Consider the following 57,671-nt stretch of genomic DNA (forward strand, 5'->3'; position numbering starts at 1 on the left):
GATTAAATTCCGAAACCCCAATTGCGAAAGCAGTTGGGGTTTTGTTTTGCCCGCAAGAAAGTTTTCAATGGCTTCAACGAGCACGGTTACCATGAGCTTCAGTCCAGCAGGAGGCAGGCAGTGCAACTCAAGTTCAGTCACGTCGATGTATTGGTGAATAACCTCGAAGAAGCCTGTGCGTACTATGCGCATATATTAAAGGCGAGCATCTCCAGGACGCTGGTGTGGGAACGGGGCGGCCTGCATGTGCGCTATGCGATTGCGTTGGTCGGGCAGGAACGTTTCATGCTGGTTCAGCCATTGGCCGGGAATCTGCGGGAACTCCTGGATAGTGCGGGCGAGGGCATGATCTATCGTCACTGCTATTCGACTCCCGACATCGAAAAAGCCTACGACGAACTGGTCGCTGAAGGCGTACAGCCTGAAGATGAAAACGGTAAATCGTTGTCCCGCGAACACCTGCAATCGCCGGCAGGGGCACGCATCATCTGGTTGCCCAAGCGCTTCGGTCACTTCTCGATCGAAATTCTGGAGGAGAAGACGTTGGAAGCGTTTATCGAAGAGGCCTTTACCTGACCGCTTTTCCTCTTGTGATAGGCCACGACTACCCCGTATAAGAGCGACTTTCACTTCCGATATAAGAAAAGGGTGCACGCATGAGCAATGCCTGGAACGAGGGATATTTCACGGACGAAGGCTACACCTACAGTTACAGCCGGGAAATCAATCCGGTTTTCCAGCGTTATTGTCTTCTGTTGCGCGGTTACACCACGCTGGAGAGTAGCGACGCCTACCACTGTGAGCTGGGTTTTGGTCAGGGTGTTTCGATCAATATCCATGCGGCGGGCAATCCCGGCTCTTATGTCGGCACCGACTTTCACCCAGGTCAGGCGTCCCATGCCATCTCGCTTGCAAGCGACTGGGGTAGTGATGCGCGACTGTATGACGACAGCTTCGAGCAGTTGCTGGCCCGTCATGATCTGCCTCAGTTCGACAGTATCAGTCTGCATGGCATCTGGACTTGGGTCAGCCGCGATAACCACAAACTGATCGTGGAATTTGTCCGTCGTCATCTCAAACCAGGTGGCCTGCTGTACGTCAGCTACAACTGCTTTCCGGGGTGGGCGCCTCAGGCACCTTTGCGTCAGCTTTTCAGCCTGCACGACCGTTTCGCCAGTCAAGCCTGCGCGCGCCCTGATCAACGTATCGACGCTGCGTTGCAGTTTTCCGAAGCGCTGCTGGCTGCAAATCCGAAATATGCCAACTCGGCGCCAGGACTGGACGCCAAGCTCCGGAGCATCAAAGGCCAGGATCGTCAGTATATCGCCCATGAGTATTTCAACCGCGACTGGAACTGCATGTATTTCACCGACGTGGTTGATGCCCTGGCGCCCGCCAAGCTCGACTACGCCACGACAGCCGTCCCGCTGGACTCCGTCGATCCGCTCAATCTGAGCGCCGAAGGCATGGACTTTCTGGAAAATATCGACCATCCCGTCATGCGTGAGCAGGCGCGTGACTACTTCGTAAACCAGAGTTTCCGCCGGGATCTTTATGTGCGCGGCGCCAACAGGCTGTCGGCCTCCGAGCACCGCGAGCGTATGCTCAGCACGCGCTTCGTCCTGTTGCAGGCAGCCGACAGCGTGCCGGCCAACGTCACCGGCCCGGCCGGCGCAGCTACGTTGCAGGCGGAGATCTATGGTCCGGTACTCGCAGCGCTGGCGGATGACGCCTATGTGCCGAAGCCCTTGCGGCATTTGCTGGATCTTTTGCCCTCGTTGGCCTATGGCGATGTGGAGCAGGCTCTCAACGTGTTGATCGGCATGGGGACCGTGGCGCCGTGTCAGAGCGAGGCTGCCGAAAAACTGGTGCAGGCCCGCTGCAATACCCTCAACCTGCAACTGTGCAAGCGTTCGTTGTATGGCAACAAGATTCAGACCCTGGCGAGTCCCGTGACCGGGGGTGGGGTGACGGTCAGTCGCTTCCAGCAGCTGTTCCTGATATCGATCAAACAGGGCAAAAAGCACCCGGCTGAATGGGCGCAACTGGCATGGGGCATCATCGGCGGCCAGGGTGAAGGTCTCCTCAAGGACGGCAGGGCCCTGACCACCGCGCAAGAAAACCTTGCCGAACTGACCGGGCAGGCTCAGGCGTTTGCCGAAAGTACTCTGGTCATTCTCAAGGCTTTGAAAATCGTCTAGTGGAGAACAGGGACGGCAGGACGCCTCGCGCCGCCTGCCGTCGTCCGGGGCACCTCGGATTCTTTCGCGAAACCAGCACGAGAGCACCGCGGCGGACGCGCGGTCGATGTAATGCCCCGGTCAAACAATAGCGGTGACGGAAACCGGACTTTCCATAGGTACTGAAGTGAAGCGTGATACTCACCTTGTAATGCTCTTGCTGTTGGTAATCGGCTGTTCCCTGGCATCGCTGACCATCTGGAAGATACTGGGCTCTCGGGATCAAGCACTGGATGAAGTCAATGTCCATGGGTTGAACCTGACTCAGGCACTCGCGACTTATTCCGAAGGCATTGTCCGGCAGAGTTCGCTGCTTCTGCTCGGACTCGTCGAACGTCTGGAAACGGAAGGCAGTGGCCCAGCGCAAATCGAACGGCTCAAGACTTTGATCGACCGGCAGCGACCGCTGATGCCGCAGATGAGTGGCATCACTATCTACGACAACAAAGGTCACTGGTTGATGTCATCCAACCGACCTATTCCTGTCGGTGCCAACAGCGGTGATCGTGCCTATTTCATTCATCACCGTGATGATCCATCTCGCGAACCCTTCATCGGCCCACCGATTCGCAGTCGCTCGAATCAGGAATGGGTGATTACCATCAGCCGGCGTTTCAATGACGATCGCGGAGAGTTTGCCGGTGTGGTGGCGGTTACCCTGGGGGTGGAAAACTTCCTGCGTCTGTTCGGCCAGCTCGATATAGGGCAGGAGGGCGCCATCGGCTTGTCCTACACCGATGGCACGCTGCTGGTCCGTTACCCTTTCCGCGAACAGGACATGGGGCGTAACTTCTCCAGTTCGCCGATCTATGCGAAGTACCTGGTGGACAAATCGGTTGGCACTGCATCCTTCACGTCCAGTCTGGACGGCGTGGAACGGCTCTATGCCTTTCGCAAGAGTGAAACGTTGCCACTGATCACCACTGTTGCGCTCGGTAAGCGCGAAGCCCTGGCGGCGTGGCGATTTGAAGCGCTGCTGTCGATCGGTGTGGTTACCACATTGCTGGGGCTCACCGGCGTCATTGGCTGGTTCCTGATCCTGGATATTCGTCGCCGGACGCAGGTAGAAGGAGAGTTGCGCGATACCCAACAACAGTTGCTCGGCACGAACCGGCAACTTGAACTGTTGGCGATGAAGGATGCGCTGACCGGTCTGGCAAACCGACGTTGCTTCGATCAGACCCTGGAGATGGAAGCGCGTCGGGCGAAGCGGGACGGGACCTCATTGGCATTGCTGATGATTGATCTGGACTATTTCAAGTTGTTCAACGATTCCCGTGGGCATGTTGCCGGCGACGAATGTTTGCGGCGGGTGGGTCGAATCATTGAAACCTGCGCGCGCCGGCCGTCCGATCTCGCGGCGCGCTATGGCGGCGAAGAGATGGCGGTGATCATGCCGGATACCGACAGTGACGGTGCGGGGATAGTGGCGCAAATGATCCTTGAACGATTGGCGCACGAATCCATCGCTCACCCGGCCAGCCCCTTCGGCCGAGTGAGTGTGAGTATCGGAATTGCCGCGGCCAAGGGTTCGCAGCTGGACGCGGTACAAGGCCTGATCGAGGCGGCAGATCAGGCGCTGTATCAAGCCAAAGGGGCGGGCCGGAACCAGCTCGCCAAAAGTGTCGCCAGCGAAAACTAATCGGCGTACACCGGGTAATCCACATAGCCTTCGGCATGCCCGCCATACACTGTGGCCGGGTTCAGCGCGTTCAGCGGCCAGTCATTGGCGATGCGCGCCGGCAGATCCGGGTTGGCCATGAACGGGCGACCGAAAGCCACGAAGTCTGCCAATCCGGAGTCGAGCAACCGTGCCCCGGACTCCGCGTTGTAGCGACCTGCGTAGATGATCGCGCCGCTGAAGGTGTCGCGCACCGCTCGACGGAAGGTTTCCGGCATCACTGGCGCGTCGTCCCAGTCGGCTTCGGCGATGGACAGGTAGGCGATGCCGACGTCTTGCAGCACCTTGATCGCTTCGATGTAAGTGGTGTGCGGGTCTTCCTCGACCATACCCAGATAAGTCCGCGCTTCATCGGTGGTGGTGAACAGCGGCGCAAAGCGCACGCCGACCTTTTCCTTGCCGATGGATTCGGCGACGCCAGCCACCACTTCGCGCAGAAAACGCAGACGGTTATGCAGCGAACCGCCGTATTGATCGGTGCGCAGGTTGCTGTGGGCGGAAATGAACTGGTTGACCAGATAACCATTGGCGCAGTGCAGTTCGATACCGTCGAAGCCGGCGTCCATGGCATTGCGCGCGGCCTGGATATACAGCTGAACCAGTTCCTGCACTTCCTCGGTGGTCAATGCGCGAGGCGCGGACGGCGGTACCAGAGCCCCCATGCCCGGCCCGGTCTCGATGAAAACGCTGACCCGATCGGTGGCGACAGCGGAGGGCGCCACTGGCGCGGCGCCATCGGGTTGCAAAGCGCTGTGCGATACACGACCGACATGCCAGAGCTGGGCGAAAATCACCCCCTCTCTGGCGTGAACGGCCTCGGTGACCTTGCGCCAACCGGCAATTTGCTCAGGTGTATGAATGCCCGGGGTCCAGGCGTAACCCTGGCCACGGGGTTCGATCTGGGTGCCTTCGGTAATCAGGAAGCCCGCGCCGGCTCGCTGCTGGTAATACTCAGCCATCAATTCGTTGGCGACATTGCCCGGTTGAGTGCTGCGTTGGCGGGTGAGGGGCGGCAGCACGATACGGTTTTTCAGGGTGTGGTGGCCCAGGGTGGCGGGGGTGAAGAAACGGCTGTTATTCATGGATGCATCCTGTCCACGGGTTTATTAGACCAGTCGACTATTTAATGGGCGAAAAAAAGAACACCGTGTAACACGCACACGGTGTTCGGATCGGTCATTGAAGCGCGAAGCGAAATTCTTCAGCCGAGCAGCTTCAACAGTTTTTCGGCGACGGCCGCCGAGCTGGCAGGATTCTGCCCGGTGACCAGTTTTCCATCCGTCACCACATGAACCTGCCAGTCAGCGACTTTGGAGTAGCGGCCGCCAAGACGCTGAAATTCGTCTTCGATCAGGAACGGCACGACATCCGTCAGACCGACCGCTGCTTCTTCGGAGTTAGTGAAACCCGTCACTTCGCGATGCTGGATCAGCGGTTTTCCGTCTGCGTCGACAACATGACGCAGCACCCCCGGCGCATGGCAGACGAAACCATGAGGCTTATTGCTGCGGGCGAAAGCTTCGATCAGCGCAATCGAGTGTTTGTCTTCGGCCAGATCCCAGAGCGGGCCATGGCCACCCGGGTAAAACACGGCATCGAAGTCTTCGGCACTGACGTCGGCCAAGCGGCCAGTGTTTGCCAATGCCTGTTGGGCGGCGGGGTCTTTGCGGAAACGGTCGGTTTCTTCGGTTTGTGCATCGGGCTCGTCGCTCTTCGGATCCAGCGGAGGCTGGCCGCCAGCGGGCGAAACCAGGGTGACGTCGGCGCCGGCGTCCTTGAAGGCGTAGTAGGGGGCGGCGAACTCTTCGAGCCAGAAGCCGGTTTTCTTGCCGGTATTGCCGAGTTGATCGTGGGAAGTCAGAACCATCAAGATTTTCATAGAGCACCCTGGGTTGGTCAGGTGGCGTTCATGAGCAAGGGATTCGCACAGGATCGACACCGCGGAAAAAGTTTGTCGGAGCGCAGCATAGTTTCCAATTAGACCAGTCGTCTAGTATTTTTTTCTGTGAAGCTTTTTCATGGACAGATGTGGCACACTCGCGTTCCTTTGAGTTAAACGACTGGTCTATTGCCTGGTAATCTGCGCCCCATGAAACCGACCTACGACGACACCCGCCAACATTTGCTCGACACCGGCCACCGGATGATGGCCGAGAAAGGCTTCACCAGTGTCGGCCTGAACGAGATCCTGCAGACCGCCGGCGTGCCCAAGGGCTCGTTCTATCACTACTTCAAATCCAAGGAACTGTACGGCCAGGCCCTGCTCGAGGATTACTTCGTCGACTATCTGGCCGACATGGAGCGACGCCTGACGCTACCGGATTTGAGTGCTCGTGAGCGGCTGATGGATTACTGGCAGGGCTGGCAGGATCGCTGCACCCTCGAAGGCCATGGCGACGAATGCCTGGTGGTCAAACTCAGCGCCGAGGTGTCTGATCTGTCCGAAACCATGCGCCTGACCTTGCGTGATGGCGCCGAGCGAGTGGTGGCGCGCATCACCACGTGTATCGAACAGGGGCAGGACGATAAAAGCCTGCCTCCGGGGGATGCCCGGCAGTTGGCCGAAACCCTGTATCAGCTATGGCTGGGAGCCAGTTTGTTGAACAAGCTGCAACGCACAGGGCAATCGTTGAGTACGTCGATGGCGACCACCGAGCGCTTGCTGAGCGTGTAAGGAGGAATGAACGCAAGAGGTTGAGAGTCAGCTGCATAAACGAATGGGAACGCCTATCAATTGCGTAAGGCTTGGTATACCATCCCTCGCGTTTCGCTGGCAGTTATCCCCTTCGTTCTGGCTTATCCGTAAGGTTCTCCCCTCATGCGTCGAACTCTGCTGTCCATCTGTGTGTTGCAAACGTTGTCTCCCTTTGCGTGGGCCGAGCCATCCGATTCAACGGTGTCAGCGCTGGAGCTGGATGCAACCGATGTGGTCGGTACCGCTGACTACGAAAGAGCGGACGGCCCGGTACACGGATATCGCGCGACCCGTTCGGCCAGCGCCACCCGAACCGATACCTCGATTCATGAAACCCCGCAGTCGATCAGTGTCGTCACCAAAGACGCAGTCGAAGACATTGGTGCCACACGGCTGCAGGACGCACTGGATTACGCGGGCGGCGTAGGGCGAGCCAACAATTTCGGCGGCCAGGGACTGACCACGTTCACCGTGCGCGGATTTACCACCGGCGAGTTCTACCGTAATGGTTTCCCGATCAACCGCGGTTATCCGAACATGCCGGATGCCAACACCATCGAGCGTCTGGAAGTCTTGCGCGGGCCGGCGACCATGCTCTACGGCCGGGGCGATCCGGGCGGTACCTTCAATGTCGTTTCCAAACAACCGTTGCCCGAGCGCACGGTCACACTCGGCAGCCAGTTGAATGACCAAGGCATGCAGCGCGGTACCCTGGATGCTTCCGGTCCGCTCGATGAAGAGGGACGTCTGGCCTATCGCCTGAACGTGGTGGGCGAGGGCGGCGATACCTTCCGCGATCACGTCGAAACCGAACGCTACGGCGTGACCCCGGTGCTGACCTGGCAGGCCAGCGATGACACCCGAGTCATCTTCGAGGGTGACTTCATGCGCAACAACCATCCGCTGGACCGCGGCGCAACGCGTTATCCCCGACAGATTGGCACCGCCTCCCGCGACACCTTCTTCGGTGAACCGGACGCTGGCAAGTTGCACAACGACAACAACATGGCGCAATTGCGCTTCGAGCATGTGCTCAATGACGACTGGACACTGGGCGGTGGTTTCCAGTGGCTCGACGGAACCTTGCAGGGCAATGCCATCGAAGCCAACGGCATTGCCGCCGACGGCCGGACCCTGGGACGAAACTTCAACTACCGCAAGCTGGAGTGGACGGACAAGGACACCCAGCTCAACCTGACCGGTCACTTTGCCACGGGCGGCCTGCAGCACACATTGCTGACCGGTATCGAATACGAAGATTACGACTACCAGTCGATCATCCAGCGCTCCAGCGGCGCGGTGAGTGCCTATCCGATCGACATCTTCAATCCGGTGTATGGGCAGCCCCGTCCGGCACTGACGCGCACCCCGACCCACGACAAGGAAAATCTCAAGACCTACGCCGCGTTCGTACAGGATCAGGTGGCTCTGACCGATCGGTTGAAAGTCCTGGCCGGTGCCCGTTTCGAACGCTTCGAACACGATTATGAAACCTACGTGCCCGGCGGCAAAAACTGGCAGGCCAGTGACAACGCCGTCACGCCCCGCGTCGGTGTGACCTATGACCTGACCGACACCCTCGCGGTCTACGCAGACACCGCGCGTTCTTTCAAACCCAATACCGGCGCGAGTCGGCAGGGTGGCGGCTTTGAACCGGAGAAAGGCAAGTCCTGGGAGATGGGCATCAAATGGGAAGCGCTGGATCATCAGCTGAGTGTTGACGCGGCGATCTATCAGATTGAAAAGCGTAATGTCCTGACCACTGACCCGGTGGACTCGACGTTCAGCGTGGCTGCCGGGGAAGTGCGCAGTCGAGGGTTTGACCTCAATGTTGCCGGCAATCTGACCCCCGAATGGCGTGTCATCGGGGGTTACGCCTACGTCGATGCCGAGGTGACCAAGGACAACGTGATCCGCTCCGGCACGCGACTGATGAACATCCCGAAAAACAGCTTCAGCCTGCTCAATGTCTACGAGTTCCAGGACGGTGCCCTCAGTGGTCTGGGGCTGGGGACAGGGCTCAAATATGTCGATGAGCGCGCGGGTCAAACGGCGAACACCGCGTTCTCGATGGGGAGCTATACCGTTGTCGACCTGCTCAGCTACTACAAGGTCAATGACAAGGTACGCCTCAACCTCGACCTGAAGAACCTGTTCGACCGGGACTACGACGAGGGCGCATTCGGTAACGTTTACGCCTATCCGGGGGCACCGAGAACGGTGCAGGTCGGCATTTCCTACACGTTGTAGTCCGGGTCTGGAATCCATCATCGGGGGCAGCGGCCCCCGATGACTGTGAGGCTCAGCCGGTCACACATCCTGGCGGAGTTCTTCCGGCAAAGCTGTCCACCAGGCTTGCCACAACCATTTCGCCCATGCGGGTGCGAGTCTGCAGGGTCGCGCTGGCGCGGTGTGGTTGCAGCACCACCTGTTCCAGGGCAAACAAGGCTTCAGGCACGTTGGGCTCATCGACGAAAACATCCAGCGCCGCGCCCGCGATCTCGCCGGCCTTCAGGGCCGCCACCAGATCGGTTTCGTTGACCAGTTTCCCTCGGGCGACGTTGATCAGGTATCCACCCTTGCCCAAGGCCTGCAACACGGAGGCATCGATGATGGCCTCGGCCTTGTCGGCGGCCGCCGCGAGAATCAGCGCATCACTGTCGCGGGCCAATTGCTTGAGGTCGGCGATGAAGGTGTGGCTGACATCGCTCATCGGTTGCAGGTCGGTGTAACTGATCGGACAGCCAAACGCGGCAGCGCGAGTGGCGACCGCTCGGCCAACCCGGCCCATGCCCACGATGCCGATACGCATGCCGGACACTTGCCGCGCCAAAGGCAGCGGTGCCAGTGGCGTGGGGCTCTGCGGCCACTGGCCCGAGCGCACGTAACGGTCACTGGTGCACAACCCGCGACACACGGCGATCAGCAAGCCGATGGCCAGGTCGGCCACGTCTTCGGTCAGTGCGCCGATGGTCGCCGTCACTCGAATCCCGCGATCCCGGGCGTAGGCCAAATCAACCGCATCGGTGCCGACACCGTTGACCGCCACCACTTCCAGTTTGGGCAGTTGCGCCATCAACGCCTGACTGATGCCCGTGTGACCACCAGTGATCACGCCGCGAATGTTGGCGCCGTGTTCCTGCAAATACGCCGCTTTGTCGGCCTGCTCGAAATAACGCCTGATCGTGAACAGTTCGCCGAGACGGGCATTGATTTCCGGAATCAGGATCGGGCTGAGCTGCAAGACTTCTGGCTTCATGTAAACCTCACTTACGCAATAAAAAAGCCGGCTCAACCACGGCCGGCAAACGGCATGGCAGTCGCCATGACGGTCATGTTCAGGACGTTGGCCGACAGGGGCAGGCCGGCGATGTAACGCACGGCGTCGGCGACATGCTTGACGTCGACCATCGGCTCCACGGCGATGCTGCCGTTGGCCTGGCGTACGCCTTTGGTCATGCGCACCGACATTTCGGTCAAGGCATTGCCGATATCGATCTGGCTGCAGGCGATATTGAATTCCCGACCATCCAGCGCCAGGGATTTGGTCAATCCCAATACCGCGTGTTTGCTGGCGGTGTACGCGCTGCTGAAAGGACGTGGAGTGTGGGCCGAAATCGAACCGTTATTGATGATGCGCCCGCCTTGGGGCTGTTGCCGGCGCATGAGTCCGAACGCTCCTCGGGCGCAGAGAAAAACACCGTTGAGGTTGGTGTCGATCACGTTTCGCCACTGCTCGAACGTCAGCTCATCCAGCGGCACGGCGGGGGCATTGACCCCGGCGTTGTTGAAGACCACGTCCAGGCGTCCATAAACTTCGGCAATGGTTGCAAACAGATGATCGACACTGGCCGGGTCGCGTACATCGGTGGGCACCGCCAGCGCTTCGTTTCCTTCGCTGGCCGCCAGATCGACCAACGCCTGCAAGGGTTCGGGTCGGCGTCCGGCCAATACCAGTGTGTATCCGTCGGCCAGCAGGCCCAAGGCCACGGAACGGCCGATTCCGCTACCGGCGCCGGTCACCAGGGCAACTTTCAAGGATTGAGTGTCAGACATCTTGTTGTTCTCCTTTTTTCCAATCACTTAAGGCCAGACTCAAGACCGGGGGCCGACGCGCATTTCGAGTTGGCCGATGCCGTCGATCCCGGCGCTGATGACGTCGCCGGGTTGCAAGACATCGACGCCGGCGGGGCTGCCGGTCATGATCAGATCGCCGGCCTTGAGCGTGACGGCTTGCGAGATGCGGCTGATGACTTCACTCACCGACCAGATCTGGCTGTCGAGTCGATCGCGTTGGCGTTCTTCACCGTTCACGCTCAACCATAATTCCCCTTCGAGCCGACCGGTCCGAGTGACCGGCACAATGGCGGTCATCGGTGCGGCACCGTCAAACACCTTGGCACCTTCCCATGGCAAACCGTCGCGCTTGGCCAGTCGCTGTACGTCACGGCGGGTCAGGTCCAGTCCGGCGGCGTATCCCCAGACATAGGCCAGCGCCTGGCTTTCGGGGATCTGCGCGCCGCCTTCGCCGATGGCCACGACCAGCTCTATTTCATGGGCAAACTCTTCGGTGAGTGACGGGAAGGTCACTTCACCGACGGCGTCTACCACGCAGCTTGCCGGTTTCATGAAGAACACCGGTGGCTGGCGCGGCTGGCCCAGGGTGTCCGGCCACGGGTAGTTGCGGCCGACGCAGAACACGCGTCCGACGGGAAATCGTTGCTCGCTGCCGACAACCGGCAAGGTCACTGGCAGATCCGGGGTAAAGACGTATTCGGTCATGTTCATCCTGCTGCAAGTCCTGTGTGAAAGGTAAGCGTACGGCGGCAATCGCTGGCGAAGTTGGACGAAAGCCGCCTCAAATTGGAGAAAACGGTTGTTCTGGCTTCAGCGCGTTTTCAACTCGATGCGGTACAGACGGCCGAGCAGCAACGAATACGAGAGGGTGCCGATCAGCGCCACGGCACCAATGAACCAGAACGCCCAGGCGAACGAGCCGGTGGCGTGAACGATGGCGCCGATCACGATCGGAGTGACGATGCCGCCGATATTCGCGGCCAGGCTGGTGATCCCGCCGGTCAGCCCGATCAGTTCCTTGGGTGCCACCTCCGACACCGCCGCCCACGAGGACGACGCGATGCCCTGAGCGAAAAAGGCAATGGTCAGCACGGCGATGCAGATGACGTTCGAGTCGGTGAAGTTCACCAGCACGATCGACATGCCCAGCATCGACCCGACCACCAGCGGCAGTTTCCGGGCGAAAGACATTGAATATCCACGACGGATCAACAGGTCGGAGACGATGCCGGCGAGCAGGATGCCGACCGTTGCGCCCACGAAGGGCATCACGGCAAAGATCCCCGCCTTGATCGTGGTCAGATGGCGCTCTTCAATCAGATAGGTCGGGAACCAGGTGAGGAAGAAGTACAGCGCCGAGGTGCTGGCGAACTTGCCGATGCAAATGGCCCAGACCTGGCGATAGCTGAACAGCTCCGCGATCTGCCGCCAGTTGAAACGGGTGCGCTCCTGACTGCTCTTGACCAGTCCGCCACCGGCCTCGATGTATTTCAGTTCTTCCTTGCTGACTTTCTTGCAGTTCAACGGATCGCGATACAGATACAGCCACAGCACACCAAAGACGATGCCGAGCGCGCCGGTGCTGTAGAAGACATGGCGCCAGTCAAAGGTTGTGGCCAGCCACAGCAAGGCACCGGTAAACAGCGCCGTGCCCAGGTATTGCCCGCAGACGTAGATGCTGCTGGCCATGCCCCGTTCCCGCGCCGGAAACCATACGGTCACCGCACGGCTGTTGGCCGGAAACGCCGGCGCTTCCATCGCCCCGACGGCCAGCCGCAGGCCGAACAGCGAAGCGAATCCCGTGGCGAAGCCTTGAAACACCGTGACGGTTGACCAACTGATCAGTGAAACCCCGTAAGTAAAACGTGAGCCGAAGCGGTCGGCGATAAACCCGGCTGGCACCAGCGCCAGTGCGTAGGTCCAGGCAAAGGCGGAGAAGATCAGCCCCATTTCAATCTTGTCCAGGCCCAGGTCCTTGGCCATGAACGGAGCGGCAATCGAGATGTTCACCCGGTCGATGTAGTTGATGATCGTTGCAATCAGCAGCAGCGAGAGCATGAACCAGCGACGTCGTGTCGGCAGCCGCCGGGAAGAGACGGCATCCCTGTCGCCGGCAATCAACGGCGGGGCGGTGGTGGGGGAGGTGTGTGAATTCGACATGAGTGGACCTCGTTATTGTTAGAAGTGTCGAGTTGTTTGCGGACAGCCGACGCCGTTGCCCGCTGTTCGGGGGCAAGGCAATCGAAGTTGAAACCAATGGCAAAAACGGCCAGGGTCAGACGTTCAGCTACGTCTTCCGGCTGGCATCGTCGGTAAAGGGTGGGGAGGGGCGGCGGGGAGCAATTGCAGATTCATGACGTGCGCACCTTTTTTGTTTTTGAATGAGGTTGGGCTGCATGGGAAATACAGTGGTCGTACAACCTCTTGAAATCAATCAAGGTGTTAGATCATTTTTTCCGGAGAAGGGAGCGCCAGATAAACCTGTCCAAAAAAATCCACACCGTGATTTTTCCTTTTACTTTTCGATTAGCTCCATAAGTTATTGTTTTTAATAATGAAAAATGATGACTGTGTGGTCGTTTTTTTTGGACAGTGAGCATCGGCAGTGGTGGTGTAAAAAATCACTGAACCTGATGTCATCGTATGACTGCTTGAAGGGCTGGCGCCGAACCTTCAAGATGAGCCACGCCGATTACTCGGCAACGCCAGGAAAACCTGCCCGAGTACCTGTCGAGGATTCTCAAGAAATGACGTCACAATGCCGTGTGCCCACCTACGTCATGCAGCAACGCAGCGAGATGATGGACTTCTATATTCGTGACAAGAAAGGTCGCCGCGCCGAGACCAGCCCGCATCGACACGAATACTTCCAGATCCAGATCAACCTCGGCGGCGACACGGTGCAGCACATTGGCAACGCGGTTCGTCCATTTCCGCGTAACGCGCTGGCATTCATCCTGCCGCACCGCGTGCACGTGATCCCGCATCCGGCGGACGGCAACTTCATGGTGATCAACTTTTCCCAGACCTTTCTGCTGCCGCATTTGCAGTGCGACCCGATGGATCTGGAGGAGGTATCGATTCTCCTGGCGCCCGAACTGTCGCCGTTCCGCTTTCAGGAGCATCTGGATTTCATTCTGGGGGATGAGGACTTCAACGAGGTCTGTGGCTTGATCGAACAGATGCGCGGCCTGGACGAGAATCGTCAGTTCGGTACACGCGAAGTGCTCAAGGGATTGCTGCTGCAACTGGTAGGCAAGGTGTGCGTCCTGTATGCCGAACCGCTCAAGCGCCTGGCAGAAGAGAATGCCGCGCAAGCCAGTCGGCGGGATGCGCTGAGCCGGATGTTCGAGTATCTGCGCAAGAACATTGCCGACCCTGATCTCAATCTGATCAAGGTCGCGGCGGCGACCTATCTGTCACCGACCTATCTCACGCACTGGCTGCGCAAGGAAATCGGCAAGACCTTCACCGAGCTGGTGCTGGAACGCAGAATGCACGCGGCACGCAATTACCTGCTCAATGGAACCCGGCCGGTGGGCGAGGTGGCGAGGTTGTGTGGGTTTGCGGATGAAGCTTATTTCTCCCGACGGTTTCGCCAGATCCACGGACAGCCACCTGGACAGTTCCGCCGTCGGCAACTGGACCCGGACACCCCGCAGTCACCTGTAGATGCCTGATCGGCTAATGCGACGAAACATAAACCGAGGCCGACGACGGCGCAGGCAACGCATACGTTGCCTTCATCCACTCGATCTCCGCTTGCGGCGTTCGGCCGAAGAAGCGTTTGAACTCGCGACTGAACTGCGAAGCGCTTTCATAGCCGACGCTGAATGCCGCCGCTGAGGCAGTCATGGCATGGCGCAACATCAAAAGTCGCGCCTGATGCAGGCGCGTCGATTTCAGGTATTGCATGGGGGAGGCATCCGTCACACTGCGAAAGTGAAGGTGAAAACTGGGCACGCTCATGCTCGCTTCGCGGGCCAGTTGCTCGACGTCCAGGCGCTCCTGATAGCTGCTGTGGATCTTGCGGATCGCCCGCGTCACCTTGCCGAAGTGCCCCTGTCGATTGAGTGCAGCGCGCATCGAGCCGCCTTGTTCGCCGGTCAGGATGCGGTAATAGATTTCCCGCAACAGCGACGGCCCCAATATCTGCGCCTCACCCGCAATGTTCATGGCTTCGAGAAAGCGCAGTGTCGATGCGCGCAGGGTGTCGTCCATCGGTGAGGCGAACATGCCCTTGGGTGGCGCATCACTCGGGCCGTGAATCTCATCCACCTGCTGCATCAACTCGCTGGCCACCTGGAAATCCAGTTGCAGATAGATCGCAAGCATCGGCTCATCTTCAGAGGCGTCGGTCTCCATGGTGAAGGGGATCGGAACCGACACCACCAGGTAATGCTGGGCGTCATACACGTAGACGTCATCGCCCAGATACCCGCGCTTCTGGCCCTGACAGAGAATCACGATGCCGGGGTCGTACAGCACCGGCGTGCGGGTCAGTGGCCGGTTCGAGCGCAGGAAGCGCACGCCCTCCAGCGCACTGAGGTTGTAGCCCTCGACCGGTGCCAGCGTTTCCATGAGCTGCACCATGCGCGAAGTGCTTGGGTCGGCCTGTTTCATCGGGTTCTCTCTGTGGGCCGTTCAATGGTCGGTGGAACGGGTCAGCGCTTCCCATTGATCGATCTCGCTGGCGGCGCGTTTCAGCTTGTCGCGCACCAGGCTCAATGCATCGCTGCCGAGCAACAGATGCGCTGGCGGAGCAGGGCTGGCGATGATCTGCAACATCGCCTGCGCCGCTTTGCGCGGATCGCCGAGCTGCTTGCCGCTCTTGTCTTCGCGCGCCTTGCGCACCGGATCGAAGCTGGCGTCATAGTCGGCGATGCTGCGGGGCGTGCGCTGCATCGAACGACCGGCCCAGTCAGTCCGAAATGAACCCGGTGCGACGGCGGTCACGAAGATATTGAACGGCGCCAGTTCCTTGCTCAGGGTATCGGAGATGCCTTCGAGCGCAAACTTGCTGCCGCAGTAGTACGCGATACCCGGCATGGTGATTGTGCCGCCCATCGAGGTGATATTGAGAATATGACCCGCCCGCCGCTGGCGAAAGAACGGCATAAACGCCTTGGTCACCCCGACCGCGCCGAACACATTCACGTCGAACTGGCGGCGCATGTCCTCCAGCGGTGACTCTTCGAAAATGCCTTCGTGGCCGTAGCCGGCGTTGTTGACCAGCACATCGACGGGGCCGTGGGTCGCTTCGACGGTCGCCACGACGCTTTCGATGCGGTCGAAGTCCGTGACGTCCAGCAGCACGCCGTACGCATTATCGATAGAAAGAGCCTGAAAGGCTTGCAGATCGGCTTCGCTGCGCACGGTACCGATGACGCGGTGGCCGGCAGCCAGCGCTTCCTTGGCCAGCGCGTGGCCGAAGCCGCTGCTGACGCCGGTGATGAAGAGGGTTTTGGTGGTGGTCATGACGGGCTCCGGTGAATGCGGTTTCAGCTCATGGTATCCATCGAAGAAACGCTCACCTATGTCGGTTTGTCTTTGATCATTGCCTATTCCTATCAACGGGGCGACAAACGGCCAATGAGCTTTTTGCGTTGCTCCGGGAATCCAGGCAGCAACAGATCCAATGTGCTGATATTTTTCCATTCTGCGCAACGTTCGCGAATAAAGAGGACGAAATGAAGAAATCAACGGATTGGCCCGCAGACGATAACGAGTTGGCACAATTGCGCGCGTTCAACCGCAAGCTTGCCCGGCTGCCGCGCTTTCGTATCCGCAATCGCATCACGCCACGGGCGATTCAGTTGCTGTTGCGGCTAAGCCAATTGGGCGGCGCAAGAAAGTTGCTCAAGCACGGGCTCGAGGCTGAACGAAAAGTGGTGGGTGTCGACGGCGCATCAGTGCCGGTGCGGATTATTCGGCCCAAGACAAAGGCCAAAGGTGTGGTGCTGGATATTCATGGTGGTGGCTGGGTCATCGGCAACGCGCAGATGAACGATCCCCTCAACATCGCCATGGTGAAAGCCTGCGACGTGGCAGTGGTCTCGGTTGACTATCGGCTTGTGGTCTCGACTCCGATCGAGGGCGTCATGCAGGACTGCCTCACGGCCGCCCGCTGGCTGCTGAGCGATGACTGCCGCGAGTTTGCGAACCTGCCCGTTATCGTCGTGGGCGAGTCGGCAGGCGGCCATCTCGCCGTCGCGACCCTGTTGCAACTGAAACAGTGGCCGGACCTGCTCGAACGGGTGAGCGGGGCGCTGCTGTATTACGGCGTCTATGACCTTACCGGAACCCCCAGCGTACGCAACGCCGGGCCCGATACCTTGCTGCTGGACGGGCCAGGGATGGTTGAAGCGCTGCAAATGCTCACGCCGGGATTGAACGATGAAGAACGCCGGCAGGCGCCGTTGTCACCGCTGTACGGTGACTTCACCGGTTTTCCGCCAGCGTTGATGTTTGCTGCGCAACTGGATCCGCTCAGGGATGACACGCTTGAGTTGGCTGAGCGTTGGGGCAGGGCGGCGGAAGTGGAGGTGCATCTGCTGCCGGAAACCGCACATGGGGTGATTCATTTTCCGCTGGGGTTGGCGGGGAGGGTGCTTGGGTATAGTCGTGCGTGGGTTGCGGGGCGGCTTGTTGAGGGGTGAGCCATCGACCCTCACTCAGCCGCCACCTTGAATTGCTCCAGAATAAGTTCAGCCAATTTCCTGACAGGCTCGGTGAAACTTCGCCGAGGCCTGTGCACCAGTCCGATATCACGATGGAACGTGTGTTGGCCGAGATCAAGCGCCCGCACACCTGACGGCCATTGCTGATGGGTGGCCGTCTGCGGCACGAGCGCGACCCCTACGCCATTTTCCACCAGCCTGATGATGGCCTCCAGCTCATCCAACTCAGAGACTTCACGCAAAGTGAAATGCATCTGTCGCAGGAAACGATCGACCTGCCTGCCGCCGAATGAAGAGCGGTCATAGCGAATGAACGGCAGGCTTGAGAGCAGTTCGATCCAGTCTTCTCCCGGTACGTCCTTGGGCACGATCAGACGGTAGGGTTCAAGCGCCAGTGTGGTCCAGCGCAGATCGCTTTGAAGCGAGAAGGGCGGCCGAATGATCGCCGCCATGTCGATTTCGCCAGTATCCACCAGGTTCACCAGCTCCATGGAAAGACCGGGCACGACACGCGTTCGGCATTCCGGGCACTGTTGGTGAAACCGGGCGAGTGCGTCCGGGAGAAACGATCGCTGGACAGAGGCGATTGCGCCGACGTTGACCAGAATGCGGGTGGAAAGACCGACGGTGGTCGATCCCAGGTTGTCGTAAAGACGAAGCAGCTCCTGCGCCTGAAGCAGGACTTGCTGGCCCATCCTGTTGAGGTGGGCCGTGCGTCCTTTTCTGTCGAATATTTCAAAGCCGAGCTCGGCTTCCAGACGTTGAATCTGGGCGCTCACCGCCGCCTGGGTGAGGCCTATCCGGTTGCCGGCAGCTGCGAAAGTGCCTTCCCGGGCGACGGCAATGAGGGTCTTGAGTTCTTTGATCATTCACAAATATTAGTTGTGTTTCTGAGAAATATATATTGATTTTTTTGCTGTCAGTGTCGCCCTACGATGTGCTCACCAACCACAAAAACCGTATTGGAGTCCTGATGAGCCTTTCGCCATTCCACCTCGCCATCCCCGTTTACAACCTGGCTGCAGCCCGCACTTTTTACGGTGAGGTCTTTGGCCTGGAAGAGGGTCGTTCCAGCAACCAATGGGTCGATTTCAACTTTTACGGGCATCAACTGGTGATTCACGAACACCCGAAAACCGCGTCTCAGGAAAGCGTTCACAGCAACCCGGTCGACGGGCACGACGTTCCTGTTCCTCACTTCGGCATCATCCTGGGATGGGAAGAGTGGGTAGCGCTGGCAGAGCGCCTCAAGTCTTTCGGTACCGAATTTGTGATCGAACCTTACATTCGATTCAAAGGACAGGTTGGCGAGCAAGCCACGATGTTCCTGTTCGACCCTTGCGGCAATGCCCTCGAATTCAAGGCCTTCAAGGATATGAGCCAGCTCTTCGCCAAGTAAGAAACGCAATGGCACAACGGCGTTGTGCCATTTGATCTCAAGTGAGCTGGAAGCTCATGACTCTAGCAACTGCCGATTGATGCAGTCCTTTCATTCCAACAAGAAGGCTAGACATGAAACGTATTCCCCTGGTGTGGCAAATCGTTGCCGGGCTGTCGCTTGGCGTGCTCGTTGGTTGGTACTTCAATACCCATCCGCAGTATCAGTCGTGGGTCAGCACGGAGATCCTGAAACCGCTTGGCGATATCTTCATCAAGATGATGAAGATGGTAGTCGTGCCCATCGTGTTCTGTTGCATGATCCTGGGTATCGCCGGTGGCGGGGATAACAAGTCGTTCGGCCGGATGGGCATCAAGTCGCTGGGCTATTTCTTTGCGATCACCGGCCTGGCCATCGTGATCGGCCTGTGCTTCGCGAACCTCTTCGAACCCGGTACGGGCACCGATATTTCGGGCATCGCGCACGGTACTACTGCCATCACGATGGAGCCTTCGAAGGGCGCGCTCGTGATTATGCAAAACATCGTTCCGGATAACGTTCTGGTAGCGATGTCCGAGGCGAAGCTGCTGTCGGTGCTGTTCTTCGCGGTGTTGTTCGGTGTCGCGCTGAACGCATTGCCCAAGGAAAAAAGTGCACCTGTGGTTGCGCTGGTCCAGGGCATTTCAGATGCGATGTTCAGGATCGTCTCGATCGTCATGGCCTATGCCCCGATAGGGGTGTTCGGCATGATCGGTGCGACCGTCGCTACCTTCGGTTTTGCCTCGTTGCTGCCCTTGCTCAAGTTGATTGGTGTGGTTTATCTGGCGCTGATCGTCTTCGCATTGGTAGTGCTCGGAGGAATCAGTTACCTGATCGGCGAGAACATCTTCAAGTTGATCAGGTATTTCCGCGACGAGTTGATTCTTGCGTTCTCCAGTGCTGCCTCTGCAGCGGTCATGCCGCAGTTGATGAGCAAGCTGGAGAACTACGGCGTACCACGGCGCATTGTCAGTTTTGTGGTGCCAGTGGGGTACGCGTTCAACCTCGATGGCGCGTCGATCTTCCTCGGCGTGGCGACAATTTTCATCGCCCAGCTTTATGGAATCGATCTGTCGCTTTCTCAGGTAATCCTGCTGGTGGTGACCATGGTGCTGACCTCCAAAGGTGCTGCCGGGGTGCCTGGATTCGCCATCGTCATCCTGTCGGCCACATTGGCGTCTGCCAGTCTTCCGCTGGAGGGCGTGGCACTGATCGCCGGCATCTTCCGGATTATCGACAGCGGCACCACCACCCTGAATGTGTTGGGCAATGCGATTGCGCCCCTGGTGATCGCCAAATGGGAGAGGGTGACCCTTGTGCCTTCGCGCACCCGCCCGGACGCACAAAAGGCCTGAAGATCACAAGAAGCACTGACGGTGCTGCACGAGTAAACGCCTGCTGATGTACAGGCGATTTTTTTCATCAAGTTACTAGACGACCGGTCTGATATTGAAGGTATGCAACATGATTGATAACAGTCGCAACACGGATCTTTTTTCTCCCATGCAAATGGGTGCCCTGCAATTGGCCAACCGGATTGTCATGGCGCCCGTGACCCGCAGCCGGATGGCTGAAGACGGCGTGCCGAACGAGTTGCACGCTACTTACTACGCACAGCGCGCGAGTGCCGGCTTGATCATTGCCGAAGCGACAAACATTTCGGCGCAGGGCCGTGGCTACGCCATGACGCCGGGGATCTGGTCGGACGCGCAGGTGGCGGGGTGGAAAAAAGTCACGGACGCCGTCCATGCCGCAGGTGGCAGGATTGTCAGCCAGCTGTGGCACGTGGGGCGTTTTTCCAGCGTCGAGTTGCAGCCCGACCGCGCCGCTCCCGTTGCGCCGTCGGCGATCAAGGCAGAAGGCAGCACCTACACCGAGAACGGCTTTGTCGAAGTGTCGATGCCCCGAGCGCTGGAGACATCGGAGATTCCCGGCATCATCGAGCAATACAAGCGCGCCGCTGAAAATGCCAGGCGTGCCGGTTTCGATGGCGTGGAGGTTCATTCGGCGAACAGCTATCTGCTCGACCAGTTTCTGCGTGACTCGACCAATCAGCGCACTGACCGGTATGGCGGCACCCTTGAGAACCGCGCCCGACTGACGCTTGAAGTCACTGAAGCGGTGATTTCGATCTGGGGCAGTGACCGCGTCGGCATTCGTCTTTCGCCGGTCACGCCCGATGCCGGAAACACGCCCCCCGACAGCAATGTCATGGCGACCTACGGGTATCTGATTCAGCAGCTCAACCGGCTCAATCTGGCCTATCTGCACTTCGTCGAAGGCGCCACCGCGACTTCGCGCACGGTTCCTGATGGCGTTGATCTGGATGCATTGAGCGCGCAGTTCGAAGGTCCCTTCATCGGCAATAACAACTACGACCTCGAGATGGCACTGGAGCGCCGGGCGCAGGGCCGGATTGACGCGGTGGCGTTCGGGCGCCTGTTCATTTCCAACCCCGACCTCGTGGAGCGCCTGCGTCGGGGCACCGAACTGACCATCGCACCACGCGAGAGCTACTACGGTGGCGGCGCCAAGGGCTACACCGACTGGCCAACGGCTGACCATTGATGTGTGCGCCCTGAACCGGATCGGCGCAGGGCGGCTTGATTGAAAAAACATTCACAGCACACAGGAGTTCATCATGAGCCATCCAACTTACGTGCAGGAATACAACGCAATCGTCGAAGTGCTCAGCCAGTACAACGAAGGGGGAGCAAAGGCTGACAGCGCCTTGATGAAGCCCGCGTTCAATGCGCAGGCGACCATGTTCGGGGTTGACGACGGCAAGCTCGTCGGCGGCGCGATCCAGAATCTGTATGACGTCATCGACAGCGCGTTCCGTCCATCCCCCGAAGCCGAAGCCGCCATCGTTCGCATCGATATCGTCGGCACGGCTGCGAGTGCCCAGGTCGATACCGACAACGTGTCGGGGTTCCGTTTCACCGACTTCTTCAACCTGCTGAAGGTGGAAGGCAAGTGGACGATCGTCAGCAAGATCTACCACACCCACTCGAGCGTCTGAGCCCTCGTCGTCTGCCCCGGCAGTACCGGGGCAGCACCGTTTACGCCTGATCCATCGCCTCGGTCAGTCCCTGATCCTCACCCAGAAACCCGCCACTCTGATGCTGCCAAAGTCGCGCATAGGTACCGTTCTTCGCCAACAGTTCCGTGTGGGTGCCTTGCTCGATGATGCGCCCCTCATCCATGACAATCAGTCGATCCATCGCCGCAATCGTCGACAGTCGATGCGCAATCGCGATCACGGTCTTGCCCTGCATCATCTCATCGAGGCTTTCCTGGATCGCGACTTCGACTTCGGAATCCAGGGCGCTTGTCGCTTCGTCTAGTAGAAGGATCGGCGCGTTCTTGAGCATCACCCGGGCAATGGCAATGCGCTGGCGCTGGCCACCGGAAAGCTTGATGCCGCGCTCGCCCACCAGGGTGTCGTAGCCGGTGTGGCCCTGGCGGTCGCTGAGCTGGTTGATGAAGCCGGCGGCCTGGGCGTTGGCCGCAGCACGCTGGATCTGTTCGTCGGTCGCGTCCGGTCGGCCGTAGGCGATGTTGTCGCGAATCGAGCGGTGCAGCAGGGACGTGTCCTGAGTGACCATGCCGATCGCGCTGCGCAGACTGTCCTGTGTCACCCGCGCGATGTTTTGCCCGTCGATGCGAATCTCGCCGCGATCCACGTCATAGAAGCGCAGCAGCAGATTGATCAGCGTGGATTTACCGGCACCGGAGCGGCCCACCAGACCGATTTTTTCCCCCGGTCGGATGCTCAGGCTCAAGCCGTCGAGCACCTGGCGTTCGCCGTTGTAGTTGAAGCTGACGTTGTCGAATTCCACGGCGCCGCCGGAAGGCGCCAGCACGCCGGCGTCCGGCGCATCCTGGACCTTGGGGCCACGGGTCAGGGTGCCCATGCCGTCCTGCACCGTGCCGATGTTTTCGAACAGCGACGTCATCTGCCACATGATCCAGTGCGACATGCCATTGATGCGCAGCGCCATGGCCGTGATCGCCGCCACGGCCCCGGTGCCGACTTCGCCCTGATGCCACAGCCACAAGGCGTAGCCGCCGGCGCCCATGATCAGCCCGACCACCAGCGCCTGATTGACGATCTCGAACTGGCTGACCAGACGCATCTGGCGGAAACCGGTCTGCTTGAAATCCTCCATTGCCGCGCGCGCAAAATGCGCTTCACGTTTGGAGTGGGAGAACAGTTTGACGGTGGTGATATTGGTGTAGGCGTCCGACACCCGGCCCGTCATCGACGAGCGCGCATGGGCCTGTTCCTGGCCGACCTGGCCCAGGCGCGGTACGAAATACAGCATCGCCAGCCCGAACAGCGCGACCCAGGCAATGAACGGCAGCATGAGTTTCAGGGCGAAGCCGCCGGCCAGGGCGATGATCGCAATGAAATAGACGCCGATACCCGGTGCGATTTCGATGACGGTGAACAGCACCTCGCGCACGGCCAGCGCCGTCTGCATCACCTTGGTCGTGACCCGACCGGAAAACTCGTCGGAAAAGAACGAAAGGCTCTGCCGCAGCATCAGCCGATGGAAATCCCAGCGCAGACGCAGCGGCAGATTGATCGCCAACACCTGATGCTGAACCATCGTGCGCAGCGCCACCAGCCCGACGCTGGTCAGCAACACGATGCCGATGCCCCACAGCACGCGGCTCTCCTGTCCGTTCACATTGCCGCCGGCCTGCCAGGTCGAGAGCAGATCCACGACCTGACCCAAAAAGGAAAACAACCAGGCTTCGTAGATCGACACACCGGCACTGAGCAGTGCCAGCGCGAGGATATAACCGCGAGCACCGCGGGTGCAGGCCCACAGGAATCGCGCCAGACCGACCGGCGGTGGCGGCGCTTCGTCGGGCGGGAAGGGGTCGAGCCGTTGTTCAAACAGGCGAAGCATTGGGGGTCTCCGAAATCATCAGTTGCGGGGATTCTGCCACTTATCGATCACATTGAGGGGCCGCAGGTTCAGTGCGTGATCTTTTGAGGGAAAACCCTCATTGTTGTAACGCTGACGCCTTACTAGCATGAACTCCGACGTTGACCCACTCGATGGAGAGCACCATGGCTACCACGCAGACTGACGACAAGCGCCCAACCCCCGATCCGGCCGAGGACAACGCGTTTTTCCCCTCGCCGTACTCCCTCAGCCAGTTCACTTCGCCCAAATCCGATCTCAGTGATGCCGAGTATCCCAACGGTTACAAGGGCGGGCGCTGGAAGATTCTGATGATCGGCGCGGACGAGCGCTATCTGTTGACCGACAACGGCACGATGTTCTCCACGGGCAATCACCCGGTTGAAACCTTGCTGCCGATGTATCACCTGAACAAGGCCGGTTTCGGCTTCGACGTCGCGACGCTGTCGGGCAATCCGGTCAAGTTCGAATTCTGGGCCATGCCCTCCGAAGATGCCGAAGTGAAGGGCTTCTACGAGCAATATCGCGATCAGTTCAAGCGTCCGCTCAAGCTGTCCCAAGTGATCGAAGAAGCGCTGGGCGAGGGCTCGGATTACATCGGCGTGTTTATTCCCGGCGGGCACGGTGCGCTGATCGGCCTGCCGGAAAGCGAGGACGTGAAGAAGGTTCTGCAATGGGCCGTCGCCAAGGACAAATTCGTCATTACCCTGTGCCACGGCCCGGCGGCGTTGCTGGCGGCCGGCCTCGGTGAAACAAAAGACTCGTGCATCTTCAACGGTTACCGGATTTGCGCCTTTCCCGATGCCCTGGACGCGACGACCCCCGACATCGGTTACATGCCCGGCCACCTGACCTGGAAATTCGGCGAGCAGTTGCAGGCGCTCGGTGTGGAAATCACTAACCAGGACATTTCCGGGGCCACGCTTCAGGATCGCAAACTGCTGACCGGTGACAGTCCGCTGGCGGGCAACGCACTGGGCAAACTGGCGGCGGCCGCGCTCCTCAAAGAGGTCACGTCGGGGTGAGCTCCGGACCTGCCGAGGCACTCTTGCGCGCCGCCCTCGACATCGCGGCGGCGCTCACGCTAGTGGCGATCCAGAAGGCCGTTCGCAGTTTCGCCGGGGCCTATGGTTACGATCGGTTCGTCCTGTTCTCCGCCACCTCGGCGTCGGAGGACGTGGTCGAGCGCATTTACTGGGTGGAAGGCGACTGGTTTGGTGATGGTACTGGCGTCGACGCCGAGACCTACGTTCAGCGCTGCCCAGTGACTCGCCACCTGTTGGACGCCCGCGAATCCTTCTTCTGGAGCAAGGTGCAGGAGCAAAGCGGCGAACTGTATCGGCTGGTTCGCGTGCCAAGCGGCCCGGGCGTGCATGGCTTGCAGATTCCGGTCTTCGGCCCGCAAGGGCTTGAAGGCGCCATGAGCCTGGGTGGCGAACAGATCGATGCCTCGGCGCGGGTTCGTCTGGCGCTGGGCATGCTCGCCTCGGTGGCGTTTTTCTCCGCCCGACGCTTGCTCGAAGCGCCGCTGGACGAGACGGCCGGAAAACTCTCGACCCGCGAGCGCGAAGTGCTGGCGTGGGTTGCTGCCGGTCGCCGGCAGGCCGACATCGCCGCCACACTCGGCTTGTCCGGGCGCACGGTGGAAAATCACCTGCGTTCGGCGCGTCGGCATCTGGGTGTGGCCACCACTGCTCAGGCCATCAAAATTGCCATTCGCAAGGGTGAAATAAAGGGGTGAGGTTCTCACTCTGCCGGTGCCGTGCTTGAACGGCGGTGCAAAACTCCTATGATGCAAAGCGCCTGCGCCGGCTGTCTGTAACCGGCTTCGCCCCTTACGTTTTTTAGAGAGATCGATCCTCGTGGAGTCTTTTCCGGACGCATTGCACGAATCCCTCACGACCCAATTCATTTTTGGACCGTTCTGCGTCGTTCCAGGCAAACGTCTGCTGACCCGCAACGGGGTGGCGGTCGAGATCGGCGGACGGGCGCTGGATCTGTTGATCGCCTTGCTCGAGCAGCCGGGGCGGGTGCTGTCCAAGTACGACCTGATCGACAAGGTGTGGCCCGACAGTGTGGTGGCCGAAGGCAGTCTGCGTTTCCATATGACCGGCCTGCGGCGGATTCTCGGGGATGGCGAGGAGCAGGCACGTTACATCGCGACCCAGGTGGGCGTGGGGTATGCCTTCGTCGCGCCGCTGGAAAGAAAACAGACCGCTGTGCACCCGGCGCCCATCGCGACCCGAGCTACAGAGGGCGTCTGCAGTCTGCCGCCACGGGCCAGACTGATCGGCCGCGAGACCGATCTGCAACTGGTCATCGACCATATGCAGCAACCGAGGTTGTTCACCATCGTCGGCCCCGGCGGCGTCGGCAAGACCAGCCTGGCCATCGAAGTGGCGCACCGCATCGCCGCCCAAGGCTACGAGCGCGTCAGCTTCGTCGATCTGGCACAAGTGGAAGACTGCGCGCTGGTGCCATCGGCACTGGCCCGATCGCTGGACATCCCGGTGCAGGCCGAAGACCCGATGTTCGTCCTGCTCGCGCATTTGCGCGAGCAGCGGTTGATGCTGGTGATCGACAATTGCGAACACCTGATCGACGCGGTGTCGATCCTTCTGGAACAGATCAGCGACACCGCGCCGGAGGTCGGGGTTCTGGCCACCAGTCGCGAGCCGCTGCGGGTGCGTGGCGAATACGTGCACTGGCTCAATCCACTGGAATTTCCCCGTGAGCCGCAACACCTCGGCGTTGAGGAGTTGCTGGCATTCCCGGCCATCAAGCTGTTTGTCGAACGCGCGTCGTTGAGCAATGCCACGCTGCTGCTGGAAGCGGGCGGCGGGCAAATGATTGCGGACATTTGCCAGCGGCTGGAGGGCATGGCGTTGCCGATCGAACTGGCGGCGATGCGGGTCGCCAGCCACGGACTGAAGGCCACCCATGCACTGCTCGGCGAGCGCTTCTCGCTGAGCTGGTCGGGGCGCAGAACAGCGGTGCCGCGCCATCAGACCCTGCGTGCCATGCTCGACTGGAGCTATGACCTGCTGTCGCCGCAAGAGCGTCTGGCGCTGGAGCGGTTTTCGGTCTTCGTCGGGCCGTTTTCCCAAGAGGCAGCCGCGCAGGTAGTTGCCGAATCGCAACACGAAAGCGCCACAACGGCCGCGATCCTCGATGATCTGGTGTGCAAGGGACTGGTCACGGTCGATCACAGCGACTCGACGGATTCGTATCGCTTGCTGGAGATGACGCGCGCCTACGCCCGGGAGAAATTGACGGCGCGGGGAGAGGCCGAGGTCAATGCGCTGGCGTTCCGCCACGCGGCGTTTTACATGGATTTGCTCGGGCATCTCGGGACTTCCCCTGACGAGATTTTCCGCCACTCGGCGCGTCTCGCCAGTCAGTTGGGCAATGTTCGCGGTGCGTTGGAATGGAGCTTCGGCCCCCACGGCGATCCGGGTCTGGCGTTGCCGCTGGCGGCTGCGAGCGCGCCGTTGTTCCTGCATTTTTCCTTGCTGGTCGAGTGCCGCACCTGGTGCTCTCGGGCGGTGGAACTGCTGGAGCTGGGTTACTACGGCACGCCGACCGAAATGGAATTGCAAGCCGCACTCGGCCTGGTCCTGATGTTCACCCGAGGCAACAGCGAAGCCGCAGAAAAGGCCTTGCTCCGGGCGCAGGACATCGCCGTCGCGCTGAATGACTACGGCTCACAACTGAGGTTGCTGGGCCGCTTGCAGATCTTCTACGAGCGCATCGGTGATTTCCCTTCGTCGCTGGCCTGGGCGGAGCAGGCGGCCGTGGTCGGCAATATCCTCAACGAGCCTGCCGCCATCGCGATTGCCTCATCGCTGACCGGCATCTCCCATCATCTGCTCGGCAACCAGCGTCTGGCCCGTCAGGAACTGGAAAGCTCGTTGCGCAACAGCTTGCCGTCCCATCCCAGCAACACGATTTACTACGGCTTCGATCACCGCAATCGCACGGGGCTGGCGCTGGCGCGCTCGCTGTGGCTGCTGGGCTATCCCGACCAGGCGCGACGCTGGGCCGAGCAGATCGAGGCCGAAGCGTCGGCGTTGCAGCATCCGGTCACCTACTGCATCGCCATGGTCTGGATCTTGTGCATCTATATCTGGACCGGTGATCTGGCGAAGGCCACCGCGAGCCTTGAGCGGTTCAGCGCCATCGCCGAAACCAACGCACTCGGCCCCTACATTGCCGCCTGCCACGGGTTGCGCGCGGCGATCGCCATCCGCGCCGAGGAGCCGGGGGATGCAGTTGCCATGCTGGAAGAAAGTCTGGCGCGGTTGCGCAGCATGCGTTACGAACTGCTCACGACCTCATTTGAAATCGCACTGGCCGAAGGCCTGATGCTGGCTGGCCAACACCAAAAGGCACTGACGCTGGTTGACGGCACCATCGCTCACTGCCGGCAAAGCGGTGATGCCTTTGCGCTGCCGGAGTTACTGCGGATCAAGGCCGGTATTCTCAAGGTCATCCGGGCCGAAGATGAACAAGTCATGCTGGCCGAAGATGAACAAGTCATGCTGGCCGTTCTTGAGGATTCCATCGCGTTGAGCCGCGAGCAGGGCGCCTGGGCGTGGGAGTTGCGGTCAACGATGGATCTTGCCCGTTTCTGGCTTGAACAGGGTCAGCCGGATCAGGCCCGGACGTTGCTCGGCGCCTGTCGCGAGCGGGCTTCGGAAGGCTTCGACAGCCTTGATCTGCGTCGGCTGGAAAATTTCTGGCAGAGCCTGCCCGCTACTCCGGCGTAATCAGGGCGGCCATTTTCACCAGGTCCGCCAGCGAACGGGCCTTCATCTTGCGCATGACCTTGCCGCGATGGGCCTTGACGGTGATTTCGCTGATGTTGAGGTCGGCGGCAATCAGTTTGTTGAGTCGCCCGCTGACCACCGAAGCCATGATTTCCTGCTCGCGCGGCGTCAGGGTCTTGTAAGCCTCAAGCAGTGCACGCAGATTCTTTTCTCCCTCCAGCGCCATACGACTGCTTTGCAGCGCATCGGCCATGGCGCCGAGAATCACGTCATCGTTGAACGGCTTGGTCAGAAACTCCACCGCACCGGCCTTCAACGCCCGCACCGTGCGCGGAATATCGCCGTACCCGGTGATGAAGATGATCGGCATGTTGTAGCGTTCGTCAGCCAGGGCGGTCTGCAGATCCAGGCCGCTCAGGTCGGGCAGGTTGATGTCCAGTACCAGGCAACTGGGCACCAGCGCTCTGGGCGCGTCGAGAAAATCCTGTGCCGACTCGAACAGCCGTGGCTGCCAACCGGCGAAGCGGATCATCAGTTCCAGCGACTCGCGCACGGAAATATCGTCATCGACAACGAAGACGACGGGCGTGACATCACTCATCGGTAATGCTCCACGGGTAAGGGCCGAGGCGTTATTCGCGTTCAACATGTCGATTCCTTGTTCTGTTCGGCTTCACGCTCAGTCGACGGGCAGCGCGGCGCTCAGGGCCTTGAGCAATTGGGCTTCGCTGAACGGTTTGAACAGGCACTCCACCGCGCCACCGTTCAGCAGCTTCGCCTGTTCACTGACGTCGCCGTGCGCGGTGATGAAAATCACCGGAATGCGATAGCCACGGCGCAGCAGCTCCCGTTGCAGATCCGGGCCCGACATCCCCGGCATGGCCACGTCGAGAATCAGGCAATGGGTCAGGTCCAGATAGGGCGATGCCAGAAACGCGTGCGCCGAGGCAAACGCCTGGACGGCAAAACCGAACTCCTTGATCAGGTCTGGCAGTGATTCACGAACCGATTCGTCGTCATCGACCACCGATACGAGCAAAGGCGTACCCATCAATCATTCTCCACGGTGCGATCGGCGAGGTCGCGGTTAGCGGTTTGCGGCAAGTCCGTCGAATGCGGGATGGCAAAGGTAAACGTCGTACCCGGGCCGCTGTTGGCGCTGGCCCAGAGTTTGCCGTCGTGGCGCTCGATGATCGAGCGACTGATGGACAGACCGACGCCCATGCCCGAGCTTTTGGTGGTGTAGAACGCATTGAAAATGCGCTCGATGTCCTGCGGATCGACGCCGTTGCCGCTGTCCTTCACCGCCAGGTAAACGTTCTCGTCCGCGCCAAGCCCGGTGCTGACGATCAATTGCCGGGGCCGGCCGTGGACCGCACTCATGGCCTCGGCGGCGTTCATGATCAGGTTGAGGATCACCTGCTGCAGCTGGACCCGGTCACCCCTGACCAACGGCAGGGCTTCGGCAAATTGTGGATGCAGCACCACGCCGTTGCGTTGCAGCTCGCCCAATAGCATGGCGATGACTTCCCGTGCCGCGTCATTCAGATTGACGTCCTCGATCGTGATGCTTTTTTTCGAGAACAGCGCCCGCAGTCGATTGATCACATCGGCCGCGCGATTGCCATCGCGAATGGTGCGGCGCGCGGTTTCCCGGGCGCCATCGACATTCGGCGGGTCGGCGCCGAGCATGCGCAGGCAGGTGCTGGCGTTGGTGATGATGCCGGCCAGCGGTTGATTGACCTCGTGGGCAATCGACGCCGTGACCGCGCCGAGGCTGGCGACTCTGGCCAGATGCGTCAGTTCCGAGCGCGCCTTGCTCAAGACTTCTTCGGCGAGCCGGCGCTGGGTGATGTCCTGCAGGGCGGCGATGTATTCGAAACCGTCGGGCGCAAGGGGGATCGAGTGGGCCACCAGTCGCACGTATTTCACCGTGCCGTCGGGCATCAGCAGCCGGTGCTCGTGTTCGAAGTCGCGCCCCTTGCGGCGTTGGCGCTTGATCATTTCCCGATGGCTGGAGATATCGTCCGGGTGCACGCGGCGATAGATCGCCTCGAAACCTGGCGGCGTGTCCGGGTCCAGTTCAAGGATGCGGTAGACCTCGTCTGACCAGGTGATTTCGTCGGTGCTCACCCGCCAGGAAAACGTGCCGGTGGCACTCAGGCGTTGGGCCTTGGCCAGAAAGACTTCCGCCCGTTTACGGTCTTCGATGTCGGTGTTCTCGCCATACCAGCGCACGACCCGCCCCGTATCGTCGCGCTGGGGCACGGCGCGAATCAGAAACCAGCGGTAAACGCCGTCGAAGCGTTTCAGTCGAGCCTCGTATTCGCCGGCGCTGCCCGATTGCAGAAGCGCTTGCCAATAGCCTGCCAGGCCTGGTGCGTCGTCCGGGTGGATGGACGCTGTCCAGCCATCACCGCAGGCTTGTTCGAGGGACATGCCGGTGTAATCGCACCAGCGTTGATTGACGAAACCGACGCTGCCTTCCGGCGAGGCACTCCAGACAAAACCGGGAACGGCGTCGATGATCCCGCGCAGGCGTTCTTCCGACGCACTGACTTCGGCCAGAGCACTGGCGATCAAAGCCTTGTCCCGCCGGCGCTCATCAATATCGACTTGCAGCACGCACCAGCGTGTGATGGTGCCTTCGCTGTCTCTGATTGGCAGGCCGCGCACGTGGAACCAGCGATAGACACCGTCGGCGCGGCGAATGCGATGCTCGATCTCATAGGGTGTGCCGGTGCCGACCGAATGCATCCACGCGGCGATGACCGAGGGCAGGTCGTCCGGGTGCACGGTTTCGCCGGCCTGCCATTTTTTCAGTTCATGGAGTGGGGCGCCGATGTAATCCATGATTTGCCGGTTGACCTGTTCCAGTTCACCGGAAGGTGTCATGAAGGCGACCATGGCCGGGATGCTGTCGATGATCGAGTCGACCCCCGGCGCTGGCATGGTCGCGTCACTGCCGCGGTCTGGACCGTCCTCGATGACGCGCTCCTGCTCGTTCGTCATACCGATTCTCATTGTGTGCAGTCACCGTTGAACAAAGATGCGCCTTCGGATGGCACTCGCCCATCATACTTTGGTGTCGCCCGAGGCGAATATCTGCTGCCATCGCACACTGCGACGGACATCACAGTGGCGCTTTTGTAAGCCACTGTATCTACGGCCCCTCCAGCCATACAAGCATGCAAAGCGCCCGGTTGGCGAAACCGCCGGGATACATCCGCGGCGCAGCCTTGGCCCTGGTTTCAACGTCCTTCGACGTTGAGTGAAAGCAACGTGACGTCCGCGCTCCTGCCTCCCGAAAGGCAGCAGGACCGGTCGTCCCGATGACAGGGCAGAACATTATGAAAGCAGTGGTAATCGAGGCCTTTGGCGGGCCTGAAGTCTTGACGGTGCAGGACATTCAACTGGCGGAACCGGGGCCCGGACAGGTCGTGGTCAAGGTCATGGCGGCAGGTATCAATTTCATGGACACCGGTGCCCGACGCGGGCTCGGTGCCGCGTGGGAGCTACCGTTGACACTGGGTGCAGAAGGTGCCGGCGTCGTTCTGGCCAGCGGCCCGCAGGTGACGGAGTTCGCTGTCGGTGACCGCGTGGCCTGGCATTACGTGCCGGGCAGCTACGCTGAACAGGTGATCGCCCCGGTCAGCCAGTTGGTGCCGTTGCCGGACGATATCGACTTCAGCACCGCTGCCAGCCTGATGATGCAGGGCCTGACCGCCAGCAATCTGGTGGACAAGGTGCATGCGATCCAGCCGGGTGACGTGGCCTTCGTGCACGCGGCGGCGGGGGGCGTGGGGCTGATGCTGACTCAGATGATCAAACTGCGGGGCGGCAAGGTCATTGGCCGGGTGTCTCACGCCGACAAGGTGGAAGCGGTGCTCGCGGCCGGGGCTGACTATGTTGTGATCGGACGGGCGCAAAACATTGCCGGACAGGTCATGCGCCTGACCGAGGGGCAGCGGGTGAATGTGGTGTACGACGGCACGGGCGCGGAAGGTTTCGCCGACTCGCTGGAGATGTTGGACTACTTCGGCACCCTGGCCTTGTACGGACCGTTCATGAATCCGACACCGCCGATCGATATCTTCAGCATGCCGCGCAGCATCAAGCTGACGTATCCCTCGGTCATGCACTACGTGCGCGATCGCGAGGTGCTGCTGGAAAAATCCCGGCAACTGTTCGCGTGGGTCAGCGCCGGCAAGCTGAAAACCTTCATCGGCAAGCGTTATTCGCTGGACGAAGCACAACAGGCCCATATTGATATCGAGTCGCGCAACACGACGGGCAAGCTGATCATCGTCCCTTAGTGCCACGCCAGATCAGCAGGGCCGCCAACACCTGGCTACCGGCGAAAAACGTGAACAGGTGTTGTGCGGTCCATCCGGCATCCAGCAGAAAACCGGCGACCAGCGGCGAAATGATCGCCCCCAGACGTCCCATCCCCAGCACCACGCCGACACCGGTCGTACGAACCGAGGTGCAGAACGCTTGAGGAGCCAGGACATACAGGGCTGCGACTGCACCGTTGAGCATCAGGCCGAGCGTAACCGCCACGAGCGCAGCTACACCGGGTACGTGAGAGGCCGGCACCATCAGTGGCAGCAGGGCGGCGTCGAGCAGCAGGAAACCCGACAGCAATCGCCGGCAGCCGAAACGATTGGCTGTCAGTCCCAGCAACAGCGCGCCGAGCATGCCACCCAGCGCCAACAGCATCCCGATCCGGGCGCCTTGTTGGTCGGTAAAGCCATTGTCGACCAACAGGGCCGGCGTCCAGCTCATCACGAAGTAAAAGCAGAACATCAACAGAAAGAGTGCCAGTGCCAGCGATGTGGTCTGTTGCCACTGACCGGGCAAAAACGGCCGGCTGGCGTTGTTCGGCAACAGTGGAGGAGCAGGCGCGCGGTGTTCAAGTGCCAGAAATGACGGCGACTCACGCAGCCAGAAGACACCGACCAACGCCGCCGCCAGCGTGATGCAACCCCCGGCCAGAAAGACATACCGCCAGCCCATCAAATCATTGAGTACATGCGCCAGCACCCCGCCCAGGCTGGCGCCCATGGCGAAGGCAAGGGATTGCAGTGCGATCGCCAGATTGCGTCGCTGCGGGCCGGCGTGCTCGAACGTCAGCACATTCGCCCCCACCAGCACCGCCCCCGTGCCGATGCCGGTCAGCAACCGCAGGAACATCAACACGTGATGATCCGGGCTCCAGAACGACAGCAACATGCTCAGGCCGCTGAGCAGCAGGCCGGCGAGCAACAAAGGCCTGCGCCCGAAACGGTCGGCCCTGGGCGCGGCCAGCAGCGAACCGAGCGCCATCCCGACCAGGCTTGCGCTCAACAACAGGCCCAGTTGCGCGCCGCTCAACGCCCATTCGGCCGCAACCCGGCTGGCGGTGAAGGCCATGGCCATCACGTCGAGTCCGTCGATCACGTTGAACAGCATGCACAGCCCGATCACCCACCACGGCGAGGTGGACGATGGTGTGCCGCTCAGGCGTTCGAGCGCTGTTTCCCCACGCATCCGCAATCCTTGTTCCGCTCTGTGATTCAAATGGGTCTTTTCCCCGCCGCATTCTGCCCGTTAACCGCTGCTGAGTTCGAGCGCGATTTTGCGTGCCGGGCCAGCGCGTCATACCAAGGTATCGACCGACACCATCGTGTAATCGCCCCGGTGCCAGCGCAGTGGTCTGATCCGATTGGCGATGCCTTTCGAATAATGACTACAAGGAGATCCATCATGGTTGCGCTTTCGTCCGGTCTTACCTGGCGCCATTGCCTGGCGTCATCCATCAGGGGCGGGGCGCTCGGCCTTGCCGTTCTCGCAGGCAGCAGCGGCGTCTGGGCCGCAGATCCGTCGCAAGCCATTCGCCCGTACACCATCCATGTGGACGAAGCGAAACTGAGCGACCTGCGCAAACGCATCGCCGACACTCGCTGGCCGGACAAGGAAACGGTCAGCGATGTGTCCCAAGGTGTGCAATTGGCGCAGGTCCAGGCGTTGGTGAAGTATTGGGGCGACGGCTACGACTGGCGCAAGGCCGAAGCGAAGCTCAACGCCTTGCCGGAGTTCGTGACCACCATCGACGGCGTCGACATCCAGTTCATCCATGTGCGTTCGCGCAATCCCAATGCGATGCCACTGATCCTCACCCACGGCTGGCCGGGTTCGCAGTTCGAATTCCTCAAGACCATCGGCCCGCTGACCGATCCCGTGGCCTATGGCGGCAAGGTCGAGGACTCGTTCGACGTGGTTATCCCGTCGATTCCCGGCCATGGATTTTCCGGCAAACCGACCGAGCTCGGCTGGGGCCCCGACCGGGTGGCGAAGGCCTGGGATGTGTTGATGAAACGTCTGGGCTACAGCCATTACGTGTCCCAGGGCGGCGATCACGGTTCGGTGATTTCCGATGCACTGGGTCGCCTGGCACCGCCCGGATTGCTGGGCATCCACCTGAACATGCCGGCCACCGTACCGCCGGAACTGGTCAAACCGATCAACAGCGGCGACCCGGCCCCGGCCGGGCTGACCACGCCGGAGGTGACGGCCTTCAACTCGCTGAGCCAGTTCTTCGGCCGCAACGCTGCCTACGGCGCGATGATGGTGACCCGGCCGCAGACCATCGGTTATCTGCTGGCCGACTCGCCCGCCGGCACGGCAGCCTGGATGTACGAAAAATTTGCCGCGTGGACCGACAGCGACGGTCAGCCCGAGAAAGTCCTGAGCCGCGATGAAATGCTCGATGACATCAGCCTGTACTGGCTGACCGACAGCGGGGCGTCGTCCTCCCGTTTCTACTGGGAGAACAACAACAATAACTTCAGCGCCGCCGCGCAGAAGACTGCCGACATCAAGGTGCCGGTGGCGATCACTGTGTTTCCGCACGAAATCTACCGGGCGCCGAAAGTCTGGTCGCAGCGCGCCTATCCGTCGCTGGCCTACTTCAGTGAAGTCAGCAAGGGCGGTCATTTTGCGGCATGGGAGCAACCGCAACTGTTCAGCGAAGAACTGCGCGAAGCCTTCCGGCCACTGCGCGCAGCTGCGCAGAAAACCGCTGCGCAGGCAGCCCGCTAGCCCTGCAATCAGCAAGCACTTTAACCCGCAGCCCTTCAACCCCAAGCCCGGAACCGCCGCCCGGCGGTTCACGAGGGAGACTCGGCATGACTGACTCTAACGCTGTAACCCCATCCCGGCGCGCGCTCGCCGGTTCGATCCTGGCGCTTGCGCTGGGCATCGCCTCGGCATATGCCAGCGCCGCCGACGTGCCCGCCGGCAAGATCGACGCCATTACCGCCGGCACCCATGTTTCGTTCGGCGCGCTGAAACACGTCAAGGCCGGACTGCTTGACGTGTCCTACGCCGAAGTCGGTCCGGCCGACGGCCCGGTGGTTATCCTGCTGCACGGCTGGCCCTATGACATTCACAGCTACACCGATGTGGCGCCGGCGCTGGCGCAGAAGGGCTATCGGGTGCTGATTCCTTACGCGCGTGGTTATGGCGACACGCGTTTCCTGTCTGCCAAAACCGTGCGCAACGGTCAGCCGGCGGCGTTGGCGAAGGATCTGATCGACTTCATGGACGCCCTGAAAATCAGGCAGGCAGTACTCGGTGGCTACGACTGGGGCGCGCGCACCGCCGACATCGTCGCGGCGCTCTGGCCCGAGCGGGTGAAGGCGCTGGTGGCGGTGAGCGGTTACCTGATCGGCAGCCAGGACGCCGGCAAGACGCCGCTGCCGCCGGCGGCGGAGTTGCAGTGGTGGTATCAGTTCTACTTTGCGACCGAACGTGGCCGTCTGGGCTACGAAAAGAACACCCACGACTTCGCCAAACTGATCTGGCAGCTGGCTTCGCCGAAGTGGAACTTCGACGACGCGACCTACGACCGCAGCGCCGCCGCGTTGCAAAATCCGGATCACGTCGCCGTGTCGATCTTCAACTACCGCTGGCGCCTGGGGCTGATCAAAGGCGAAGCGCAATACGAACCGCTGGAGAAAAAACTCGCGGCATTTCCCTCGATCAGCGTGCCGACCATCACTCTGGAAGGCGACGCCAATGGCGCGCCGCATCCACCGGCCGAGGCCTACGCCAAACGCTTCACCGGCAAGTACGAATATCGGCTGATCGGCGGCGGCATCGGCCACAACCTGCCGCAGGAGGCGCCGCAAGCGTTCGCCCAGGCAGTGATCGATGCCGATCATCTTTGATTGCCGGCCGAAGGGGATCCGACCATGAGATTCAACCATTGGGCCGTGTTGCCAGCGGCGATTGCGCTCGCGGCACTGGCGGCCACCGGTGTCGCGTTGGGCGAGGCCGATGACGGCGATGCCTCGCCGATCTACGGTGTGAAGCTGCCGAAAAACTATCGCCAGTGGACGCTGATTGCCCCGGCCCAGGAAGCTGCGCCACTGGATGAACTGCGCGCGGTGCTGGGCAATGACCGGGCGATCAAGGCCTACCAGAGCGCGACGCTGCCGTTTCCCGACGGCACGGTGCTGGTGAAGCTGGCGTGGAAACACGTGCAGTCGCCGGAGTTCGAGCCGGCCTCGATTCCGGGGGCGGCCACCACCGTTCAGGTGATGGTCAAGGACTCGCGCAAATACGCCTCGACCGGTGGCTGGGGATTCGGCCGGTTCATCAACGGCAAACCCGCCGACGAAGCCCAGCACCAGACCTGCTTTGCCTGCCATCAGGCGCGGGTGCAGAACCACGATTTTGTCTTCACCCGATACGCCCCCTGAATCCGTCATACGAGGAACATCCACATGAAAAAAACACTGATTGCACTGAGCATCGCTGCGGGCCTGTGCCTGGGCGCCAATGCCTTCGCCCAAACCGCCAAACCCACGGTGGTGCTGGTGCACGGCGCGTTCGCCGACGCGTCGAGCTGGAACGGCGTGGCGAAGATTCTCGAGAAGGATGGCTACACGGTGATCGCCGCCGCCAACCCGTTGCGCGGCGTCAAAAGCGATGGCGCAGCGGTATCGGCGTTGCTGAGCAGCATCCAGTCGCCGGTGGTGCTGGTCGGTCACTCCTATGGCGGCAACGTCATCAGTGATGCGGCCAACGATCATGCCAATGTCAAAGCGCTGGTCTACGTCAGCGCCTTTGCCCCCGAGGCCGGTGAAACCGTCGCCGGGCTGGCCGGCAAGTTTCCCGGCAGCACCCTCGGACCAACACTGGCGCCACCTGTTGCGCTGGCCGACGGCGGCAAGGACCTGTACATCCAGCAGAGCAAGTTCCACGACCAGTTCGCCGCCGATGTCCCGGCTGCACAAGCGGCGCTGATGGCGGCTACTCAACGTCCGGTCACCGAAGCGGCGCTGAACGAGCAGGCCGGAACGCCGGCCTGGAAGCACATTCCGTCGTGGTACATCTACGGTGACAAGGACAAGAACATCCCGCCCCAGGCGATGGCGTTCATGGCCAAGCGTGCGGATGCCAAGGCCGTTGAAGTGGTCAAGGGCGCCTCGCACGTGGTGATGGTGTCGAACCCGGCACCCGTGGCCCGGCTGATTGAAAAAGCCGCGTCGGCCAACTGAAACCCTGCGACGTGCCGGTGTACGTCGCAGAGTTGTCACCCCCGGCTCAGGCAACGGACACCTGCGGCGATGTTGCCGGTGCCAACCTGAGCAGGGGTGTGATGCCGAGCATCAACAGCAGTACCGCGAACAGCAAGGTGTACGCCGGGCCATAGTGTCCGGCGTATTCGCGCAGGGCGCCGAACAGCAACGGCCCGAGCGCGGCGATCAGGTAACCGATGAACAACATGAACACCGTCCACAACCCGGCCTGTTCGCTGGTGCGGGCGTGATCCAGCGGCAAGGTCATGGCCACGGTGAAGCCCATGCCCAGCCCGATGGCCGCGAGTACCACGTAGAACATCGGCCAGTACGCCGGCAGGAACGCCATGCCGCCCACCCCGAGCAGAGCCAGCAACCCCGACAACCCGAGCAGACCGCGCCGGTCGTGGGCCTTGCCCGGAATCAATCCCGCCCCCACGCTGGCCACGGCGAACACCGCGGTAAAAATGCCCAGCAGGACGCCCGGGGAAACACTCGATGTGCTCGCTTCCACCGACGCTGGCGCCATCCAGGCGAAGAGGGCGTAGACCACGAATTGCCCGGCCCCGAAATTCAACGCGATCAGCCACGCCTGCGGATTGCCCCAGGGCAGGCGTTTGCTCGCGCTCGACGGCGATTTCACGGCGGGCGCCGGTGTCGCAAAACGCCGTGCCATCCACACCCAACTGGCGATGGCGGTGAGGCACAGCACGCTCCAGAACCCGGCGCTGACCCGCCAGTCCTGCGCCAGTTCGGCAATCGGCGCGCTGAACACCGCCGCGAGGGTCGCGCCCAGGCTCAGGCCGCCGGCGTAGATGCCCATGAACAGCGCCGGGCGTTGCGCAAAGTGGGTCTTGATCCAGGCGCCGGTCATCGCGCCGGCGACGGCAATGCCGATGCTGGCGAAGAACGTACTGCCGAGCAGGAAGAATGCGTTGGGCGAGAGCGCCCGCAGCAAGGTCGAGGCCCCTAGCAACGTCAGTGCGACAACCACACTGCGATCGATCCCGAAGCGCCGGGCCAGGCTCGGAACCACCAGCGCGAACACGCCCATGCAGACGTCGGGAATCGAGGTCAGCAGCGCGGCCTGGGTGTAGCTCAACTGGAAGTGCTGCTGAATCAACAGCAGAATCGGCCCTACCGAAATGATCGGCGGACGCAGGGCGATGGACAGGATCAGCAGGCCGATCACCGCCGTGACGCTCTGCTGGTGGCCGGAGAGATTGCGGGTGATTGCCATGGGGAAGGCCTCATTGATGAACAATGAGCGCAAGGCTAACAATGGGCCGGAAATGGCAAATGCCAGGGTTTGTCGCCAAAGTGACAATCGCAGCTTTACCACGATCAAGGTCTGTTTTCAGGAGCTTCCATCCGATGAAACGAGAGGTGCGCAAGGTCATTGCCAGGCGTGAGTCCGCACCGCGCAGCGAACGTTATCCCGACTATCAGGATGTGCCGCGGATGATGACCGTGCTGGTGCGCGATCAGGCCACCGGCGAGTACAACGAACCGCACGTGCATCGGCACGGGCAGTTGTTGTATGCCTCGAGCGGCGTAATGCGAGTGGCCACCGAGCGCGGGTTGTGGATCCTTCCGCCGAAGCGGGCCCTGTGGATTCCGCCCGGGGTGATCCACGACCAGTTGATGCTCAGCGCGGTCAAGATGCGCTCGATCTACATCGAACCGCAGGTCTGCGCAGGGCTGGGCCCTCACTGCAAAGTACTGGAGATCTCCGGACTGCTGCGCGAGTTGATTCTGGCCCTGGCCGAGCAGCCGATCGAATACCCGCAGGAAGGCCGCAACGCGCACATCGTGGCGTTGATACTCAGTGAATTGAAGGCGGCGCGGACGTTGCCGATCGAAGTGCCGTGGCCGCTCGACCGGCGACTGGTCACGGTCTGCGAGGCGATTCTGCAGGACCCCGGACAAGACCATTCGATCGGCTATTGGGCAGACCGGGTTGGCGCCAGTTCGCGCACGCTGATTCGCCTGTTCGTCAATGAAACCGGCCTGAATTTCCGCCACTGGCTGCAACAGGTGCGGCTGGCGACCGCCATCGACCGGCTCGACCAGGGGCAATCCGTCGGGGTGATTGCCCGGGACCTGGGCTACGCCAGCCAGAGTGCCTTCAGTGCCATGTTCAGGCGGGTGATGGGCGAGTCGCCCCGTGAATTTCTCGTCCGCGATTAGGACGCTCCGGCGATTCCGATACCTTCGTATTCTGTCGTCGAAGGGAGGCGGGTGGTATCAATGACACTGCTGTTGCAGGTGCACTGAACACCCACCCGCGTTCCGCGAGGAACCTTCGAAGAGTGAGAATCCTGATGCTTTTATACCTATCGACCTGGTCCGAAATCGCCCAATTTCTCGAACGCAGCCGCACCATCGTCATCCCGATCGGCTCCAACGAACAGCACGGGCCGACCGGCCTGCTGGGCACCGACTGGATGTGCCCGGAAATCATCGCCCATGAAGCGCAGAAGAACGCCGACATCCTGATCGCCCCGACCTTCAACATCGGCATGGCGCAGCATCATCTGGGTTTCCCCGGCACCATTTCGCTCAGGCCTTCGACCTTCATCGCTGCCATTGCGGACTGGACCCGCTCGTTGGCCGCCCACGGCTTTGAAAAGATCTTTTTCCTCAATGGCCACGGCGGCAACATCGCGTCAATCGAAGCGGCGTTTTCGGAGCTGTACGCTGAAGCGAGTTTTGCCCGACGCAAGGCCGGGTTCGCCCTGAAGCTGTGCAACTGGTGGGATCTGGAAGGCGTGAACGAGCTGGCCCGTGAGCAGTTCCCGACTGGTCACGGTATTCATGCCACGCCTTCGGAAATCGCCGTGACCCAGTGGGCGTACCCCGATTCCATCAAGTCGGCGGACTACTCGCCGCAGATCGCCAATTGGGGCCCGATCCGGGAAGCTGCAGATTTCCGCGCTCGTCATCCGGACGGCCGCATGGGCTCGGACCCGGCCCAGGCTTCGCCGGAAAAAGGCCGGCAACTGGTGGAAATGGCCGCTCGCGGCCTGGTACAGGAGGTGCAAGCCTTCAGCCGCGAATCACTGCCTGACTGATTCGTACAAACAACAACGCCCGGATAATCCGGGCGTTGTTGTTTCGGCTCCCTGCCAGCGTCATTGCAGATCAGCCCAGTGCCTCAATGGCGTGCGCAACTCCCGCGCCATACGCCGGATCTGCCCGGGTGCAGTGGTCGATGTGTCGTTGTTTCGACTCTGCGCTGGCGCCATGAATCGAGCGCGCGGTGTTCTCAAACAAAACCTTTTGCTGGGCGGGCGACATGGCCCGGAACAGTGCGCCCGGTTGCGAGAAATAGTCGTCGTCCTCGCGGTGATTCCAGTGCCCGGCGCTGCCTTTGAGGGCCAGCGGTGGTTCGCTGAAATCCGGTTGCTCGGCCCACTGGCCATAGCTGTTGGGCTCGTAGCCGATTGTGCTGCCCGCGTTCGAATCGGTGCGCATCTGGCCGTCACGGTGATAGCTGTTGACCGGGCAGCGTGGCGCGTTCACCGGAATCTGGTGATGGTTGACCCCCACGCGATAGCGCTGCGCATCACCGTATGAGAACAGGCGCGCCTGGAGCATTTTGTCCGGTGAGAAACTGATGCCGGGCACCACGTTGGCCGGGTTGAAGGCTGCCTGTTCGACGTCGGCGAAGTAGTTGTCGGGGTTGCGGTTGAGTTCGAGCACGCCGACTTCGATCAGCGGGTAATCCGCGTGGGGCCAGACTTTGGTCAGGTCGAACGGGTTGATCGGGTAGGTCTCGGCGTCCAGCTCCGGCATCACTTGCACGTAGAGTTTCCATTGGGGGAAGTGGCCTTCCTCGATGGCGTTGTACAGGTCGCGCTGGGCGCTTTCGCGGTCATCGCCGATCACTGTCGCGGCCTGTTGGTCGGTCAGGTTTTCGATGCCTTGTTGGGTCTTCCAGGTGAACTTCACCCAGAAACGCTCGTTCGCCGGGCTGATGAAACTGAAGGTGTGGCTGCCGAAACCGTGCATGTGGCGGTAGGTGCGCGGCAGGCCACGATCGCTCATGACAATCGTGACCTGATGCAGCGCCTCGGGCAGCAGCGTCCAGAAATCCCAGTTGTTGCGGGCGCTGCGCATGTTGGTGCGCGGGTCGCGTTTGACCGCATGGTTGAGGTCGGGAAATTTCAAAGGATCGCGCAGAAAGAACACCGGCGTGTTGTTGCCCACCAGGTCCCAGTTGCCTTGCTCGGTGTAGAACTTGATGGCGAATCCACGGATATCGCGCTCGGCATCCGCCGCGCCACGCTCACCGGCGACGGTCGAGAAACGGACGAACACATCGGTGGTCTTGCCCACGCTGGAAAACAGCCTGGCCTTGGTGTAGCGGGTGATGTCGTGGGTGACGGTGAAGGTGCCGAACGCGCCGGAACCCTTGGCGTGCATGCGCCGCTCGGGGATGACTTCCCGATCGAAGTGCGCCAGTTTTTCCAGCAACCAGACGTCCTGTAACAGCATCGGGCCTCTCGGGCCGGCGGTCTGTACGTTGTTGTTATCAACCACGGGCGCGCCCGCGGCAGTCGTCAGCTTGTTCATGCGCAACTCCTGGCTTTTGTCGGTTTCCCGTCATCACATCAAAAGCCCCGGGCGCGATCTATTGCACCATGGTGTCGCCGGATCGTACCAAGGTGTGGTTGGAAGACGCTGTGTTTTGGTGTCGGCGGAGGCTGGTCAGGCGAGGGTGATGCTGACCTTGATGTTGTTGCGTGTGGCCTTGGAGTAGGGGCAGTTCTGGTGTGCCGCGTCGATCAGTTGTTGCGCCACTTGCGGTTCGATGTCCGGCAGTGACACCGCCAGTTTCGCTTGCAGGAAGAACCCGTGCTCGCCGTGGACCAGGTCGATTTGAGCATCGACTCCGGCCATGGCCGGAAAACCGATCTTGCGCGCATTGCAGGCATGGCGCAGCGAGCCGAGGAAACAGGCTGACCAGCACACGGCGAACAATTGCTCGGGGTTGGTTCCGGTGCCGGGCGCACCCGGTGGAGAAAGCTTGAGATCCAGTCGGCCATCGTGACTGCGTCCTGTGCCCTCGCGGCCGCCAGTGGTGCAGGTGTGCGCGGAGTAGAGGGTTTTTTCGATATCGATCATGGGCATTCCCTGAAGGGCATTTCACAGCGTGGAGGGCGGTTCATGTGGCCCGAGTGGGTTCATGACATTCGCGTGCCGACGCACCCGCCAGCGCGTCGGCCACGGCGTCAGCGCCGCGATGGCCAAGATTGTGGAGCAGGGTCGCGCGGGCGATCTCGATCAGCCAGGCGCGAAACGGAAAGCTCGGGTCATGGGCGGCCTGTTCCTGATAAAGCGTCCTGAAGGCCTGCTGAACGAGGCCGCCGGTGTCTTCACGACGGATCCGCCCCGCTTGCACCTGTCCTTCGTAAAAGGCGATGAGCAAAGGCGTCACCGTCGCGAACAGCTGTTGCGCTTCACTTCGGCCATGGCGCACGGCGCCCGCGACCAAGGCATACAGTTCGTCGTTGCCGAGCCGGTCGGCCTCGCACAGGCAATTGTGGCGATAACCTTCAGCCATGGTCGAATCCCTCGCAAAACCATCGTTCGACTGAGCGCCGCGACCGAAAAGGTTCGCAGGTGGCCTGGCGTTCAGCGGTGAGATTCAAGCCTGCCTTCACCGCTGAATGACTGCCAGTTATGCGTTGTTAGCGCTTGTTAGCGCCCGGAAACTGCGGTGACTATTGCGCTGGCCAGTCGGCATTTTGCGCGGGGTTTCGACGATCGGCGCCTGCCAGGAACAGAGGCTGGATTCCCGGCATTAATGACATCTCTGTCGCTTTGCCATCGTCTCGATCAGGTAGGAAACGTCCGATATTTATTTCGCAAATTTCCTACATTTTGTTTGCCTCCCTAACAAAAAACGTGGTTATTATCCGCCGGCGCTTCGGGTCACAAACCCGGCGCCAGAAGATTGCCGCGTGTCTACAGGCCCGGCAGTCGCAGCCGATCGGGACCACCCTGGCGCTGTCATCCCCGCGCAGGTTGTTCCTCGTCGTTGACCCTCAAATGGAAGTCGAGGTTTCAATTGGTCACGCGGTTTGCAATCGACGATGCAATGAACGGGGCGACCCCTGTCGCCAATGATTCGGCCCACTTTCCATCTGCCTGCGCCGACCGCGCTGCGGTGTTCTTCTCCAGCCTGTCTCCCCCCGAGTTTCTGCGTGTGCCCGCGTTCAACGTGAGTCTGCACGCGCGCGCCGCGCCATCCTCCTGAATTCGAAAGACCGTGCCGGCACCTGATGCCGGGGCCTGACTGGCAGGAAGCGTGCTGACACCTGCCTGATCACAAAAATAATGTAGTCATGGACGGTAGCCTCCGATGTTCGACAACACTTCCTTGCGTGGGACGAATCCCGCGCAGCCCGACGTTTGCTCTTTGAAACCGTTCGATGCAGACCTGTGCGTGCACGGTCTGTTTGAAGCGCAGGTGCTGCGCACCCCCGAGGCCATCGCTGCGCGCTGGCAGCAGGAGGCAATCAGTTACCGTCAACTGAACACCCGCGCCAATCGCTTGGCCCATCACCTGCGCAGCCTCGGGGTCGGGCCGGACGTGCGGGTCGGGCTGTGTCTGGAGCGTTCGCTGGAGATGCTGGTCGGCGTGCTCGCGGTGCTCAAGGCCGGTGGGGCTTATGTGCCGCTGGACCCGGCCTATCCGCAGGCGCGCCTGGCGCACATGCTGGCCGACAGCGCAACGCCGGTGGTGCTGACCCACGGCCAGGCACGCGATGTTTTGCGGGCGGCGCTCGAACTGTCAGCGACTGCACCGACGGTGCTGGATCTGGCCGACGCCCGTGATTGGGCTTCGCTCCCGGCCGACAACCTCGATCCTCACTCGATCGGCCTGACCCCCCGACATCTGGCTTACGTGATCTACACCTCCGGCTCCACCGGCACCCCGAAAGGCGTGATGGTCGAGCATCGCGGGCTGATTGCGGTGAGCGCCGACTGGGCGCAACTCTATGAGTTGGGCGAGCCGATCAATCATCTGCAAATGGCCGGTTTTTCCTTCGATGTGTTCAGCGCGGACCTGATCCGTGCGCTGGGTTTTGGCGGCACGCTGGTGCTCTGCCCACGGGACACCCTGATGGACCCGCCGGCCCTGTATCGTCTGATGCGCGAGGCGCGGATTGGCTTTGCCGACTTCGTGCCGGCGCTGCTTAATCCGCTGTTGGCGTGGGTCGAAGAGACCGGCCACGACCTGTCGTTCCTGCGCACGGTGGTCTGCGGCTCCGACATCTGGACCGCCCATAGCGCGCGGCAATTGCGCAGGCTGTGCGGTGATCGCGTGCAGATCGTCCAGGCCTACGGCGTGACCGAAGCGAGCATCGACAGCACCTGTTTCGAGTTCACCGAAAACAGCCAGATCGACGCGGTGCTGCCCATCGGCCGGGCACTGCCCAATACCCGGATTTACCTGCTTGATGCTGACGGTAAACCGGTTGCCGAAGGTGTCGCCGGCGAGCTTTACATCGGCGGCGTCGGCGTGGCGCGCGGTTATCTGAACCTGCCACAACTGACCAGCGAGCGTTTCATCGACAGCCCATTCGTGGCGGGTGAGCGCCTTTACCGCACCGGGGATCTGGCGCGTTACCGGGCCGACGGCCAACTGGAATTCCTCGGCCGCAACGATTCCCAGGCCAAGTTGCGCGGCCTGCGTCTGGAACTGGGGGAAATCGAAACCCGGCTGGCGGACATCCCGGGCGTGCGCGAAAGCGTGGTGCTGCTGCGCCAGGACAGTCCTGGCGAACCACGCCTGGTTGCCTACTATTGCGAAAAACCAGACTCAACGCTGAGCCCGCGCTTACTGCGCGAACAGCTGCATATCAGCCTGCCGGATTACATGGTGCCGACCGCTTTCGTGCGTCTCGATGCACTGCCGCTGACCGCCAACGGCAAGGTCGATCGGCCAAGTCTGCCGGCGCCGGACGTCGAGGCGTTCGATCAGCAGGACTATCAAGCCCCCAAAGGCTCGCTGGAAACCGCACTCGCCGCGATCTGGGCCGACGTACTCGGCGTCGCGCAGGTCGGGCGTCAGGATCAGTTCTTCGCCCTCGGCGGTCACTCGCTGCTGGTGATGCGGGTGCTGGCGCAGGTTCGCCACACGCTGGGGCTGGAAGTGGCGCCTTCGACCCTGTTTGCCGCGCCGGTTCTGGCGGAGTTCGCCGAACGGCTGCAAGCCAGTCAGGCTGCGGCTCGCCCGGCCATTACGGCCCTTGAACGCTCGGGCGCGCAAACGTTGTCGTCTGCCCAGCAGCGCCTGTGGTTTCTGGCACAGATGGAGGGTGGCAACGCTGCCTATCACATGCCGTTGAACCTGCGTTTGCGCGGTCCACTGGACGTGCCGGCACTCGAACGCAGCTTCAATCAGCTGGTGGCGCGCCATGCGGCGCTACGTACGACGTTCATTGCTGTTGAAGGGGAAGGGCGGCAATTGGTTTCGCCGCCGACGCACAGTATCCGGCTGACGGTGACTGACGTACAGGGGCTCGATGCTCAAGAACGCCTGACCCGCTTGATCGACGAGGAAGGCGCCAGACCGTTCGACCTGAGCCGTGGCCCGCTGATGCGGGTCAGCCTGGTGCGGCTGGCGGTGGATGACCATGTGTTGCTGCTGACCCAGCACCACATCATCTCCGACGGCTGGTCGATGGGCGTGCTCACCCGCGAGCTGGGTCAACTGTACGCGGCGGCCCTGCTGGATCGTGACGATCCGCTGCCGCCGTTGCCCGTGCAGTACGTGGATTACGCGGTGTGGCAAAAGCAATGGCTGTCCGGTGAAGTATTGGAGCAGCAAAGCCGTTACTGGCGTGAAACCCTCACGGGCGCGCCGGTGCTGCTGGAATTGCCGACCGATCACAAGCGTCCGCCCGTGCAGGATTACCTCGGTGGCTTTGTTCCATTGGTCTTCGATGAAGCGTTGACCGTGCGATTGAAAGCCCTGGGCATGCAGCAAGGCACCACGCTGTTCATGACTCTGCTGGCCGGGTTTTCATTGCTGTTGTCGCGTCTGTCGGGGCAAAGCGACGTGGTGATCGGCGTGCCATCGGCCAATCGCCCGCAACAGGAACTGGAAGGGCTGATCGGTTTCTTCGTCAATACGTTGGCTCTGCGGATGACCCGATCAGGTACGCCGTCGGTGGCGCAATGGCTGCAACAGGCGCGGCGGGTGGCGCTGGAGGCTCAAGAACATCAGGACCTGCCGTTCGAGCAAGTGGTGGAATTGCTCAACCCGCCGCGCAGCCTGGCCCACAGTCCGCTGTTCCAGGTGTTGTTTGCCTGGGAGCAGGATCAGGATTCCGATCTGCTGCTGACCGGGCTGGATGTCACGCCGGTCGAGAGCAGCCATCACGTGGCCAAGTTCGATCTGCAACTGGCGCTCCATGAGTGCGACGGGCAGATCGTCGGTGGTCTGGAATATGCCTCGGGCCTGTTCGAACGCGGCACTGTCGAGCAGTTCGGCGAGTACCTGCGTCGGGTGCTGACGCAGGTGGTCGAGGACAGCGAGCAGTCGCTGGCAAGGATCAAGCTGCTGAGCGCCGAGCAACATCAGCAGATCGTTCATGACTGGAACCGCACCGCGCGGGATACCGCGTTGTTGCCCGGTTGCGTGGCGCGCTTTGAAAGCCTCGCCCGGCAAACGCCCGACGCCGTGGCGTTGCTCGCTGACCGTGAGCAACTGAGTTATGGCGAACTGAATCGCGCCGCCAACCGCCTCGCGCATTACCTGATCGAACAAGGCGTCGGCCCCGAGCATCGCGTCGGCCTGTGCCTGGAGCGCTCGCCGCAAATGGTCATCGGCCTGCTGGCGATCCTCAAGGCTGGCGCGGCGTACGTGCCGTTCGACCCGGCTTACCCGAGCGAGCGGCTGGCGTTCATGTTCAGTGATGCCGCGCCGACCATGCTGCTGACCCAGTCGAGCCTGATGGCCGGGCTGCCGGCCAACGAGGCGAACATCTGCTGCCTGGACACCGACGCAGCGCCATGGGCACAGCACCCGACGGATGATCCGCACGTCACGGTGAGCCCGGAAAACCTCGGCTACGTGCTCTACACCTCCGGCTCCACCGGACGCCCGAAAGGCGTGGCCCACAGCCGTCGTGCGCTGGACAACCTGATTAACTGGCAGCTCGATCAAGCCACGGCACCGCAGCGCGTGCTGCAATTCGCCTCGCTGAACTTCGACGTTTCGTTCCAGGAAATCTGCAGCACCCTCTGCCAGGGCGGCAGCCTGTTGCTGATGACTGAAGACAGCCGCAAGGACCTTGCCGCACTGCGCCCGACCCTGGTGGCCGAAGGCGTGCAGCGGGCGTTCCTGCCATTTGCCGTGTTGCAGCAACTCGCCGGTCTGACCGAAGCCGATGCACCGATGCCGGCCGGCGGTTGCGAGATCATCACCGCCGGTGAAGCCCTGCAAATCAATGACGAACTGCGCGGTTTTGTCCGTGGGCTCGGTGGCGCGCAGTTGCATAACCAGTACGGGCCGACCGAAACCCATGTGGTCAGCCAGTTCAGCCTCGATTGCAACGACGCCGAGTCCTGGCCGGACGCGCCGTCCATTGGCCGTCCCATCGCCAATGCGCGGCTGTACGTGCTGGACGAGCACTTGAATCCAGTCCCGGTCGGCGTGGCGGGTGAGTTGTACATCGCCGGCGCCTGCCTGGCCCGTGGCTATCTGAACCGCCCGGACCTGACCGCCGAACGCTTCCTGCCGGACCCGTTCAGCGCCGAGCCGGGCGCGCGGATGTACCGCAGCGGCGACCTCGCGACGTTCCTGGCCGACGGCAACGTGCAGTACCTGGGGCGCATCGACCAACAGGTGAAACTGCGCGGTTTCCGCATCGAACTCGGTGAGATCGACAGCCTGTTGCATCAACAGCCCGGCGTGCAGGAAGCCGCCGTGTTGCTGCGCGAAGACGTGGCCGGGGACAAGCGTCTGGTGGCCTATGTGGTCGGCAGCGCGACCAGCGAATCCTTGCGAGCCGAACTGCAACGCCAGTTGCCCGAACACATGATCCCGAGTGCCTGGGTTCGGCTCTCGCAACTGCCGCTGACCCGCAACGGCAAGCTCGACCGCCAGGCGCTGCCGGCACCGGAACGCAGCGCTGGCGCGACTTACGAAGCGCCGCGCAACGACATTGAACGGCAAATGGCCGAGATCTGGGCTGAAGTGCTCAAGTGCGAACGGGTCGGCGTCCACGACAACTTCTTCGACCTCGGCGGCCACTCGCTGCTGGCGACGCGGATGATCTACGCGATCAACCAGCGCATGGGCGTGCAACTGTCCCTGAGCAGCCTGTTCCAGACCCCGGTGTTGCGGGATCTGGCGGCGCAGGTCTCGCGTGAAGAGCAGAGCGTTGAATCGGCATTCATCGAGATCGAGCCGGATCGCGCTAATCGACATGAACCGTTCCCTCTGACCGATATCCAGCAGGCCTATTGGTTCGGTCGCGAGGCCACGGTCAGCCTCGGCGGCGTCAGTGCCCACGGCTACGAAGAACTGCGCATTCCCGAATTCGACGCCGAGCGTTTTGAGAGAGTGCTGAACCGCATGATCCAGCGCCACGACATGCTGCGCGTGGTGTTCCTCAGCGATGGCACGCAACAGGTGCTGGCGCAGGTGCCGACCTATCGCATGCCGCGCAGCGATTTGCGCGGTTTGCCCGCCGATTTGGCGCAGCGCACGCTGGAAGCGACCCGCGAACGCCAGTCCCATCAGGTGCTGGACGCCAGTCGCTGGCCGCTGTTCGAGTTCAGCCTGTCGCTGCTCGATGACGGCATCACTCATTTGCACATCAGCCTCGACGCGCTGATCGTCGACGCCGCGAGCACGCAGATTCTCGCTCGCGAACTGATGGCGTTCTACGTTAATCCGAACCTGGAGCTGACAGAGCCGGGCCTGACTTTTCGCGACTATGTGCTGGCCGAACAGCAGCTGCGCAATGGCCGCCGCTACGAGCAGGCGCTGGGCTACTGGCGTGAACGGGTGACTACGTTGGCCCCGGCGCCAGATCTGCCCCTGGTACGCCAACCCGAAAGCATCGCCAACCCGCACTTCACCCGCCGCGACCGCGACATGTCGGCGGCGCAGTGGGCGCAGCTCAAAGCCGTGGCCAAGCAGTTTGCGGTGACGCCGTCGGTGATGCTGCTGACCGCGTTCAGCGAAGTGCTGGCGCTGTGGAGCCGCACCCCGCGTTTCACCCTGAGCCTGCCGCTGTTCAACCGCATGCCGCTTCATCCCGATGTTGACGAAATCATCGGCGACTTCACCTCACTGGTACTGCTGGAAGTCGGCATCGACGGGACACAAACCTTTACCGACAAGGCCCGCGCGGTGCAGGCGCAACTGTGGCGCGACATCGACCATTCGGTGGTCAGCGGTGTGCGAGTGCTGCGCGAGTTGTCCCAGGCCCGGGGCGTGCAGCAGACCGCGATGCCGATCGTGTTTAACAGCACGCTGTCGGAAGCGGCGCCGGAACTGGCCGAGTTCAACCTGGCCGACGCGTTGAACGCCAAACACATGCACAGCATCACCCAGACCCCGCAAGTGTGGCTCGACCACACGTTGCTGGAGCTGGAAGGACGCCTGTTGTTCAACTGGGACAGCATCGACGAACTGTTCCCGCAAGGCATGATCGAGCAGATGTTCGTTGCCTATAACTCCCTGCTCGACAGCCTCTGCGAGCCGGCAGCCTGGGGCGCGAACACGCCACAACTGCTGCCGCAGGCGCGATTACCGGCGCCGGTCGACCATCAGCAAACGCTGCCGTTGATGCACGAACTGTTCGACCGTCAGGCCCTCGCCACACCGGACGCACTGGCGGTGATCGGCACGCGACAGCTGACGTACGCCCAGCTTCGCTTTGAGGCCCGGCAACTCGGTGCCCGATTGCAAGCGCGGGGTGTGCTGCCGAACCGCTTGGTGGCGGTGGTGATGGAGCGCGGTTGGGAGCAAGTGGTGGCGACCCTGGCGATTCTGTATGCCGGCGGCGCTTACCTGCCGATCGAACCGAGTCAGCCGGCGGAACGGCTACGGCATATTCTGGAGCGTGCCGAGGCGAGCCTGGTCCTGAGCCAACCGGCGCTGCTCGACAGGATCGAATGGCCGGCGCAGGTCACGGCCATCGCGGTCACCGATGAAGTCTCAAATGATGTGCTGCCACTGCAACCGGTGCAGGTGGACGAAAGCGACCTGGCTTACGTGATCTACACCTCCGGCTCCACCGGTCAGCCGAAAGGCGTGGTGATCGACCATCGCGGTGCGGTCAACACCTTGCTCGACATCAACCGGCGCTTTGCTGTCGGCCCGACCGACCGCGTATTGGCGATCTCGTCGCTGAGTTTCGATCTGTCGGTCTATGACTTCTTTGGCACGCTGGCCGTGGGCGCGGCAGTGGTCATCCTCGACCCGCAACTGACCCTTGATCCGGCGCACTGGCTCGAATTGATCAAGCGTCATCAGGTCAGCCTGTGGAACTCGGTGCCGGCGCTGCTCGGTATGCTGGTCGAGTACGTGGAGGGTGAGGGCGGTGCGCTACCTGCCAGCCTGCGGGTGGCGATGTTGTCTGGCGACTGGATTCCCCTGACGTTGCCCGAGCGGGCCTGGGCCTTGCAGCCGAAGCTGCAACTGATCAGCCTGGGCGGTGCCACCGAAGCGTCAATCTGGTCGATCTACTATCCCGTGCAACAAGTCGACCCGGCCTGGCGCAGCATTCCCTACGGCAAGGCCCTCGATCATCAGCGCTTCTACGTGCTGGATGAAGCGCTGCAAGTGCGCCCGACCTGGGTCGCGGGGCAGCTGTACATCGGTGGTATCGGTCTGGCGAAAGGTTACTGGCGCGATGAAAAACTCAGCGCGGGCAGTTTCTTCAATCATCCACTGACCGGCGAGCGGCTGTATCGCACCGGCGACCTGGGCCGTTTGCTGCCCGACGGCAACATCGAATTCCTCGGTCGCGAAGACAATCAGGTCAAGGTTCAGGGCTATCGCATCGAACTGGGCGAGATCGAAGCCGCGCTCAATCGCCATCCCGGCGTGCAGAGCGCGGTGGTGCGGATTCTTGGCAGCACGCTGGGCGAGAAGCGTCTGGCGGGTTACGTGCTCAAGGCCGATCCGGCATTGCAGGCCAGCGATTTCAGCGCCTATCTGAGCGACAAGCTGCCGGCCTACATGATTCCCGCGTCGTTCACATTCGTCGAGGCCTGGCCTTTATCGTCCAACGGCAAGGTCGACAAGAAACGTCTGCCGGAGCCTGAGCAAGTCGAGGAGCAAGGGCCGGCGCTGGAAGTCGACGGCCCTCAGGAACAGCGGCTGGTGGAAATCGTGCAGGATGTGCTCAAGCGCGAATCGATTGCCGCCAACGCCAACCTGCTGAACCTCGGCGCAACGTCGATCGATATCGTCCGGATCAGCAACGCGTTGTCCGGCGCCTTGCAGTTCCGCCCGCACGTGGCACAACTGCTGGCCCAGCCGACGTTGCTGCACCTGCTCGGCATGTACCGCCAGAATCGGGCGCGTCAGGATTTGCTCGGCAACGTGCAGCAGGCACCCGAATCCATGCAGGACATCATCGAGGATCCCCAGCAGCGAGCGCAGTTCAAAGCCGAACAGCGTGGGCGCCGTGACTTCGCTCAAGCCCTGCCGGCAGTGGCATTGGATCTGCCGCAAGACCCGGCCTTCGCCCGGCGTTTGAGCGATTACCGCTCGGTGCGTCAATACGATCTGCAACCGATCGCCACCCAGGCCTTTGCCCATGTATTGGCGGCGTTGGCGCAAGGGCAACTCGACGGCGAGGTGAAATACCAGTTCCCGTCGGCGGGTGGCCTTTACCCGATTCAGGCGTACCTCTACGTCAAGCCGGATCGGGTGCTCGGCGTGCCCGGCGGCGCGTATTACTACGATCCCCGCCAGCATCGTTTGCTGGCGCTCCAGAGCGGAGCGCTCGACCCGGACACCTACGACTATTTCGTCAACCGACCGGTGTACGAGAACGCCGCGTTTTCGCTGTTCTTCATCGCCGACATGGCCGCGATCCGTCCGTTGTATGGCGAGCGCAGCCGCGACTTCTGCCACATCGAAAGCGGGGCGATGGCGCAGTTGCTGAGCATGACCGCCGTCGAGCACGGCCTGGGCCTGTGCGGCATCGGCTCGGTCGAGGAACAGCAACTGACGATGCTGTTCGATCTGGGGCCAAGCCATGAATTGATCTACTCGATGATCGGCGGGCTGCGCACGGCCGATGAACAACACCGCGCGCCGGTCGAGGCGTTTGCCATCGAGCCTGTGACCGCCAGCCTGGACGATGAAGACATGGAGGAGTTCGAAGTATGAATGCCGATCAATTGCTGGCGTTGTTCGCTCGCCATGGCGTGGTGCTCGAAGTGGACGGTGACAGGCTGCGCTGCAAGGCGCCGCGCGGGTTTCTCACCGAAGAACTGACCCAGGCGCTCAAGCGTCACAAACAGGAACTGATCGGCTTGCTCGGCGGGCACGATGACGCGGCGATTCCCCGGCGTATCGACGACCAAACGGACTGGCCGCTGTCATTCTCGCAGCGGCAACTGTGGTTTCTCGATCAACTGGAACCCGGTAACCCGTTCTACAACGTGCCCACGGCGATAACGCTCAAAGGGCAGTTGAACGTCGCGCAGCTGGAACGAGCGCTGAACCAACTGGTGGCCCGCCACGAAATCCTGCGCACGACGTTTTGCAGCGTGGACGGGGAACCGCGTCAGGTGGTGCATTCGTCGATGCCGCTGTCGTTGTCGGTGACGGATCTGCGCCAGTTGCCTGCCGACGAGCGTGAGCAGCAAGTGCGATTCGCCGTCGAACAGGACGCACGGGCGCCATTCGATCTGGCCACCGGCCCATTGTTGCGGGCATCGTTACTGCGCGTGGCCGACGACGAATACCTGTGGCTGTACAGCGTGCATCACATCATCGCCGACGGCTGGTCGATGGGCGTGATCCTGCACGAAGTCGCGACGCTGTACGGCGATTATCTGCGTGGTGAAACCCCGACGCTTGCGCCGTTGCCGGTGCAATACGCCGACTACGCCTGCTGGCAGCAACAGCGAGTGGGCGGCGCCGTGCTGGACGCTCAGCTCGATTACTGGCGCCGTAACCTGGACGACGCGCCGCTGTTATCGACCTTGCCCGCCGACCGGCCGCGACCGTTGGTGCAGCGTTATGTCGGCGCCACTTTCAGTTCTTCCGTCGATGGCGGCACCTTGCGCGAACTCACGGCGCTGGCCCGGCAAACTCAGGGCACGCTGTTCAACGTACTGCTCGGCGCTTTGGCGGTGCTGCTGTGGCGCCACAGCGGTCAGCAGGATCTGTGCCTCGGCACACCGTTCGCCAACCGTAATCGTCCGGAAGTCGAGCCGCTGATCGGCCATTTCGTCAACACCCTGGTGCTGCGTCAGCACCTGAATCCGCAGCAGACCTTTGCCGAGCTGTTGCGCGAGGTGCGGGGCCAGATGCTCGACGTCCACGCCCACCAGGACGTGCCATTCGACCGCGTGGTCGAGGCCGTCAACCCGCAGCGAGACCCCGGTCATTCGCCGTTGTTCCAGGTGATGCTGGTGCTGCAGAACACACCGGGCAACGCGGTGCAGATGCCCGGTCTGGAACTGGCGCCGTACGGCACCAGCAGTGCCACGGCCAAGTTCGATCTGGCGTTCGAATGGGTCGAGCGGGCAGGGCGGCTGGACCTGCTGGTGGAATACAACACCGACCTCTACGACGTTGCGACCATCCAACGCCTGAGCGGGCACTACCGCCACCTGCTCGAACAGATCGCCGCCGACGCCAAGCAACCGATCAATGCCTTGTCGTTGATGAACGAGACCGAGCGTCAGCAGGTGCTGGTCGACTTCAACCGCGCCACACCGCTGACGCAAGCGGCGCCCTGCGTGCATCAACTGGTCGAAGCGCAGGCTGCGGGCAACCCTCAGGCCTGCGCGGTAGTGTTCGAGGGCGAATCCCTGAGCTACGCCGAGCTCAATGCCCGGGCCAATCGGCTGGCGCGGCATTTGCGCACGTTGGGCGTCGGCCCGGACGTGCGCGTGGCGGTGTGCATCGAGCGCTCGCTGGAATTGCCGGTGGCGCTGCTGGCGGTGCTCAAGGCCGGCGGCGCCTACGTGCCGCTGGATCCGGACTATCCGCTGGGACGCCTGAGTCATATGCTCGGCGACAGCACACCGGCGGTGCTGCTGACCCTTGGTTCGGCGCACGCAATCTTGCGTCAGGCCGTGCAAGGGGCGAACTGGGAAGCGCCGATCCTCGACCTTGAAAAGGATGCCGCGAGCTGGGCGTCGCTGCCGGCGGACAATCTTGATCCGCGCAATGTCGGCGTTACCCCTGACCATCTCGCCTATGTCATCTACACCTCCGGCACCACCGGCTTGCCCAAGGGCGCAATGGTCGCGCATCGTGGCTTGAGCAATCTGCTGCTGTGGTGTTTGCAGGTCTGCGGCGAGGCGGGGGCGATGTTGCACAAGATCCCGTTCGGTTTCGATGCTTCGGCGTGGGAGACCTTCTGGCCGCTGGCAACCGGCGGGCGGCTGGTGATCGCTCGGCCCGGCGGCCATTACGAACCGGCGTACCTGGCACGCGAGGTGCGCGAGCAGCAGGTCACGGCGCTGGTGTTCGTGCCAGCGATGTTGCAGCTGTTCCTGGAGGTCGACGAGGTCAGCCAGTGTGTGTCGCTGACCGATGTGTTCAGCGGCGGCGGTGAACTGCCGCCGGCTCTGGCCCGGCGCTTCCAGGAGCGTCTGCCCCGTGCGCGGCTGCACAACGTCTACGGTCCGACCGAAACCACGGTGATCAACAGCATCTGGACCCTGGAGCCCGGTGCCGAGGTGCCGGCCCGGCAATTGCCGATTGGCCGGCCGATTGCCAACAACCGTTTTTACGTGCTCGATGATCGCGACCAGCCGCTACCGGTGGGCGTGACCGGGCATCTGCACATTGGCGGCGTCGGTGTGGCCCGTGGTTATCTGGGGCTGGCGCAGCTCAGTGCCGAGCGCTTTATCGACAATCCGTTCGTGGCAGGTGATCGGCTCTATCGCAGCGGCGATCTGGCGCGCTACCGCCCGGACGGTCAGCTGGAGTTTCTCGGTCGCAACGATTTTCAGGTCAAGTTGCGCGGCGTGCGCCTGGAACTGGGCGAAATCGAAGCCCGGCTCGAAGCGTTTCCCGGCATCCGCAGCGCCGTGGTGTTGATGGTCGGCGAAGCGGCACAGGATCAGCGGCTGGTGGCCTGCTGTGTGGTGGCCGAACCCGTTGACGAAGCAGCGGTGCACGCCCATCTGGCGACAACCCTGCCCAGAGCGGTGATCCCCGGCAGCTATCTGTGGCTCGACGCGCTGCCGCTGACTGCCAACGGCAAGGTCGATCGCACTGCGCTGACGGCATTGGCGGACGAGGAATTGGTCAATCGTCAGGTCAACCTGAGCAGCCCGCGCGATCACATCGAACTGGCGCTGTACCAGATCTGGAAAAGCCTGTTGCTGGCGCCGCAGATCGGCATTCGCGACAACTTCTTCAATGTCGGCGGCACCTCCATTGCTGCTATCAAAATGGCCCATGAGATCAGCCAGCAGTTTGCAGTCGAAGTGCCGGTGCGCGTGGTGCTCAGTTACCCGACTATCGAAGCGCTGGGCGGTTGGCTGCGGGTCGGGGCCAATCCGGCGCTGGCCCAGAGCAACCTGATCGAATTCCGTCGCGGCAGCGGCCAGCACAACGTGGTGTGCATTCACCCGGCGGGCGGTACGGCGTTCTGTTACCTGTCGTTGGCCAAGGTGCTGCCGGATGAAGCCGGCGTGTACGGGGTGCAATCGCCGGGACTGAATCCGGGGGAGAGCACCGAGCCGACGGTCGAAGCGATGGCCGAGGCTTACTTGCGCCAGATCGAGCCACTGACGCAGCAACCGCTGATCCTCACCGGGCTGTCGTTCGGTGGTCTGGTGGCCTATGAAATGGCGCGGCGGTTGACGGCGGCCGGGCATCGTCAGGTGACCGTGGTGCTGCTCGACACCCAGGGCAGCGACGATCCGGGTTTCCGCGAGCAGATCGGCACCGTGGACATGGCCGAGTTCCGCGACAAGCTGGTGCGTTTCAACGGTATGTACCCCGGCATCGAAGACGCCCAGGTCGAACGCTACTTCAACATCTACAACCACAACCGTTTGGCCATGGCCGCCTATGACTGCGCGCCGCGCGCCGGTCGCGTGGTGCTGATCCAGGCCCGGGAAGATTTCAGCCGCCATCAGTTGCATGAACTGCGTGGCTTCTGGCGGCGCCGCGCAGGCCAAGGCTATCTGGCGAAACTGGTCAGCGGCGGGCACTGGGACATGCTCGAAAGCGCGGAAATCCATCGGGTCTCGCAAATCATCCGTCGGGAGCTGCAATGCTTCGACGCGCAGGAGGCGAAATGATGAGTGCGTCCAAAGACATGCCGTTGCTCGCACGTTTTGCCGACCAAGTGGCGGGTAATCCTCAAGCCCCGGCGGTGATCGATCAATCGGTCACGCTGACTTACGCGCAACTGGC

At 61.6% G+C, this 57,671-nt stretch carries 42 protein-coding genes (1 of these 42 running past the window's edge); 24 read left to right on the forward strand and 18 right to left on the reverse strand.

What is annotated here, in order from left to right:
* Positions 1-120 precede the first annotated feature (120 nt).
* From QLG12_RS14185 to QLG12_RS14195, 3 genes are all read left to right on the forward strand, one after another.
* Positions 121-576, forward strand: a complete 456-nt coding sequence (locus QLG12_RS14185) for a VOC family protein (protein ID WP_282474736.1) — start codon at positions 121-123, stop codon at positions 574-576.
* Between the two features lie 80 nt (positions 577-656).
* Positions 657-2,201 carry a class I SAM-dependent methyltransferase gene (locus tag QLG12_RS14190; protein WP_282474737.1) on the forward strand — a complete coding sequence of 515 codons (1,545 nt, stop codon included), beginning with the start codon at positions 657-659 and terminating at the stop codon, positions 2,199-2,201.
* Between the two features lie 166 nt (positions 2,202-2,367).
* The gene (locus QLG12_RS14195) at positions 2,368-3,882 is read left to right on the forward strand and encodes a sensor domain-containing diguanylate cyclase (RefSeq protein WP_197870816.1); all 1,515 of its coding nucleotides are present in this window, start codon (positions 2,368-2,370) and stop codon (positions 3,880-3,882) included.
* Here QLG12_RS14195 and QLG12_RS14200 read toward each other — a convergent pair.
* Together QLG12_RS14200 and QLG12_RS14205 are read right to left on the reverse strand one after the other, a co-directional pair.
* Positions 3,879-5,003 (reverse strand): alkene reductase, encoded by a 1,125-nt coding sequence (locus QLG12_RS14200; protein ID WP_282474738.1) that lies wholly within the window; start codon positions 5,001-5,003, stop codon positions 3,879-3,881. The two genes, QLG12_RS14195 and QLG12_RS14200, sit on opposite strands and share 4 nt — an antisense overlap.
* Before the next feature lie 119 nt (positions 5,004-5,122).
* Positions 5,123-5,800: a type 1 glutamine amidotransferase domain-containing protein gene (locus QLG12_RS14205; protein ID WP_282474739.1), complete on the reverse strand. Its 678-nt coding sequence runs from the start codon at positions 5,798-5,800 to the stop codon at positions 5,123-5,125.
* 210 nt (positions 5,801-6,010) lie between these two features.
* Between QLG12_RS14205 and QLG12_RS14210 the strand changes: the two genes are divergently transcribed.
* Both QLG12_RS14210 and QLG12_RS14215 read left to right on the forward strand, forming a co-directional pair.
* The gene (locus tag QLG12_RS14210) at positions 6,011-6,595 is read left to right on the forward strand and encodes a TetR/AcrR family transcriptional regulator (RefSeq protein WP_064382045.1); all 585 of its coding nucleotides are present in this window, start codon (positions 6,011-6,013) and stop codon (positions 6,593-6,595) included.
* 144 nt (positions 6,596-6,739) lie between these two features.
* Positions 6,740-8,866, forward strand: a complete 2,127-nt coding sequence (locus QLG12_RS14215; RefSeq protein ID WP_282474740.1) for a TonB-dependent siderophore receptor — start codon at positions 6,740-6,742, stop codon at positions 8,864-8,866.
* A 52-nt stretch (positions 8,867-8,918) separates the two neighbouring features.
* On the opposite strand, the gene QLG12_RS14220 is transcribed toward QLG12_RS14215, so the two are convergent.
* The 4 genes from QLG12_RS14220 to QLG12_RS14235 form a co-directional block, all read right to left on the reverse strand.
* Positions 8,919-9,875, reverse strand: a complete 957-nt coding sequence (locus QLG12_RS14220; protein WP_282474741.1) for a 2-hydroxyacid dehydrogenase — start codon at positions 9,873-9,875, stop codon at positions 8,919-8,921.
* A 32-nt stretch (positions 9,876-9,907) separates the two neighbouring features.
* On the reverse strand, positions 9,908-10,672 hold the full coding sequence (locus QLG12_RS14225; protein WP_282474742.1) for an SDR family oxidoreductase: 765 nt from the start codon (positions 10,670-10,672) through the stop codon (positions 9,908-9,910).
* A gap of 39 nt (positions 10,673-10,711) precedes the next feature.
* Positions 10,712-11,404: a fumarylacetoacetate hydrolase family protein gene (locus QLG12_RS14230; protein ID WP_282474743.1), complete on the reverse strand. Its 693-nt coding sequence runs from the start codon at positions 11,402-11,404 to the stop codon at positions 10,712-10,714.
* A 99-nt stretch (positions 11,405-11,503) separates the two neighbouring features.
* A complete protein-coding gene (locus QLG12_RS14235; protein WP_011333663.1) occupies positions 11,504-12,853 on the reverse strand; it encodes an MFS transporter in 1,350 nt (449 codons plus the stop codon).
* Between the two features lie 587 nt (positions 12,854-13,440).
* Here QLG12_RS14235 and QLG12_RS14240 point away from each other — a divergent pair.
* Complete coding sequence (locus QLG12_RS14240; RefSeq protein ID WP_282474744.1) at positions 13,441-14,373, forward strand: AraC family transcriptional regulator; 933 nt, start codon at positions 13,441-13,443, stop codon at positions 14,371-14,373.
* A 4-nt stretch (positions 14,374-14,377) separates the two neighbouring features.
* On the opposite strand, the gene QLG12_RS14245 is transcribed toward QLG12_RS14240, so the two are convergent.
* Positions 14,378-15,316: an AraC family transcriptional regulator gene (locus tag QLG12_RS14245; protein ID WP_282474745.1), complete on the reverse strand. Its 939-nt coding sequence runs from the start codon at positions 15,314-15,316 to the stop codon at positions 14,378-14,380.
* A 21-nt stretch (positions 15,317-15,337) separates the two neighbouring features.
* A complete protein-coding gene (locus tag QLG12_RS14250; protein WP_282474746.1) occupies positions 15,338-16,171 on the reverse strand; it encodes an oxidoreductase in 834 nt (277 codons plus the stop codon).
* A gap of 212 nt (positions 16,172-16,383) precedes the next feature.
* On the opposite strand from QLG12_RS14250, the gene QLG12_RS14255 reads away from it, so the two are divergent.
* Complete coding sequence (locus QLG12_RS14255; RefSeq protein WP_282474747.1) at positions 16,384-17,352, forward strand: alpha/beta hydrolase; 969 nt, start codon at positions 16,384-16,386, stop codon at positions 17,350-17,352.
* A gap of 11 nt (positions 17,353-17,363) precedes the next feature.
* Here the strand turns inward: QLG12_RS14255 and QLG12_RS14260 are convergent, their stop codons facing one another.
* Positions 17,364-18,242, reverse strand: coding sequence for a LysR substrate-binding domain-containing protein (locus tag QLG12_RS14260; protein WP_085655430.1), 879 nt, complete (start codon positions 18,240-18,242; stop codon positions 17,364-17,366).
* A 104-nt stretch (positions 18,243-18,346) separates the two neighbouring features.
* On the opposite strand from QLG12_RS14260, the gene QLG12_RS14265 reads away from it, so the two are divergent.
* The 4 genes from QLG12_RS14265 (at position 18,347) to QLG12_RS14280 (ending at position 21,812) form a co-directional block, all read left to right on the forward strand.
* Positions 18,347-18,772, forward strand: coding sequence for a VOC family protein (locus QLG12_RS14265; RefSeq protein ID WP_282474775.1), 426 nt, complete (start codon positions 18,347-18,349; stop codon positions 18,770-18,772).
* A gap of 113 nt (positions 18,773-18,885) precedes the next feature.
* Positions 18,886-20,145, forward strand: a complete 1,260-nt coding sequence (locus QLG12_RS14270) for a cation:dicarboxylase symporter family transporter (protein ID WP_282474748.1) — start codon at positions 18,886-18,888, stop codon at positions 20,143-20,145.
* 109 nt (positions 20,146-20,254) lie between these two features.
* Complete coding sequence (locus tag QLG12_RS14275; RefSeq protein WP_197870792.1) at positions 20,255-21,358, forward strand: alkene reductase; 1,104 nt, start codon at positions 20,255-20,257, stop codon at positions 21,356-21,358.
* 73 nt (positions 21,359-21,431) lie between these two features.
* Positions 21,432-21,812: a nuclear transport factor 2 family protein gene (locus QLG12_RS14280; RefSeq protein ID WP_197870790.1), complete on the forward strand. Its 381-nt coding sequence runs from the start codon at positions 21,432-21,434 to the stop codon at positions 21,810-21,812.
* 40 nt (positions 21,813-21,852) lie between these two features.
* On the opposite strand, the gene QLG12_RS14285 is transcribed toward QLG12_RS14280, so the two are convergent.
* On the reverse strand, positions 21,853-23,712 hold the full coding sequence (locus QLG12_RS14285) for an ABC transporter ATP-binding protein (RefSeq protein ID WP_197870788.1): 1,860 nt from the start codon (positions 23,710-23,712) through the stop codon (positions 21,853-21,855).
* A 164-nt stretch (positions 23,713-23,876) separates the two neighbouring features.
* Between QLG12_RS14285 and hchA the strand changes: the two genes are divergently transcribed.
* The 3 genes from hchA to QLG12_RS14300 all read left to right on the forward strand — a co-directional run bounded on the left by hchA (position 23,877) and on the right by QLG12_RS14300 (position 28,499).
* On the forward strand, positions 23,877-24,755 hold the full coding sequence (gene hchA / locus QLG12_RS14290; protein WP_282474749.1) for a glyoxalase III HchA: 879 nt from the start codon (positions 23,877-23,879) through the stop codon (positions 24,753-24,755).
* Positions 24,752-25,471, forward strand: coding sequence for a PA1136 family autoinducer-binding transcriptional regulator (locus QLG12_RS14295; RefSeq protein WP_282474750.1), 720 nt, complete (start codon positions 24,752-24,754; stop codon positions 25,469-25,471). Before hchA ends, QLG12_RS14295 begins: the two co-directional genes overlap by 4 nt.
* Positions 25,472-25,592: 121 nt before the next feature.
* Positions 25,593-28,499: a winged helix-turn-helix domain-containing protein gene (locus tag QLG12_RS14300; protein ID WP_282474751.1), complete on the forward strand. Its 2,907-nt coding sequence runs from the start codon at positions 25,593-25,595 to the stop codon at positions 28,497-28,499.
* On the opposite strand, the gene QLG12_RS14305 is transcribed toward QLG12_RS14300, so the two are convergent.
* The 3 genes from QLG12_RS14305 to QLG12_RS14315 form a co-directional block, all read right to left on the reverse strand.
* Positions 28,486-29,100, reverse strand: coding sequence for a response regulator (locus tag QLG12_RS14305; RefSeq protein WP_236194801.1), 615 nt, complete (start codon positions 29,098-29,100; stop codon positions 28,486-28,488). The genes QLG12_RS14300 and QLG12_RS14305 overlap by 14 nt on opposite strands.
* Before the next feature lie 78 nt (positions 29,101-29,178).
* Positions 29,179-29,550, reverse strand: a complete 372-nt coding sequence (locus tag QLG12_RS14310; protein WP_197870785.1) for a response regulator — start codon at positions 29,548-29,550, stop codon at positions 29,179-29,181.
* Positions 29,550-31,511 (reverse strand): PAS domain-containing protein, encoded by a 1,962-nt coding sequence (locus QLG12_RS14315; RefSeq protein ID WP_282474752.1) that lies wholly within the window; start codon positions 31,509-31,511, stop codon positions 29,550-29,552. Before QLG12_RS14315 ends, QLG12_RS14310 begins: the two co-directional genes overlap by 1 nt.
* A 338-nt stretch (positions 31,512-31,849) precedes the next feature.
* Between QLG12_RS14315 and QLG12_RS14320 the strand changes: the two genes are divergently transcribed.
* Positions 31,850-32,815, forward strand: a complete 966-nt coding sequence (locus tag QLG12_RS14320; protein ID WP_282474753.1) for a quinone oxidoreductase — start codon at positions 31,850-31,852, stop codon at positions 32,813-32,815.
* Here the strand turns inward: QLG12_RS14320 and QLG12_RS14325 are convergent.
* On the reverse strand, positions 32,802-34,031 hold the full coding sequence (locus QLG12_RS14325; protein ID WP_282474754.1) for an MFS transporter: 1,230 nt from the start codon (positions 34,029-34,031) through the stop codon (positions 32,802-32,804). The two genes, QLG12_RS14320 and QLG12_RS14325, sit on opposite strands and share 14 nt — an antisense overlap.
* A gap of 216 nt (positions 34,032-34,247) precedes the next feature.
* Here QLG12_RS14325 and QLG12_RS14330 point away from each other — a divergent pair, with 216 nt between their 5' ends.
* The 4 genes from QLG12_RS14330 (at position 34,248) to QLG12_RS14345 (ending at position 38,047) form a co-directional block, all read left to right on the forward strand.
* Entirely contained in the window at positions 34,248-35,582 is a 1,335-nt protein-coding gene (locus QLG12_RS14330; protein WP_282474755.1) for an epoxide hydrolase family protein, read from the forward strand.
* Positions 35,583-35,668: 86 nt separating this feature from the next.
* Positions 35,669-36,712: an alpha/beta hydrolase gene (locus tag QLG12_RS14335; protein ID WP_282474756.1), complete on the forward strand. Its 1,044-nt coding sequence runs from the start codon at positions 35,669-35,671 to the stop codon at positions 36,710-36,712.
* A gap of 24 nt (positions 36,713-36,736) precedes the next feature.
* Positions 36,737-37,246 carry a cytochrome P460 family protein gene (locus QLG12_RS14340; RefSeq protein WP_197870773.1) on the forward strand — a complete coding sequence of 170 codons (510 nt, stop codon included), beginning with the start codon at positions 36,737-36,739 and terminating at the stop codon, positions 37,244-37,246.
* 24 nt (positions 37,247-37,270) lie between these two features.
* Entirely contained in the window at positions 37,271-38,047 is a 777-nt protein-coding gene (locus QLG12_RS14345) for an alpha/beta hydrolase (RefSeq protein ID WP_197870771.1), read from the forward strand.
* 46 nt (positions 38,048-38,093) lie between these two features.
* Here QLG12_RS14345 and QLG12_RS14350 read toward each other — a convergent pair whose 3' ends face one another.
* Positions 38,094-39,308, reverse strand: a complete 1,215-nt coding sequence (locus QLG12_RS14350) for an MFS transporter (protein WP_282474757.1) — start codon at positions 39,306-39,308, stop codon at positions 38,094-38,096.
* A 134-nt stretch (positions 39,309-39,442) separates the two neighbouring features.
* Between QLG12_RS14350 and QLG12_RS14355 the strand changes: the two genes are divergently transcribed.
* Positions 39,443-40,258, forward strand: a complete 816-nt coding sequence (locus tag QLG12_RS14355; protein ID WP_282474758.1) for a helix-turn-helix transcriptional regulator — start codon at positions 39,443-39,445, stop codon at positions 40,256-40,258.
* A 134-nt stretch (positions 40,259-40,392) separates the two neighbouring features.
* On the forward strand, positions 40,393-41,142 hold the full coding sequence (locus tag QLG12_RS14360) for a creatininase family protein (protein ID WP_064595644.1): 750 nt from the start codon (positions 40,393-40,395) through the stop codon (positions 41,140-41,142).
* A gap of 70 nt (positions 41,143-41,212) precedes the next feature.
* Here the strand turns inward: QLG12_RS14360 and QLG12_RS14365 are convergent, their stop codons facing one another.
* From QLG12_RS14365 to QLG12_RS14375, 3 genes are all read right to left on the reverse strand, one after another.
* Positions 41,213-42,646 (reverse strand): catalase, encoded by a 1,434-nt coding sequence (locus QLG12_RS14365; RefSeq protein ID WP_282474759.1) that lies wholly within the window; start codon positions 42,644-42,646, stop codon positions 41,213-41,215.
* Positions 42,647-42,781: 135 nt separating this feature from the next.
* Positions 42,782-43,198 (reverse strand): organic hydroperoxide resistance protein, encoded by a 417-nt coding sequence (locus tag QLG12_RS14370; RefSeq protein WP_282474760.1) that lies wholly within the window; start codon positions 43,196-43,198, stop codon positions 42,782-42,784.
* A gap of 40 nt (positions 43,199-43,238) precedes the next feature.
* Positions 43,239-43,637, reverse strand: a complete 399-nt coding sequence (locus QLG12_RS14375; RefSeq protein WP_108561390.1) for a hypothetical protein — start codon at positions 43,635-43,637, stop codon at positions 43,239-43,241.
* An 801-nt stretch (positions 43,638-44,438) separates the two neighbouring features.
* On the opposite strand from QLG12_RS14375, the gene QLG12_RS14380 reads away from it, so the two are divergent.
* The 3 genes in view from QLG12_RS14380 to QLG12_RS14390 are tightly spaced (each overlapping or abutting the next) and all read left to right on the forward strand, a layout consistent with a single transcriptional unit that may run on beyond the window.
* A complete protein-coding gene (locus QLG12_RS14380; RefSeq protein ID WP_282474761.1) occupies positions 44,439-53,447 on the forward strand; it encodes a non-ribosomal peptide synthetase in 9,009 nt (3,002 codons plus the stop codon).
* The gene (locus QLG12_RS14385; RefSeq protein WP_282474762.1) at positions 53,444-57,556 is read left to right on the forward strand and encodes an amino acid adenylation domain-containing protein; all 4,113 of its coding nucleotides are present in this window, start codon (positions 53,444-53,446) and stop codon (positions 57,554-57,556) included. The genes QLG12_RS14380 and QLG12_RS14385 overlap by 4 nt, the downstream gene beginning before the upstream one ends.
* Positions 57,553-57,671: the 5' end (the start) of a non-ribosomal peptide synthetase gene (locus tag QLG12_RS14390; protein WP_282474763.1), read on the forward strand. 8,977 nt of this gene lie beyond the right edge of the window; only the first 119 of its 9,096 coding nucleotides appear in the window; the start codon lies at positions 57,553-57,555; its stop codon lies beyond the right edge, outside the window. The genes QLG12_RS14385 and QLG12_RS14390 overlap by 4 nt, the downstream gene beginning before the upstream one ends.

Origin of the sequence: Pseudomonas sp. V88_4, assembly GCF_029967985.1 — a bacterium.
Taxonomy (GTDB): Bacteria; Pseudomonadota; Gammaproteobacteria; order Pseudomonadales; family Pseudomonadaceae; genus Aquipseudomonas; species Aquipseudomonas glycinae.

Coding starts and splice junctions, on each gene's coding strand:
- QLG12_RS14190 (WP_282474737.1), top strand. CDS start 657: ATGAGCAATGCCTGGAACGAGGGATATTTCACGGACGAAGGCTACACC.
- QLG12_RS14200 (WP_282474738.1), bottom strand. CDS start 5,003: ATGAATAACAGCCGTTTCTTCACCCCCGCCACCCTGGGCCACCACACC.
- QLG12_RS14205 (WP_282474739.1), bottom strand. CDS start 5,800: ATGAAAATCTTGATGGTTCTGACTTCCCACGATCAACTCGGCAATACC.
- QLG12_RS14210 (WP_064382045.1), top strand. CDS start 6,011: ATGAAACCGACCTACGACGACACCCGCCAACATTTGCTCGACACCGGC.
- QLG12_RS14215 (WP_282474740.1), top strand. CDS start 6,740: ATGCGTCGAACTCTGCTGTCCATCTGTGTGTTGCAAACGTTGTCTCCC.
- QLG12_RS14220 (WP_282474741.1), bottom strand. CDS start 9,875: ATGAAGCCAGAAGTCTTGCAGCTCAGCCCGATCCTGATTCCGGAAATC.
- QLG12_RS14225 (WP_282474742.1), bottom strand. CDS start 10,672: ATGTCTGACACTCAATCCTTGAAAGTTGCCCTGGTGACCGGCGCCGGT.
- QLG12_RS14230 (WP_282474743.1), bottom strand. CDS start 11,404: ATGAACATGACCGAATACGTCTTTACCCCGGATCTGCCAGTGACCTTG.
- QLG12_RS14235 (WP_011333663.1), bottom strand. CDS start 12,853: ATGTCGAATTCACACACCTCCCCCACCACCGCCCCGCCGTTGATTGCC.
- QLG12_RS14240 (WP_282474744.1), top strand. CDS start 13,441: ATGACGTCACAATGCCGTGTGCCCACCTACGTCATGCAGCAACGCAGC.
- QLG12_RS14245 (WP_282474745.1), bottom strand. CDS start 15,316: ATGAAACAGGCCGACCCAAGCACTTCGCGCATGGTGCAGCTCATGGAA.
- QLG12_RS14250 (WP_282474746.1), bottom strand. CDS start 16,171: ATGACCACCACCAAAACCCTCTTCATCACCGGCGTCAGCAGCGGCTTC.
- QLG12_RS14255 (WP_282474747.1), top strand. CDS start 16,384: ATGAAGAAATCAACGGATTGGCCCGCAGACGATAACGAGTTGGCACAA.
- QLG12_RS14260 (WP_085655430.1), bottom strand. CDS start 18,242: ATGATCAAAGAACTCAAGACCCTCATTGCCGTCGCCCGGGAAGGCACT.
- QLG12_RS14265 (WP_282474775.1), top strand. CDS start 18,347: ATGAGCCTTTCGCCATTCCACCTCGCCATCCCCGTTTACAACCTGGCT.
- QLG12_RS14270 (WP_282474748.1), top strand. CDS start 18,886: ATGAAACGTATTCCCCTGGTGTGGCAAATCGTTGCCGGGCTGTCGCTT.
- QLG12_RS14275 (WP_197870792.1), top strand. CDS start 20,255: ATGATTGATAACAGTCGCAACACGGATCTTTTTTCTCCCATGCAAATG.
- QLG12_RS14280 (WP_197870790.1), top strand. CDS start 21,432: ATGAGCCATCCAACTTACGTGCAGGAATACAACGCAATCGTCGAAGTG.
- QLG12_RS14285 (WP_197870788.1), bottom strand. CDS start 23,712: ATGCTTCGCCTGTTTGAACAACGGCTCGACCCCTTCCCGCCCGACGAA.
- hchA (WP_282474749.1), top strand. CDS start 23,877: ATGGCTACCACGCAGACTGACGACAAGCGCCCAACCCCCGATCCGGCC.
- QLG12_RS14305 (WP_236194801.1), bottom strand. CDS start 29,100: ATGAGTGATGTCACGCCCGTCGTCTTCGTTGTCGATGACGATATTTCC.
- QLG12_RS14310 (WP_197870785.1), bottom strand. CDS start 29,550: ATGGGTACGCCTTTGCTCGTATCGGTGGTCGATGACGACGAATCGGTT.
- QLG12_RS14315 (WP_282474752.1), bottom strand. CDS start 31,511: ATGACGAACGAGCAGGAGCGCGTCATCGAGGACGGTCCAGACCGCGGC.
- QLG12_RS14320 (WP_282474753.1), top strand. CDS start 31,850: ATGAAAGCAGTGGTAATCGAGGCCTTTGGCGGGCCTGAAGTCTTGACG.
- QLG12_RS14325 (WP_282474754.1), bottom strand. CDS start 34,031: ATGCGTGGGGAAACAGCGCTCGAACGCCTGAGCGGCACACCATCGTCC.
- QLG12_RS14330 (WP_282474755.1), top strand. CDS start 34,248: ATGGTTGCGCTTTCGTCCGGTCTTACCTGGCGCCATTGCCTGGCGTCA.
- QLG12_RS14335 (WP_282474756.1), top strand. CDS start 35,669: ATGACTGACTCTAACGCTGTAACCCCATCCCGGCGCGCGCTCGCCGGT.
- QLG12_RS14340 (WP_197870773.1), top strand. CDS start 36,737: ATGAGATTCAACCATTGGGCCGTGTTGCCAGCGGCGATTGCGCTCGCG.
- QLG12_RS14345 (WP_197870771.1), top strand. CDS start 37,271: ATGAAAAAAACACTGATTGCACTGAGCATCGCTGCGGGCCTGTGCCTG.
- QLG12_RS14350 (WP_282474757.1), bottom strand. CDS start 39,308: ATGGCAATCACCCGCAATCTCTCCGGCCACCAGCAGAGCGTCACGGCG.
- QLG12_RS14355 (WP_282474758.1), top strand. CDS start 39,443: ATGAAACGAGAGGTGCGCAAGGTCATTGCCAGGCGTGAGTCCGCACCG.
- QLG12_RS14360 (WP_064595644.1), top strand. CDS start 40,393: ATGCTTTTATACCTATCGACCTGGTCCGAAATCGCCCAATTTCTCGAA.
- QLG12_RS14365 (WP_282474759.1), bottom strand. CDS start 42,646: ATGAACAAGCTGACGACTGCCGCGGGCGCGCCCGTGGTTGATAACAAC.
- QLG12_RS14370 (WP_282474760.1), bottom strand. CDS start 43,198: ATGATCGATATCGAAAAAACCCTCTACTCCGCGCACACCTGCACCACT.
- QLG12_RS14375 (WP_108561390.1), bottom strand. CDS start 43,637: ATGGCTGAAGGTTATCGCCACAATTGCCTGTGCGAGGCCGACCGGCTC.
- QLG12_RS14380 (WP_282474761.1), top strand. CDS start 44,439: ATGTTCGACAACACTTCCTTGCGTGGGACGAATCCCGCGCAGCCCGAC.
- QLG12_RS14385 (WP_282474762.1), top strand. CDS start 53,444: ATGAATGCCGATCAATTGCTGGCGTTGTTCGCTCGCCATGGCGTGGTG.